56 protein-coding genes and 1 pseudogene (2 of these 57 running past the window's edge) are annotated in these 56,025 nt (G+C 50.6%); 28 read left to right on the forward strand and 29 right to left on the reverse strand.

Translation table 11 applies throughout. From position 1 onward, the window contains the following. A protein-coding gene (locus tag AC53GJ_RS00275; RefSeq protein ID WP_496730542.1) for a methyltransferase family protein crosses the window boundary here: on the forward strand, nucleotides 1-85 show its end. The gene continues 416 nt to the left of window position 1, outside the view; 85 of the gene's 501 nt are visible here — the last part of the coding sequence; its start codon lies beyond the left edge, outside the window; it ends in the stop codon at nucleotides 83-85. A 10-nt stretch (nucleotides 86-95) separates the two neighbouring features. Beyond that, complete coding sequence (locus tag AC53GJ_RS00280) at nucleotides 96-587, forward strand: hypothetical protein (RefSeq protein WP_496730543.1); 492 nt, start codon at nucleotides 96-98, stop codon at nucleotides 585-587. Nucleotides 588-604: 17 nt separating this feature from the next. Here AC53GJ_RS00280 and AC53GJ_RS00285 read toward each other — a convergent pair whose 3' ends face one another. Then, a complete protein-coding gene (locus tag AC53GJ_RS00285; RefSeq protein ID WP_496730544.1) occupies nucleotides 605-1,156 on the reverse strand; it encodes a hypothetical protein in 552 nt (183 codons plus the stop codon). Between the two features lie 363 nt (nucleotides 1,157-1,519). Here AC53GJ_RS00285 and AC53GJ_RS00290 point away from each other — a divergent pair, with 363 nt between their 5' ends. From AC53GJ_RS00290 to AC53GJ_RS00300, 3 genes are read left to right on the forward strand one after another with little or no spacing between them, the layout of a single operon-like run. Next, complete coding sequence (locus AC53GJ_RS00290; protein WP_496730545.1) at nucleotides 1,520-1,906, forward strand: BlaI/MecI/CopY family transcriptional regulator; 387 nt, start codon at nucleotides 1,520-1,522, stop codon at nucleotides 1,904-1,906. Further along, the gene (locus AC53GJ_RS00295; protein ID WP_496730546.1) at nucleotides 1,906-3,324 is read left to right on the forward strand and encodes a peptidoglycan DD-metalloendopeptidase family protein; all 1,419 of its coding nucleotides are present in this window, start codon (nucleotides 1,906-1,908) and stop codon (nucleotides 3,322-3,324) included. Before AC53GJ_RS00290 ends, AC53GJ_RS00295 begins: the two co-directional genes overlap by 1 nt. A gap of 27 nt (nucleotides 3,325-3,351) precedes the next feature. Further along, nucleotides 3,352-4,515: a serine hydrolase domain-containing protein gene (locus AC53GJ_RS00300; RefSeq protein WP_496730547.1), complete on the forward strand. Its 1,164-nt coding sequence runs from the start codon at nucleotides 3,352-3,354 to the stop codon at nucleotides 4,513-4,515. A 39-nt stretch (nucleotides 4,516-4,554) separates the two neighbouring features. Here the strand turns inward: AC53GJ_RS00300 and AC53GJ_RS00305 are convergent, their stop codons facing one another. Beyond that, nucleotides 4,555-4,782: a hypothetical protein gene (locus AC53GJ_RS00305; protein WP_496730548.1), complete on the reverse strand. Its 228-nt coding sequence runs from the start codon at nucleotides 4,780-4,782 to the stop codon at nucleotides 4,555-4,557. A 61-nt stretch (nucleotides 4,783-4,843) separates the two neighbouring features. Then, a complete protein-coding gene (locus AC53GJ_RS00310; protein ID WP_496730549.1) occupies nucleotides 4,844-5,080 on the reverse strand; it encodes a hypothetical protein in 237 nt (78 codons plus the stop codon). Nucleotides 5,081-5,362: 282 nt separating this feature from the next. Here AC53GJ_RS00310 and AC53GJ_RS00315 point away from each other — a divergent pair, with 282 nt between their 5' ends. Beyond that, nucleotides 5,363-5,833: a DUF4920 domain-containing protein gene (locus AC53GJ_RS00315; RefSeq protein ID WP_496730550.1), complete on the forward strand. Its 471-nt coding sequence runs from the start codon at nucleotides 5,363-5,365 to the stop codon at nucleotides 5,831-5,833. A gap of 197 nt (nucleotides 5,834-6,030) precedes the next feature. Next, nucleotides 6,031-7,407 carry a Gfo/Idh/MocA family protein gene (locus AC53GJ_RS00320; RefSeq protein ID WP_496730551.1) on the forward strand — a complete coding sequence of 459 codons (1,377 nt, stop codon included), beginning with the start codon at nucleotides 6,031-6,033 and terminating at the stop codon, nucleotides 7,405-7,407. Between the two features lie 30 nt (nucleotides 7,408-7,437). On the opposite strand, the gene AC53GJ_RS00325 is transcribed toward AC53GJ_RS00320, so the two are convergent. Together AC53GJ_RS00325 and AC53GJ_RS00330 are read right to left on the reverse strand one after the other, a co-directional pair. After that, a complete protein-coding gene (locus AC53GJ_RS00325; protein WP_496730552.1) occupies nucleotides 7,438-7,983 on the reverse strand; it encodes a hydrolase in 546 nt (181 codons plus the stop codon). Nucleotides 7,984-8,090: 107 nt separating this feature from the next. After that, nucleotides 8,091-8,948, reverse strand: coding sequence for a PA4780 family RIO1-like protein kinase (locus AC53GJ_RS00330; RefSeq protein WP_496730553.1), 858 nt, complete (start codon nucleotides 8,946-8,948; stop codon nucleotides 8,091-8,093). Between the two features lie 95 nt (nucleotides 8,949-9,043). On the opposite strand from AC53GJ_RS00330, the gene AC53GJ_RS00335 reads away from it, so the two are divergent. After that, on the forward strand, nucleotides 9,044-9,568 hold the full coding sequence (locus AC53GJ_RS00335) for a TlpA family protein disulfide reductase (protein ID WP_496730554.1): 525 nt from the start codon (nucleotides 9,044-9,046) through the stop codon (nucleotides 9,566-9,568). Here the strand turns inward: AC53GJ_RS00335 and AC53GJ_RS00340 are convergent. From AC53GJ_RS00340 to ccoG, 9 genes are all read right to left on the reverse strand, one after another. Further along, a complete protein-coding gene (locus AC53GJ_RS00340; RefSeq protein ID WP_496730556.1) occupies nucleotides 9,555-11,375 on the reverse strand; it encodes a DUF7305 domain-containing protein in 1,821 nt (606 codons plus the stop codon). The two genes, AC53GJ_RS00335 and AC53GJ_RS00340, sit on opposite strands and share 14 nt — an antisense overlap. After that, nucleotides 11,375-11,956, reverse strand: a complete 582-nt coding sequence (locus AC53GJ_RS00345; protein WP_496730557.1) for a PilW family protein — start codon at nucleotides 11,954-11,956, stop codon at nucleotides 11,375-11,377. Before AC53GJ_RS00345 ends, AC53GJ_RS00340 begins: the two co-directional genes overlap by 1 nt. After that, nucleotides 11,953-12,414 carry a type IV pilus modification protein PilV gene (pilV, locus tag AC53GJ_RS00350; RefSeq protein ID WP_496730558.1) on the reverse strand — a complete coding sequence of 154 codons (462 nt, stop codon included), beginning with the start codon at nucleotides 12,412-12,414 and terminating at the stop codon, nucleotides 11,953-11,955. Before pilV ends, AC53GJ_RS00345 begins: the two co-directional genes overlap by 4 nt. A 2-nt stretch (nucleotides 12,415-12,416) precedes the next feature. Next, entirely contained in the window at nucleotides 12,417-12,890 is a 474-nt protein-coding gene (locus AC53GJ_RS00355; RefSeq protein WP_496730559.1) for a GspH/FimT family pseudopilin, read from the reverse strand. Then, nucleotides 12,875-13,246 (reverse strand): type IV pilin protein, encoded by a 372-nt coding sequence (locus tag AC53GJ_RS00360; protein WP_496730560.1) that lies wholly within the window; start codon nucleotides 13,244-13,246, stop codon nucleotides 12,875-12,877. The genes AC53GJ_RS00355 and AC53GJ_RS00360 overlap by 16 nt, the downstream gene beginning before the upstream one ends. 327 nt (nucleotides 13,247-13,573) lie before the next feature. Then, nucleotides 13,574-14,212, reverse strand: coding sequence for a thiol:disulfide interchange protein DsbA/DsbL (locus AC53GJ_RS00365; RefSeq protein WP_496730561.1), 639 nt, complete (start codon nucleotides 14,210-14,212; stop codon nucleotides 13,574-13,576). Between the two features lie 23 nt (nucleotides 14,213-14,235). Then, a complete protein-coding gene (locus tag AC53GJ_RS00370; protein WP_496730562.1) occupies nucleotides 14,236-14,871 on the reverse strand; it encodes a thiol:disulfide interchange protein DsbA/DsbL in 636 nt (211 codons plus the stop codon). Nucleotides 14,872-14,982: 111 nt separating this feature from the next. Further along, on the reverse strand, nucleotides 14,983-15,966 hold the full coding sequence (locus AC53GJ_RS00375) for a serine/threonine protein kinase (RefSeq protein WP_496730563.1): 984 nt from the start codon (nucleotides 15,964-15,966) through the stop codon (nucleotides 14,983-14,985). Nucleotides 15,967-16,097: 131 nt separating this feature from the next. After that, the gene (gene ccoG, locus AC53GJ_RS00380) at nucleotides 16,098-17,516 is read right to left on the reverse strand and encodes a cytochrome c oxidase accessory protein CcoG (RefSeq protein WP_496730564.1); all 1,419 of its coding nucleotides are present in this window, start codon (nucleotides 17,514-17,516) and stop codon (nucleotides 16,098-16,100) included. A gap of 303 nt (nucleotides 17,517-17,819) precedes the next feature. On the opposite strand from ccoG, the gene AC53GJ_RS00385 reads away from it, so the two are divergent. Then, nucleotides 17,820-18,185 carry a hypothetical protein gene (locus AC53GJ_RS00385; protein WP_496730565.1) on the forward strand — a complete coding sequence of 122 codons (366 nt, stop codon included), beginning with the start codon at nucleotides 17,820-17,822 and terminating at the stop codon, nucleotides 18,183-18,185. Here the strand turns inward: AC53GJ_RS00385 and AC53GJ_RS00390 are convergent. From AC53GJ_RS00390 to prsT, 4 genes are all read right to left on the reverse strand, one after another. Then, a complete protein-coding gene (locus AC53GJ_RS00390; protein ID WP_496730567.1) occupies nucleotides 18,172-18,873 on the reverse strand; it encodes an AAA family ATPase in 702 nt (233 codons plus the stop codon). The genes AC53GJ_RS00385 and AC53GJ_RS00390 overlap by 14 nt on opposite strands. Nucleotides 18,874-19,026: 153 nt before the next feature. Continuing rightward, nucleotides 19,027-20,208 (reverse strand): formate-dependent phosphoribosylglycinamide formyltransferase, encoded by a 1,182-nt coding sequence (purT, locus tag AC53GJ_RS00395; protein WP_496730568.1) that lies wholly within the window; start codon nucleotides 20,206-20,208, stop codon nucleotides 19,027-19,029. Between the two features lie 174 nt (nucleotides 20,209-20,382). Beyond that, complete coding sequence (locus AC53GJ_RS00400; protein ID WP_496730569.1) at nucleotides 20,383-21,507, reverse strand: collagen-binding domain-containing protein; 1,125 nt, start codon at nucleotides 21,505-21,507, stop codon at nucleotides 20,383-20,385. 250 nt (nucleotides 21,508-21,757) lie between these two features. Next, a complete protein-coding gene (gene prsT / locus AC53GJ_RS00405; RefSeq protein ID WP_496730570.1) occupies nucleotides 21,758-24,541 on the reverse strand; it encodes an XrtA/PEP-CTERM system TPR-repeat protein PrsT in 2,784 nt (927 codons plus the stop codon). Nucleotides 24,542-24,673: 132 nt separating this feature from the next. Here prsT and AC53GJ_RS00410 point away from each other — a divergent pair, with 132 nt between their 5' ends. Both AC53GJ_RS00410 and AC53GJ_RS00415 read left to right on the forward strand, forming a co-directional pair. Continuing rightward, nucleotides 24,674-24,946 (forward strand): GNAT family N-acetyltransferase, encoded by a 273-nt coding sequence (locus AC53GJ_RS00410; RefSeq protein ID WP_496730571.1) that lies wholly within the window; start codon nucleotides 24,674-24,676, stop codon nucleotides 24,944-24,946. 23 nt (nucleotides 24,947-24,969) lie between these two features. Continuing rightward, the gene (locus tag AC53GJ_RS00415; RefSeq protein ID WP_496730572.1) at nucleotides 24,970-26,130 is read left to right on the forward strand and encodes a benzoate/H(+) symporter BenE family transporter; all 1,161 of its coding nucleotides are present in this window, start codon (nucleotides 24,970-24,972) and stop codon (nucleotides 26,128-26,130) included. A gap of 78 nt (nucleotides 26,131-26,208) precedes the next feature. Here AC53GJ_RS00415 and AC53GJ_RS00420 read toward each other — a convergent pair whose 3' ends face one another. The 3 genes from AC53GJ_RS00420 to AC53GJ_RS00430 form a co-directional block, all read right to left on the reverse strand. Further along, nucleotides 26,209-26,991 carry a peptidylprolyl isomerase gene (locus AC53GJ_RS00420; protein ID WP_496730573.1) on the reverse strand — a complete coding sequence of 261 codons (783 nt, stop codon included), beginning with the start codon at nucleotides 26,989-26,991 and terminating at the stop codon, nucleotides 26,209-26,211. Nucleotides 26,992-27,134: 143 nt separating this feature from the next. Continuing rightward, nucleotides 27,135-29,072 (reverse strand): tetratricopeptide repeat protein, encoded by a 1,938-nt coding sequence (locus AC53GJ_RS00425; RefSeq protein WP_496730574.1) that lies wholly within the window; start codon nucleotides 29,070-29,072, stop codon nucleotides 27,135-27,137. Nucleotides 29,073-29,121: 49 nt separating this feature from the next. Then, nucleotides 29,122-29,394 carry a hypothetical protein gene (locus AC53GJ_RS00430; protein WP_496730575.1) on the reverse strand — a complete coding sequence of 91 codons (273 nt, stop codon included), beginning with the start codon at nucleotides 29,392-29,394 and terminating at the stop codon, nucleotides 29,122-29,124. Between the two features lie 152 nt (nucleotides 29,395-29,546). Between AC53GJ_RS00430 and AC53GJ_RS00435 the strand changes: the two genes are divergently transcribed. After that, nucleotides 29,547-30,803, forward strand: coding sequence for an NRAMP family divalent metal transporter (locus AC53GJ_RS00435; RefSeq protein ID WP_496730576.1), 1,257 nt, complete (start codon nucleotides 29,547-29,549; stop codon nucleotides 30,801-30,803). Nucleotides 30,804-31,027: 224 nt separating this feature from the next. After that, the gene (locus AC53GJ_RS00440) at nucleotides 31,028-32,314 is read left to right on the forward strand and encodes a cation:proton antiporter (RefSeq protein WP_496730577.1); all 1,287 of its coding nucleotides are present in this window, start codon (nucleotides 31,028-31,030) and stop codon (nucleotides 32,312-32,314) included. Nucleotides 32,315-32,416: 102 nt separating this feature from the next. Here the strand turns inward: AC53GJ_RS00440 and ilvN are convergent, their stop codons facing one another. Beyond that, complete coding sequence (gene ilvN, locus AC53GJ_RS00445) at nucleotides 32,417-32,908, reverse strand: acetolactate synthase small subunit (RefSeq protein WP_496730578.1); 492 nt, start codon at nucleotides 32,906-32,908, stop codon at nucleotides 32,417-32,419. A 1-nt stretch (nucleotide 32,909) separates the two neighbouring features. Beyond that, entirely contained in the window at nucleotides 32,910-34,658 is a 1,749-nt protein-coding gene (locus AC53GJ_RS00450; RefSeq protein ID WP_496730579.1) for an acetolactate synthase 3 large subunit, read from the reverse strand. A 428-nt stretch (nucleotides 34,659-35,086) separates the two neighbouring features. On the opposite strand from AC53GJ_RS00450, the gene AC53GJ_RS00455 reads away from it, so the two are divergent. The 5 genes from AC53GJ_RS00455 (at nucleotide 35,087) to AC53GJ_RS00475 (ending at nucleotide 40,676) form a co-directional block, all read left to right on the forward strand. After that, complete coding sequence (locus AC53GJ_RS00455) at nucleotides 35,087-35,926, forward strand: co-chaperone YbbN (RefSeq protein WP_496730580.1); 840 nt, start codon at nucleotides 35,087-35,089, stop codon at nucleotides 35,924-35,926. A gap of 48 nt (nucleotides 35,927-35,974) precedes the next feature. Then, on the forward strand, nucleotides 35,975-37,231 hold the full coding sequence (locus AC53GJ_RS00460; RefSeq protein WP_496730581.1) for a S1 family peptidase: 1,257 nt from the start codon (nucleotides 35,975-35,977) through the stop codon (nucleotides 37,229-37,231). Then, the gene (locus AC53GJ_RS00465) at nucleotides 37,222-38,193 is read left to right on the forward strand and encodes an FHA domain-containing protein (RefSeq protein ID WP_496730582.1); all 972 of its coding nucleotides are present in this window, start codon (nucleotides 37,222-37,224) and stop codon (nucleotides 38,191-38,193) included. Before AC53GJ_RS00460 ends, AC53GJ_RS00465 begins: the two co-directional genes overlap by 10 nt. Before the next feature lie 335 nt (nucleotides 38,194-38,528). Then, nucleotides 38,529-39,548, forward strand: coding sequence for a DUF3616 domain-containing protein (locus AC53GJ_RS00470; protein ID WP_496730583.1), 1,020 nt, complete (start codon nucleotides 38,529-38,531; stop codon nucleotides 39,546-39,548). A 57-nt stretch (nucleotides 39,549-39,605) separates the two neighbouring features. Further along, entirely contained in the window at nucleotides 39,606-40,676 is a 1,071-nt protein-coding gene (locus AC53GJ_RS00475) for an N-acetylmuramoyl-L-alanine amidase (RefSeq protein ID WP_496730584.1), read from the forward strand. A gap of 185 nt (nucleotides 40,677-40,861) precedes the next feature. On the opposite strand, the gene AC53GJ_RS00480 is transcribed toward AC53GJ_RS00475, so the two are convergent. Then, nucleotides 40,862-41,260 carry a response regulator gene (locus AC53GJ_RS00480; protein ID WP_496730585.1) on the reverse strand — a complete coding sequence of 133 codons (399 nt, stop codon included), beginning with the start codon at nucleotides 41,258-41,260 and terminating at the stop codon, nucleotides 40,862-40,864. 144 nt (nucleotides 41,261-41,404) lie between these two features. Here AC53GJ_RS00480 and AC53GJ_RS00485 point away from each other — a divergent pair, with 144 nt between their 5' ends. After that, a complete protein-coding gene (locus tag AC53GJ_RS00485) occupies nucleotides 41,405-42,595 on the forward strand; it encodes a methyltransferase (protein ID WP_496730586.1) in 1,191 nt (396 codons plus the stop codon). Between the two features lie 19 nt (nucleotides 42,596-42,614). On the opposite strand, the gene yihG (AC53GJ_RS00490) is transcribed toward AC53GJ_RS00485, so the two are convergent. From yihG (AC53GJ_RS00490) to speA, 3 genes are all read right to left on the reverse strand, one after another. Next, entirely contained in the window at nucleotides 42,615-43,553 is a 939-nt protein-coding gene (yihG, locus tag AC53GJ_RS00490) for a 1-acylglycerol-3-phosphate O-acyltransferase, YihG family (protein ID WP_496730587.1), read from the reverse strand. Beyond that, nucleotides 43,553-44,458 carry a 1-acylglycerol-3-phosphate O-acyltransferase, YihG family gene (gene yihG, locus AC53GJ_RS00495; RefSeq protein ID WP_496730588.1) on the reverse strand — a complete coding sequence of 302 codons (906 nt, stop codon included), beginning with the start codon at nucleotides 44,456-44,458 and terminating at the stop codon, nucleotides 43,553-43,555. Before yihG (AC53GJ_RS00495) ends, yihG (AC53GJ_RS00490) begins: the two co-directional genes overlap by 1 nt. 131 nt (nucleotides 44,459-44,589) lie before the next feature. Continuing rightward, nucleotides 44,590-46,476 carry a biosynthetic arginine decarboxylase gene (speA, locus tag AC53GJ_RS00500; RefSeq protein WP_496730589.1) on the reverse strand — a complete coding sequence of 629 codons (1,887 nt, stop codon included), beginning with the start codon at nucleotides 46,474-46,476 and terminating at the stop codon, nucleotides 44,590-44,592. A gap of 129 nt (nucleotides 46,477-46,605) precedes the next feature. On the opposite strand from speA, the gene speE reads away from it, so the two are divergent. Beyond that, on the forward strand, nucleotides 46,606-47,478 hold the full coding sequence (gene speE / locus AC53GJ_RS00505; RefSeq protein ID WP_496730590.1) for a polyamine aminopropyltransferase: 873 nt from the start codon (nucleotides 46,606-46,608) through the stop codon (nucleotides 47,476-47,478). 57 nt (nucleotides 47,479-47,535) lie between these two features. Here speE and AC53GJ_RS00510 read toward each other — a convergent pair whose 3' ends face one another. Then, nucleotides 47,536-48,384 (reverse strand): EamA family transporter, encoded by an 849-nt coding sequence (locus AC53GJ_RS00510; RefSeq protein ID WP_496730591.1) that lies wholly within the window; start codon nucleotides 48,382-48,384, stop codon nucleotides 47,536-47,538. 203 nt (nucleotides 48,385-48,587) lie between these two features. On the opposite strand from AC53GJ_RS00510, the gene AC53GJ_RS00515 reads away from it, so the two are divergent. From AC53GJ_RS00515 to AC53GJ_RS00525, 3 genes are read left to right on the forward strand one after another with little or no spacing between them, the layout of a single operon-like run. Then, nucleotides 48,588-49,433 (forward strand): alpha/beta hydrolase, encoded by an 846-nt coding sequence (locus tag AC53GJ_RS00515; RefSeq protein ID WP_496730592.1) that lies wholly within the window; start codon nucleotides 48,588-48,590, stop codon nucleotides 49,431-49,433. Then, complete coding sequence (locus tag AC53GJ_RS00520; RefSeq protein ID WP_496730593.1) at nucleotides 49,430-49,975, forward strand: DUF2975 domain-containing protein; 546 nt, start codon at nucleotides 49,430-49,432, stop codon at nucleotides 49,973-49,975. The genes AC53GJ_RS00515 and AC53GJ_RS00520 overlap by 4 nt, the downstream gene beginning before the upstream one ends. Then, nucleotides 49,975-50,217, forward strand: coding sequence for a helix-turn-helix domain-containing protein (locus tag AC53GJ_RS00525; RefSeq protein WP_496730594.1), 243 nt, complete (start codon nucleotides 49,975-49,977; stop codon nucleotides 50,215-50,217). The genes AC53GJ_RS00520 and AC53GJ_RS00525 overlap by 1 nt, the downstream gene beginning before the upstream one ends. A 90-nt stretch (nucleotides 50,218-50,307) precedes the next feature. Here AC53GJ_RS00525 and AC53GJ_RS00530 read toward each other — a convergent pair whose 3' ends face one another. Then, nucleotides 50,308-50,946, reverse strand: a complete 639-nt coding sequence (locus AC53GJ_RS00530) for a YiaD family glycine zipper/OmpA-like lipoprotein (RefSeq protein ID WP_496730595.1) — start codon at nucleotides 50,944-50,946, stop codon at nucleotides 50,308-50,310. A gap of 260 nt (nucleotides 50,947-51,206) precedes the next feature. Here AC53GJ_RS00530 and AC53GJ_RS00535 point away from each other — a divergent pair, with 260 nt between their 5' ends. From AC53GJ_RS00535 to lepB, 5 genes and pseudogenes are all read left to right on the forward strand, one after another. Then, entirely contained in the window at nucleotides 51,207-52,457 is a 1,251-nt protein-coding gene (locus AC53GJ_RS00535; RefSeq protein ID WP_496730596.1) for an HlyD family secretion protein, read from the forward strand. A 27-nt stretch (nucleotides 52,458-52,484) separates the two neighbouring features. Next, nucleotides 52,485-52,718: a hypothetical protein gene (locus tag AC53GJ_RS00540; RefSeq protein WP_496730597.1), complete on the forward strand. Its 234-nt coding sequence runs from the start codon at nucleotides 52,485-52,487 to the stop codon at nucleotides 52,716-52,718. A 749-nt stretch (nucleotides 52,719-53,467) separates the two neighbouring features. After that, nucleotides 53,468-54,628 (forward strand): annotated as a pseudogene (locus AC53GJ_RS00545) (peptidase domain-containing ABC transporter); the annotation flags it as partial. Nucleotides 54,629-54,724: 96 nt separating this feature from the next. Beyond that, nucleotides 54,725-55,501 carry an ATP-binding cassette domain-containing protein gene (locus tag AC53GJ_RS00550; protein WP_496732743.1) on the forward strand — a complete coding sequence of 259 codons (777 nt, stop codon included), beginning with the start codon at nucleotides 54,725-54,727 and terminating at the stop codon, nucleotides 55,499-55,501. A 184-nt stretch (nucleotides 55,502-55,685) separates the two neighbouring features. Continuing rightward, nucleotides 55,686-56,025: the 5' portion of a signal peptidase I gene (gene lepB / locus AC53GJ_RS00555; protein WP_496730598.1), read on the forward strand. 251 nt of this gene lie beyond the right edge of the window; 340 of the gene's 591 nt are visible here — the first part of the coding sequence; its start codon is at nucleotides 55,686-55,688; its stop codon lies off the right edge, out of view.

Below are 56,025 nucleotides of genomic sequence, written 5' to 3' on the forward strand. Positions count from 1 at the left end.
GATCAAACCGGAAGAACGTTGGATGGCAAGTCGTTTTGGTGCTGAATATCAGCAGTACCGGCAGCAAGTCCGGCGTTGGATTTAAGGAGGCGTGGATGATAAGCCATAATGATAACCCTTGGTTACGCTGGGCGGCAGGATTGACCATGCTGGCGGCGTTAGCACATTTTCTCATTATTGCCGGTGGGCCGGACTGGTACCGCTTTTTTGGGGCTGGTGAGGCGATAGCGCGACTGGCTGCGCAGGGTCACTGGTATCCGCCCGTGCTGACCACAGTGATTGCCTTAGTACTGACTACCTGGGCCTTTTATGCCTGGTCCGGCGCTGGCATGATGCGCCGTTTGCCTGGGATAGGTGTAGCACTGGCCCTGGTCAGTCTGATTTTTTTTGCCAGAGCCTTATTTGGCTTTTGGTTAGTGCATGCCCCAGCAGTCGCGGATGCTCACCTGCTGGAGTTGCAGCAAAGACCGCTGTTTTTATGGGGGTCTTCGCTGTATTGTCTGGCCTTAGCTGCATGTTACAGTCTTGGCTTGGTTAAATTAAAACGTTGTATGCAGCGTACCCGCTGGAACCAGTTATCGGGCTGAACCCTGTAAAGCCCGCATCAACTGGCTGGCTGTGAGTCGGTGTTGGCTGCCGGTTGGCAGCTTTGCAGCAACTGTTGCAGATGAGCCCCTAAGTCTTGCTGGGCCAGCGCCGTGCTGGCCTGCACCATTTGTTTCAGGGTGAGCAGTGCCTGTTCCAAACCTTGTTGTTCCAGTAAAGTTTTAGCATATGCGGCGGCATGGGCACCTTTTTCCAGCGTGCTGGCCAATTGTTCAAAGCTAAAATCCTGTTGTAACAGTTGCTCTAAATCTGCCAGCAGCTGGGTGACTTTCGCTGATTCGGCCAACGCCCCTTCCACACTAATTAATTTACCCAGCGGATCAGTACTGAGTTTATTGGCGACACAAGCGCTGACAGAACCTGCTTCCGCTTTTGCCAGCACTGTGTCCAGCCCTTGTGCGCGGATTTGCTGCACCACAGTCGCCAGTTGTTGTTCTTTCGCCAGCCAGGCCTGTTCGGCGACTTGTCTTGGATCCGTGCTGAAATAACCGCAGCTGGTGACGAAAAAACTCAATAACACAGGGAAAGCATAACGACGGCGACTGGACATAAAACACTCCTGAATATTGGCGCTGAGCCAGAAAAATCGTACAAAACAGACCAAAGTATCATTGGAGATGAGGGCGAACTGTGGCAGCTTCAAGGGCTCGCCAGTTGAATGCCAGCGTACAAGCGTCCGCCTATTCCTGTCCTCCCTACACCGCAGGATTTGCCGCACTAAAGTGAGTCAGCTATGGCCGTGCCAAACGGCCATGACGAATGTCTATGACGAATGTCTATGACGAATGTCTATGACGAATGTCTATGACGAATGTCTATGACGAATGTCTGCGACGAATGTCGCATTTTGGACTTGCAGTCCTGTGACATTTGTCGCACTATGACGACCTATACCATTCACAGGTCTTCAGCCATGCAACAACCGACAGCCCCTGAATTAGAAATTCTGAAATTGTTGTGGTCCAGACAACCCCTGACTGCGCGTGAGTTACATGATGAACTGGCGCTGGTGCTTGGTTGGGGTTATTCCTCGACCCGGAAAACGCTGGAAAGAATGGTGGAGAAAGGCCTGCTGAGTTTAACCAGCCTGGGCCATAAAAATAGTTACAGTGCCAATGTCGACAAAGTCAGCACTCTGGCTGGTTTTGCGCAGGACTTTGCCAGCCGGATTTTTGAACTGAAAGGCCCTTTGCCGGTGGCCATGTTTGCCGGTAGTCACCTGGTGGATGCCAATGAAATGGTGCAGTTAGAGCGACTGTTGGCGCAATTGGCCACGCAACAACCGCAGGACAGCAACTGATGCATGTGCTGTGGTTGCTGCTGGCTTTTCTGCTTTGGAGTTTGTTGTGTTGGACCTGCGTGCAACCCTTGTTGCGACGTCAGCCTGCTTTGGCGCAGTGGCCAGGTTTTTATTGGCTCTTATTGCTGATCTGTAGTATGCCGTTATGGCCTGCTTTGCAGTGGCATTCCGCCTGGATGGTGCCGCCGGAGTTATTGTTGGACAGTGTCAGCGAAGTATCGTTTTGGCTGGCAGCTCCGGCACATCCTGCCTTGCAGCCGTCTATCGTCTGGACTGAGGTATTGCTGCTGGCTTTGTCCGGTGGTTGGGGTCTTGGCGTGAGTTGGCGCTTGTGGCAGTTAAGCCGTCAGTGGCGCTTGTTGCAACAATTGGCCACCACAGCTGAACCCTTAACCCGCGCTGCAGTGGTGGCGTCATTACCGCTGAGTGCCAGAACAGAGGCAACTTTGCAGTTGCGCCGGCTGCAATTGCGACAGCAACAGGCGATAGCATCGCCCTTTGTGTTTGGTTGTTGGCGATTACATCTGATCCTGCCGCAGCAATTTAGTCAGTTAACTCCCGACGAGCGCTGGCTGGTGTTACAACACGAATTCTGCCATATCCGGCGTAAAGATCCGCAACAACTGTTAGCCTGGCGACTATTGGCAGCTTTGGCTTGGTTCAATCCAGTGCTATCACGGCTGGAAACTGCTTTTATCCGGGCGATGGAATTGACGGTCGATCAATGGGTGCTGACAGCACAGCCAGCGGCAGCCTACCGCTATGGTCAGGTGTTGTTACGCAGTTTGCAATATCAGCCACAGACTGCCAGTCCCGGTGCCGGATTTGGGCAGCAAGCGACCGAAGAAGATTTTAACCGGCAGCGTTTATGGCAGCTGTTTCAGCCCATCGCACCCTGGTCTGGGCGGCGGCGCTGCGTGTTGGTGACCGCAGCTTTACTGTTGGCGGCGCTGGCCCATCTGCTGTGCAGTCAATTGCAGTGGCAGCGCAGCGGCATGCCATCATGGCAATGGCCATTACAGCAGGTGGCCGTGAACTCTGCTTTTGGTGTGAAAAGTGCGCTCCGTCAGTATCGGCCCCATCTAGGGCTGGATTTGGCAGGTCAGCAGGGTGATCTGGTGTTTGCGGCAGCTGCCGGCAAAGTACTGATAGCCGATCATCACAGCTTACATCCGAATTTTGGCAAAGTGATTTTATTGGACCATGGTGCAGGTTATCAGACGTTGTACGCGCATTTGCAGCAGTTTTCCGTGCAGTCCGGTGACCATATCGCCGCTGGTACTGTGATAGGCCGGGTTGGCGACAGCGGCAAAGTCACAGGGGCGCATTTACATTTTGAGTTATTGCAGTATGGTCAGGCGCAGGATCCAATGTTGCATTTGCCTTTATTGTCATCGGCTGGCGTAGCCAGTCACTAACATTTTCTATCGATGCTTGGAGTGTGCATGTTTACCATGTTGTCTCGCTGGCGCTACGGCGCCGCGTTGGGTGTATGGCTCAGTGTAAGTTCGCTGGTACAGGCCGGTCAGGTGACAGAAACTGAGCTGGTACAACAATTTGAACAGCAATTTCGCTCTAAACTGCAACAAGCGAAAGTCCCGGGTGGTGCTTACGCTATTGTGCAAGGTGATCGCATTGTGAAGCTTGGCTACTATGGCGTGAGAGTGGCTGGCGAGCGTGCCACCGTCAATGCGGATACGGTATTCCGGCTGGCTTCAGTGTCTAAAACCTTTGCTGGTGTCAGCCTGGTGCAGGCTCAAAATGCCAGTCAGCTCCAGTTGCAACAGCCGTTGTCGAGTTATGTGCCTGAGTTAGTCCTCAGAACTCCGGAACTGACGAAAAGTCTGACGCTGGAGCAGGTGGTGTCACACAGTAGCGGTTTTTGGGCACACGCGTTTGAAGATCTGATCGAAGCGGATCAGACACCAGCACAAATTTTACCCAGACTGCGTGAACTCAGTCCGGTCTGCCCGTTAGGTCGTTGTTACAGCTATCAAAATGTTTTTTTTGGTTTGTTGGGTAATGCGCTGGAGCGGGCGACAGGTTTGCCTTATGACCAGTTATTGAGTCAGCGGCTATTCAAACCTCTGGGGATGCAGAGTGCTTCCGTGGGGCTGGCGCCGTTGCTGGCTTCGCGTAATAAAGCGATGCCGCATCAACGTGGCGGTAAAGGCTGGCGGGCGGTGAAACCCAAAGCAAATTTTTATCGGGTCAGCAGTGCTGCCGGCGTGAACGCCAGTGCCCGGGATCTGGCTATTTATCTGCAGGCGATGTTAGGCGGCCGACCCGAGGTGCTCCCGCTTCAGCTGTTGCAACAACTACAGCAGCCGTTAACCCGGGTACAGGGCAAACCGCGGGGCGAAGTCTGGCAGCAGTTTAAGCACACCAGCCTTTGGTATGGTCGCGGCTGGCGGATGGTGCAGTATGATCAACAACGGGTGTACTATCATGGCGGCGTGGTCGATGGATACCGGCCTTATATCGGTTACGCGCCCCAGACCGGTTATGGTCTGGTGCTGCTGACCAATGCTGAAGCCGATATTATCGGACCGCTGGCCAATTGGTTTTGGTTGCAAGTGCTGGATAAACAGTCATCAATGAAAACCTAAAGATTGGCACAGCTGCCATTGCAACTGTGCCAAACATCATTACAGACGGAAAATCAGCGGTTGTGGTGCGTGCTCTTGTTCCTGCTGTACCGGATAAATCCGGCATAAACGAGCGGCAACCTGACAGGCATTTTGGTTACCTGCTGCACAAAGGGCACGTAAATCCTGACATTGCCACTCGTCAGGCGCGGCTGCGACAGGTTGCGCTAAGGTAAACAATAACGTCGTGCTAACAGCTGCCAAGGTCATTTTAAGCGTTGTTTTCATTGTATTTTTTCCTTTTGCTATTGGTGTACTCGGGTTGGTTTGGTGTCTGTTTGAGGGCAGATCAATGGTTGAGCAGTCGATAGATCAAAGGCTGCGCATGTTGTACGGTCAAATTTTCCGGGTAATAAATATCGCAATAACGATAAACAATACGGCATTTTTGTTCATCACCCAGGCTGCATTGATATCTTAAAACTTCGCAGTCGGCGGCTCCCGGCACGGCATAAGCAGGTTGGGTCATTGATAGCGCCACTGCACCTGAAAAGACCAGCAGACTGGTTTTAATCATTTTGTTCATAGAACACCCATGTTTGTTGTGATTTTGAGTTGGATTTTATGTTGTTGTGACAGTCAGCATGACGGCTGACTCTGATGACAATGCGCGGATATGTGGATTTTATTTTAATGAAAACTGTATATTAAAGTTATTTAACTGTGACATTCATGGGTTCAATGTTTACGCTTGCAGTTTACAACGCAACCCGCTAGCTTGCTGAAAGTGTATGTTTGCCGAGGTGCTGCTGGTCTCGTTGGGCGGCAAGGGACATCAGATGATGTTGACTATAATGAAGGGGGAGTAATGAAAAGATTGATCCTTTTGACCATGTTGCTGTGGTTGTTGGCAACCCCAACCAGCCTGCTGGCGCAGACGCAACGTTTTGGCACTGCTATCGATCTGGCCTTGTTGACGCCGGTATCCAGTCTTGTCGCGGCGCCAGATCAATATCTGGATAAACAAGTCACAGTGCAAGGTCGCATCCACAGTGTCTGCAGTAACAAAGGTTGCTGGATGCAACTGGAGTCCGATCAGGCCAGTCAGCAATTTAAAATTAAAGTCAGAGATGGCGACATGGTTTTCCCGGTCAGTGCCCGCGGTAAAACAGCTTTTGCTACCGGCAAACTGCATAAAACGGTGTTGGATCTGGAGTCCAGCCGCGAATATTTAGCCGACATCGCGCAGCGGCAGCAGAAAAGCTTTGACCCGGCCAGCGTCACTCAACCCTTGGTGTTACTGCAATTAGTGCCGACTGGTGTTGAAATCCGTCCCTGAAGCTGAGTGCGTCCTGTGTTGAGCGCTGCGCCTCACCTTAAAAGGAAAGTTTTCGAAAGTTATTTTTTGCTTTTCAACGCAATTTTATTGTCATTTTTATCTTTTTGTGTTTCATTCTCTTTCGAATATAAATCAAGGCTGGGACTGTTGCTGCGTCAGCCTGATTTTGAGCAGGTAAAGCGCAGAAGGAGATCCGCATGACAGAATTTAATCGCAGAAGTTTTATGAAAGTCTCACTGGGTACAGCCGCCATCGGCGTACTGGCCGCTGGTACTGCTGGTTGTCAGAGCAGCCCGACGCCCCGTGCCAAATCGGCTGGTCAATCGGTTCTTGGCCTGGTGGTGCCGGCGATGGCACAGGTTCGAGTCGGTTTAATTGGTGTCGGTGAGCGTGGTGTTGGTTATATCAATCACTTTTCTAACATTGAAGGCGCTGTGATCACCGCTATTTGTGATACTGATCCGCAAGTGATTGCCAGAGCCAAAACTATGCTGCAGCAGGCGGGTAAACCTGAGCCTGCCTGGTACCATGCCCATGCCGAATCTTATCTGGAATTGGTGCAAAGGCCTGATGTCGACATTGTGGTGATTTCTACGCCATGGCAATGGCATCATCCGATGGCCAAAGCGACGTTACTGGCCGGTAAACATGCTTTTGTTGAAGTACCGATGGCTCTGACGCTGGAAGACTTATGGGATTTAGTTGATACCGCCGAGCGCATGCAACGAAACTGCATGATGTTAGAAAATGTCTGTTACGGCCGTGATGAACTGATGGTGTTAAATATGGTCCGGCAAGGCTTGTTTGGTGAGCTGTTGCATGGGGAAGCCGCTTATATCCATGAATTGCGCTGGCAGATGAAAGAAATTGACCGCAAAACCGGCTCCTGGCGCACCGGCTATCATGCCAAACTGAATGGTAACTTATATCCGACGCATGGCCTTGGGCCTATTGCGCAATATATGAATATCAATCGTGGTGACAGATTTGATTATCTCAGTGCCATCAGTTCACCGGCGCTGGGTCGGGCGGCTTATGCCAAACGTGAATTCCCGGCTGATCACCAGCGCAACCAACTGAACTATATCTGTGGCGATATTAACACCAGTATCATTAAAACTGTGCAGGGCCGGACTATCATGTTGCAGCATGACACTACCACACCGCGGCCTTACAGCAGGCACAATTTGATCCAGGGCACCAATGGGGTGTTTGCCGGTTTTCCAAACCGGATCGCGCTGGAGCAGGGCGGTAACGGCAACTATCACGAATGGATGACTGATATGGAACCCTGGTATCAGCGTTATGACCATCCGTTGTGGCAGCGGATGGGGGCCGATGCCGAGCGAAATGGTGGCCATGGCGGCATGGACTTTCTGATGTGCTGGCGGCTGATTTATTGCCTGCGCAATGCGCAACCGCTGGATCAGGATGTGTATGATGGCGCGGCCTGGTCGGCTGTGGTGCCGTTATCAGTCGCGTCGGTGGCGGATCGCGGTAATAGCAGAGATTTCCCCGATTTTACCCGCGGACTCTGGCAAAGCGCGACCCCTTTGCCTGTGGTCGGTGCTTAACGCTACTCTCGTGACTGGTGGCTGGCGGCCTTAACGGATCCAGCCTTGCAGCAGGCGGCGGAATTCGGGCGTGCCAGCTTGCTGCAACCATTCAAACACCAGCATTTCACGACTGATCAGACTGCAACCTGCCTGCAATAAACGTTGCAGCGCCAGCTGTTTATTGGCGGCAGTGCGCGAGCCGATGGCATCTTCCACCAGAAACACCTGATAACCGGCTGCGATGGCGTCCAGCGCGGTTTGTAGCACACAAACATGACTCTCGGTGCCGAGTATCACCAATTGACGACGACCATGTTGTTGCAACTGTTGGCAAAACAGTGGTTCTTGCAGGGCGCTAAAATGAATTTTTTCCAGGATCTGCTCTGGCTGGAAATAACGCCTTAACTGCGGTAACGTCAGGCCCAGCCCTTGGGGGTACTGCTCTGTGGCCAGACAAGGGATTTGCAACTCGGTAGCCACCTGTAACACCCATTCTGCAGCCGCCACCAGCTCTGTACTCTGGGCTATGGCAGGTGCCAGCTTCGTCTGGATATCAATCAGTAACACTAGACTTTGTGTCGGCTCCAGTTTCATCCTTTGCTCCTTGACCGTTTGACCGTTTGACCGTTTGACCGTTTGACCGTTTGACCGTTTGACCGTTTGACCGTGCTGCTGGCTGGCAACCTCACAGTTGCGGCCGGTTAATCCTCGTCATCGGCTGCTTGCTGGCGCTGTTGCCTGGCTTGCATTTCGGCAAAAGCAGCTTTGATTTCTTCGAGTACGGCATCAACATCGGCGGCGGCGGCGGGTTCGGTAAATTCGCCAGTCAATTCAGCTTCCGGATCAAAATTACCGGCTTGGTATAACGCCCAGATTTCCTTGGCATATTGGGTCTGTAACAGTTCAGGCGCGAACTGACCGTAGTACTGAGTCATATTATTGACATCACGGGCTAACATCCAACTGGCGTTATTATTCGCGGCGGCGTCGACCGCTTGCGGTAAATCGATGATCACCGGACCATAAGCATCGACCAGCACATTAAACTCGGATAAATCGCCATGCACCAGGCCAACACCTAACATCCGCATGATGTAACGCATCACCATGGCGTGATCCTCGACCGCTTGCTCTGCCGACATCATCACATCGTTCAGACGGGGCGCGACGTCGCCATCGGCGTCAGTGACCAGCTCCATCAGCAACACCCCATCGTAGCAGCCGTAAGCAACCGGCACCCTGACACCGGCATCGGCCAGTTTGAACAAGGCACTGACTTCGGCATGCTGCCAGCTTTCTTCCTGCTGTTCCCGGCCGTAACGGGAGCCTTTTTCCATGGCTCTGGCGCGACGCGAGCTGCGTACCTTGCGGCCTTCCTGATATTGCACCGCTTGCTTAAAGCTGCGCTGCGCCGCATCTTTATAAACTTTGGCGCAGCGGATCTCATCACCGCAGCGAACGACAAACACTGCAGCTTCTTTGCCGCTCATCAGCGGACGTAGAACTTCATCAACCAGGCCTTCTTCGACCAGTGGCTGGATTTGTTTTGGTATTTTCATCAAGTCGTTATACCTTAGATTGCGCAGCGATGGAATAAGTCTGTGGTTGTTGCAGTGATGTTGTGGCACCACAGTTCGCCTCAAAGGACATTTCGATGAAAATATTACCGATTTTTGCAATTTTTCTGCTCACTATCCAAGGTTGCAGCAGTGTGGCGGCGGACAAAACTGGACGGCCGGTTTCATTGGCGTTATTAGCGCCAGGAGCCTTGCAACCACTGCAACGTCTGACTGATATTCACGGCCAAACCATTCGGCTGGATCAACCAGAGCAACGAAAACTACTGATCTTCTTTGCCACCTGGTGTAGTGATTCACAACGGGCTATCCGGCAAATTCAGGCCTCAGCACTGGTACAACAGCAGGATTTACAAATCGTTGGGATAGGCCGGGAAGAAAATGTCGCCAGCCTGAGCAAATTTGCCGCCGACTATCAAGTTAGTTTTCCGTTAGTGGCCGATCCGGACCGGCAGTTGTATCAGCAATTCAGCAACAGTGGCATTCCAAGGCTGGTGTTGGTCGATCAGCACAACCGCATTGTCAGGACGTTTTTGGCAGAAATCCCCGATGTGATGCCAGAGTTAGAATGGACTGTAGCAGCGCCAGCTACCAGCCATTAAAGGCAATACGGGGTGGTTGCAGGGGTTTGACCACGCCGCCGCCACCGATGCGACCAAGCGCTTGGTCATAGCGGATCAAACCATCGCCGCCGAGGCTGACTTTCCGGCCTAAAGCGGCACCGGCAAAGTAATTTTGCCGGCCAATACCGGCAATTTTAATATCGGTCAGTGGTGCGTAAATCGCGGCATAAATGCCATCGGCTGCGCCACTGATATCAATACCGGCTTTGTCTTTATCGGCAGTATTGCCTTCACCAGCCAAGCCGGCAAAGGCAGAATAAATGGCAAACACCGGTTTCTGATTGACCAAACCTTCGGGTTTGCCACCCTGTTGATTCAGCAGTTTGGCATCGGCGGCAAAGATAATTTTACCACTGCTGATGAGGGTCAGCGTGCTGTTATCCAGAATGCGCAGTTTCGCGTTTGCCCCCAGTTGCATCCTGTCACGGATATAAATAGTGATATCGCCGCTGATTTGCAATTCACTATTGGTCAGGTTGAGCTCAGTGAAAAAGTAACTGCGGATACTCTGTCCCAGAAACTTTGTGTTGGCCGGACTGTGCTGACCGGTGGGCCTGTCAGGTTGCAGAAATTGTCCCTGAGTGTTGTTGAGTTGATACACAGTATCAGGCTCGGTTAAATTGAGTGCAGTGAAGGTGGCGGGTTTGTCCATCTTTTGCACTTGAGGCGCAATATCCAGCGCATCACAAATTGGATTAAAGTCGGCGCTGCTGCGATCGTTATTATCAATGGCTAACAAAGGCACTTCCGGAAATTGGTTATTGCCTAATGCCACTTTTTGGCCTATTCCCGCCGGATTGGCAGTGCCGCTATATTGCACTGCTGCCAGATCGTCAAACACCGCTTTGATATAGTCGGCACTGAGCAGCAGATTGCCCTGAATTTGCACTGGACTGGCGATAGTGCCGTATTCAACCGGCTGACCCAGCGGGTTAATCTGGCCATAATTGGACACTGTGGTATGGCCTTTGACTTTGATGCCACCGGCAAGTTTAGTCGGCGCGGTAATCGTCAACGCCTGATTGGTTTTCAGTTCGGCCAGTAGTTTGACTGTGCTGTTGATATGAATATTGCCCCGGGCCCAGACTTCTTTTTTAATGGTGGCGCTGGCATTGTTCAGCCAGATATCGCCATTGGCATGCACCCGGCCCGTGACGACGGCAGAGCCTGCCAGGCTGATATTGCCTCTGGAGAGCACGTCGCCCTGAATAGGTGCGGCACCGGACAATTCGATATGACCGTTGCTGTTGACCGTCTGCACCACCACATTGGTGCCGGTGGCCGCTGGATTGGACGAATCATAACTGCTGATACCGCCACTGGCGGATAAGTTCACCCCTTCACAGCCAGTGACCGCATGACCAAATGGTCGTTGCTGACTGCCGCTCTCTGCGACTTTGCGGAACAAGACCCGGCGGCTAGCCAGACTATCATGATACCTATTACCGGCAGCGTCGACCGTCAGACCGGTTGCGGTCAGAGTGGCTGCTGTGGTACTGAAGCTGCGACCACCGCTCAGATTTTGTACCGCCACAGCGGCCGCAGCTGCCAGTTCGGCATCGGTTTTAGTGGCGTTTGCCGGCTCCCGCACAAAACGATTTAACTGATGGTAACTTTCAAATACTGCTTGGTCGGCCAGCAATTCGGCATTGAGTTTTTTCTGGAAGTTGCCACTCATCCGCTCTTGCGATATCGCATTATTCAGCGCGCTGAACACCAGTAAACTCGCCATCAAGGTCAACAGCAGTACCAGCAATAACGACATTCCTTTCTGGCGGACTTGCATCAGGTTGCCTCGGTTAAGATGATTGATTTTAATGCGATATCAAGCCGGATATAGGGCTCGGCTGACTGATCGGCATTCAGATCTGCGGTTGGGTATTTGCCTGGCAAATTTTTTGGCGACAAACGGAATCTGACCAGCCGATTATTGGCCTGCAGACTGAAATCCAGCGCATGAAAGCCAGTGATGAGCGCGGTCCAGGGCCCGTTCACTCCCGCTATAATGACCCGACATTGCAAAGCCGTATCCTTGAGCCTGAATTGTTCGGTAAAAGCTGTGGTTTGGCTATTGCCAAGGCAATCAGTCTGCGCGGCGTTGTTGTTGTCCTGTGTGACATGCAGAGTGCTGATATTCTCAGGCTGGATAATAGTCACTGCGGCTGCCCGTTTCAGGCTCTGACCCAGCATATCGCGGCTACTGCGTAACACTTCCTGAGCATTTTCAAAGTCATGTGTGTGCTGCACTGTTTGTTTAATGGCCAGTAACGCACCGCCAACGCCACTGACTAATAACATGGTCAGCACCAGACTGATCAAAAGCTCAACCAGGGTAAAGCCTGTGACCAGCGCGGTTCTTTGGCTCATAAACAACCTGCCGGATTGCCATTGCGTAGCCAGGGAAAACCGGCTGCGATATCCAGCCGTTCACTGGATTGGTCGCGTTGACGCCGGTCTGTCCAACGAATGGTGACAGACAGCAGAGGTTGCGCTGCTGCCGCAGTCAGCGGCGAGGTCGAAAAATCGTAGGCGGGCACAGTGGCCGAGTAGCCGACCGGATCCAATTCAGCGTCAGGCTTGAGGCCGGCGATAAAATCCTCATCAAATGGCTGGCTGCCTTGTTGCAACCGGCATAACTCTGGCCACAGCCGTTCAATCACATTTTGTGCCTGAAGGCTGGCGACTGTCTGCTGCAAACTGCTGCTGGCATATTGCAGCGTTTTGACCTGGGCTGCAGCCAGTCCCAGTAAGCCAATTGCCACCAGCAAAATAGCGACCAGCACTTCGATCAGACTAAAACCATGCAAGCGCTGAGGGTGCAGCATGGTTAAACTCCGGCATCTTGGCATTGCTGGCTTTGCACAATGAGCTGGCCACTGGGGAAGATGCACAACCATTTGGTGGCGGCATATTGTTTTGGATCTTTAATTTCTATCGCCTGAGCACTGGTATTGCCGTTACTGCTCAACTGAATATCCGCCAGGCCACTGACCTTGATGGCGCTGTCATTCAGCGCGAAATGGCGAATCACCTGGTCATTGTTACCAGGAACAATCACTTGCCAATGGTTATCCTGCTCCGGCACCAGTTTGAGCCACACTGTGGCTTCGCGTTTGATGGCCTCACTGCGGGAGAATTTATATAACGACTGCAACTGATTGACGGTACGGGCATGTTTTTCCTGCTGGATAAAACTTTGATAGCTGGGGATCGCCAATGTCGTCAGCAGCGCTGCTATCGCCAGGCTCAGTAATAATTCAAGTAAGGTAAAGCCTGCTGACGTTGTTAATCGGCCCAGCATCTGTCACCTCCTTCTGCGGTTTTCATACCTTGCTGATTCAGGGTCAGACTGCCACAGGGAAAGCCGGTGGTTTTGGGGGCTGCGGTCAGCAGATAGGCGTCAGTTTGTGCTTCGACCCTTTGATAGCTGAAATCATAATGACTGCTGCTGTTGATGTTGAAATTCGCCGGATATTCGCCTTGCCGACTGTAGCTGCGTTCTAATAAATGGCTCTGCTCCAGTAAGATGCGCTGTGCATCCAGCCGGTAACCGGCTTGCAGATGACTCAGATAAGGTGGGTAGGCGATAGTGGCGATGATCCCTAATACTGCGACCACCACCAGCAATTCAATCAGTGAAAATCCATTCTGTTTCACAGCAACCTCATATGCAGCGTCTACCTTGCTACCGGCCAGCTGACAGCGCTGTCATTATTAGCAAAAAATAAAATACCTTTTGGTATTTCCTCGTGCCGATGCACAGTGCTGAGTGCCTTAACTCGCCCGTCAGCTTTGGCCGAAATATAACCAGATAGCCAGGTTGGGTCAACAGGATGATGATGTATTTTACAAATTAATTACTTTATAACCGAAAATAAAAAAATCAGCGGTTTGGTTATAACAAACAAAGGGGCGATGTTTTCTGGCTGCTGAAAGCGCCAGTGAGGAGCTGCCGCGACTTTAGTTCAAGCCGCGGCCATGAGGTTACTTAGCTAACAGTTGTTGCACCAATTGTTGTAAATCCGCTGCAAAATGCTCGGGATCCAGTTTGTCGAGATTCACTTTGTACTTGCCATTGACCAGTACCGTTGGCACTCCTCGTAACACGCCATTTTCCGACCACTTGGTTTGCTGGGTTTTCATATTCTGCACCGCAGTCAGCAATGGCAGGCTGTTAAATTTGGCATCAAACTGCGCACCGTCAATATCATTCACCACAAGCAGGTTGCGAATATCCGCATCATTGCTGAATTTGGCGCCCTGGCGGTGGATATAATTAAAAATCAGCCCGGCAACTTTATCGCCCTGATCCAGTTCTTTGCCCACCAGATAAGCTCTGCCTAAGGCTTGTTGTATTTCAGGGCTGGCAGCGGGTAAAAAATCGACATGGACTTTTTCCAGACTGACACCGGCCGGTAAGCTTTTTGCCAGCTGTTGCGCCATAGGTTCAAAATGGAAACAGTGACCGCAGAAAAACGAAAAAAACTCCTGCACTTGCGGTTTGCTGGTTTTTTCAGTGGCGACCACTTGATAGTGGGTGCCTTCGACAAACTTGTCGGCTTTGGCATCACAGGCGACTAAACCAAGCGCCAGTACTGCGGTACATAAAGTGCGTAAAAACATAGTTGCTCCCTGGGCTATCACGGTTATTTCTTCTGCAGTAAATAATGAACCAGTGCTTTTAAATCTTGTTCCTGATTGGCTCTGTCCAGTTTGCTGATATCAATTTTGTAGCGGCCATTGACGATAAAAGTCGGCACAGAAGTCAGGATACGGGCTTTAGATAATTCATTTTGTTCTTTCTGGATCAGTTTTACCTGAGATTGCACCACAATATTCTTGATATTTTTGTCATAAACCGCCGCATCAATGCCCTGACTCAGCGCCAGGCTGCGAATATCATCGGCGTTGGCAAAAGTCTTGCGATCGACATGAATATGTTTAAAAAAGGCGTTGTTCAGCTCAGTAGCCTTATTCTGAGTTTTGGCGACCGCCATCGCCAGCGTCAGTCCAGTTTGAATTTCCGGCGTGGCAGCGCCCATAAAATCGACATGATATTTTTTAAAGCTGGTGCCTTCCGGCAGCGTCTTCACCACACTTTGTACCACCGGGTCCAATGCGTTACAGGCCGGGCAGTAATAAGAAAAGAATTCTTTGACTTCAGGTTTACTGGTGCCTACTTCAGCAATCACCTGATAGTGTTCACCTTCTTCATAGGTGGTAGCGGCCTGTAAACCAGGGATCATGCAAGCGGCAACAAACCATAACAGCAATTTTTTCATCAGTGTTTTCCAGTTATCAATTCAAATCATGGGTTGAGCTGCAGCGGACTGCAGGTCGGCGAAGATGCTGCACAGCTTACACCAGCCGAAAATCAGCTGTACAGTCCCTGGTTAATAATCATAAGGATACAACCGTAATACTGGCTGTTGTAACCTGAGCAACTGGTCACGCAGACTGGCTACCTGTTGTTGCCAGTAGCTGTCACTGTTAAACCACGGAAAATGCAGTGGAAAAGCCGGATCTGTCCAGCGCCGCGCCAGCCAAGCCATATAATGCACCATCCGCATCGCCCGCAGTGGTTCAATCAGTGCCAACTGACCGTTGTCAAAATCAGCGAATTGCTGATATTCATCCAGCAACAGTTCCAACCGCAGTCGTTGCTCCGCCTGTTCACCTCCCAGCAGCATCCACAGATCCTGGATGGCGGGCGCTTGCCGGCAATCGTCCAAATCGACAAAAAACGCTTGCCGGTCATAAAACAGATTGCCCAGATGACAGTCACCATGGCAGCGGAGCAGACTGGCCGGCTGATACAGCTGTTGGCAGAGCGTGCTCAGCTCAGTCAGCAGCGGGGCTAATTGCAGTTGGATCGCTGGCATCAGACCGGCTTGATGCAGTAAAAATTCCGTGCTGTCGGTTAAAAAATGCTGGATGGATAAGGTGGGTCTGTGGGTAAAAGCTTGTTTGCCGCCAACCAGATGCAACTGACCGAGGAAACTGCCCAATTGTGCCAGTTGATCATCATTGTCAGGTTCCAGCGCCCGGCCACCGCGGCTAGGGAAAATAGCAAACTGATAACCCTGATAAGGCAATACGGACTGACCATCGCGGCGCAGTGGTGCCACCACCGGAATTTCAGCTGCAGCCAGTTCAAAAGCAAACTGATGTTCTTCCTGAATTTGCGCGGTACTCCAGCGCTGTGGCCGGTAAATTTTGACCACATAACGCTGTTGATCATCGGCTTTAAACTGATAAACCCGGTTTTCATAACTATTGAGTGCCAATAGGCCAGATTCGGCGTAAAAACCATAATGCTGGCAGGCGTCAAGGATCAAATCCGGCGTCAGGTCAGTAAAATCAAAAGCTGCGGTCATGCAAGGTGGCTCGGCTGAGAAAACGTCAGTGTACCTGCTAGCTTGTTGCCAAACCAGCGGTCTGCGTCCGGCGGATGGTCACAGGCTGTGACCATCCGTGGCGGGATGGAATGAACCCGGGTTCAGGTTAGTTAACGGCCGGCAAAAAACTTACTGCCTTGCGTCAGTTCAATCTCAGGGTTGGCTTTGTTAATCACCTGAAATTCAATATCCATCACAGGTTTGGTGCTGTCGGCCGGATCCATCGACAGGCTGATCGGCACCCCGGCAGTATCGCCGCCTTTAATGGTGACTTCCTGCTCGCCAATCCAGCTGGCTTGCGGTAAACCTGTAAATTTCAGCATAAAAGTCTGATCTTGCTGTGATTTATTAATGATTTTGATGGTATAGGTATTCTCGATCAGACCCTCATCGGTTTCACGGAATAAACTGCCGCGATCTCTGACCACATCCATTTCGGCCGGAACCCGACTGTATAAAGTCCAGCCGAAGGCTGCGGTAACAACCAGCAATACTGCCAGATAGCCGAGCAATTTCGGCCGCGCGACTTTGGTCGGTTTCCCTTGCAGGCTATGTTCTGTGGTGTAACTAATCAGGCCTTTGGCATAACCCATTTTATCCATGGTATCGTCACAGGCGTCGATACAAGCGCCACAGTTAATACATTCATATTGCAGACCGTTGCGGATATCGATGCCGGTTGGGCAAACATGCACACATAAATTACAGTCAATACAATCGCCTAAACCTTTGGCTTTGTAATCGGTATCCTTACGTGAGCGCGGGCCACGGCCTTCACCGCGGGCTGCATCATAAGTGACAGTAAAAGTGTCTTTATCAAACATTGCTGATTGGAAACGGGCATAAGGGCAAATGTGGGTACACATAATTTCGCGCATCCAGCCAGCGTTGCCATAGGTACAGAACATAAACAGCAGAATAAACACCCAGGACCAAAAACTGGCCTGGCCGCTGAAGAAATCAATAAACAGCTGGTCGACCGGAGTGAAATAACCGACAAAAATCAATGAAGTTAACAGCGAAAACAACAACCAGGACAGATGCGTCAGGCTTTTTTTCCAAACTTTGCTAAGGGTCCAGGCATCTTTATCCAGTTTCATCCGCTGATTGCGGTTGCCCTGAATTTTTTCTTCAAACCAGATAAAAATAAAGGTCCAGACGGTTTGTGGGCAGAGATAACCACACCAGACCCGGCCATAAAAAGTGGTGACAAAAAACAGGGCGTAAGCCGAAATCACCAGGATCCAGGCCATAATAGTAAAATCCTGCGGCCACAGCGTCATCCCAAAAATATTAAATTTTTGCTCACCAATATCCAGCAGGATGGCCTGATGGCCATCAAATTGCAGCCAGGGCAACAACATAAAAAGCCCCATAAACACAAACCCCATATTGCGACGCAACCGCTGATGTAAACCTTTGACGGCCCTGACATAAATCCGATCGCGCACCGGATAGGTTGCCGCTTGTTTCGGATTGTGCATGTCAACTTTAATCGGGATTGGTTGTTGTTTTGGTGGTTGTTGCACTGTATACATACCTCTGAAATTACGACTGCCGGACGCCCAGCACTGCAACACTGGCAGTGCCTATTATAGCAGTAAAGCCTGATGTACCATGATGTTGCCTCGTCAGTTGACAACAGGTTACTGTGGACCAGTGAACTGAGGCATAAACCATACCATTTGTATGACTATTATAACCATATGAATCGACTAAGTTTACCAAAATGTAGTGTAAACATTGTTGTCATTTTTGCGAGGCTATTGTCGATGAAAGTGACAGTTTCACTACAGCCTTGCGTATCAGCCGTGAGCAGAATAAGGTGAAAAATGAAAAAAGTGCTGGGATTGATCCTGTTGATATTGCTGTTGGCGACCTTTTCCGACCGCCCGCCGTTGCTGGCCTACAAACAACAACTGTTTGGCTGGTTTAGTGCAAAAACACAAACGGCAAGTCAAATCAAAGGTGAACAAAGTTTAGTCTTACTGCAAGCAGAATTGCAGCAATTTGGTGCACCTTTGGGGTTGGGGCAACAACAGGCGTTGCAACAGCTGAGTCAGAGTGTGGCGCAGGTGCTGGCATTTGAGCAGCAATACTGCCTGCAAGGCCAGTTTCATCCGTTATTTTATGGTGAAAGTATTGGCCGGTTATGTCAGTTGATCGCTGCCCGCAGCGCGCAACTCAGCCTGAAATAGCGCCTGTTGCTGACAATGAACCGCTGGACAACTGATTCAGTCCGCATTGCAGCAGCTCCTGCGCAACGGCGATGATGTCGCGGGCGGCGGGGCCATTTGGTTGGGTGTCCAGCACGGAAAAACCCTTCAGTGCACTGCTATCGAATTCTTCGTGTTGACCAATCTGGGTCTGCAACACCGTCAGATTGGCGGCCTGCAGCCTGGTTCTGGCTTGCAGTACCCGCTCATCTGCTTGCGCAGTTCCTGGAACAGGGCACTGATTGAGCACACAAGCGACCTGCATCTGTGGATTAATTTGCACGCAATTCTGGATCAGATCGGATAAATGCGGGATAGTTGCCAAATCCCGGACTTTAGGCTGCAACGGCAACAACACATGGGTCGCCACCGCCATGGCCGAGCGCAATGCCACGGCATCATGCGCCCCGCAGTCGACAATGACATAATCATAATGATGCTGCAGACTTTTTAATTCGTAGCGGATTTTGCCATACATCTGCACAGCATTAATCCAGGACAACGCTGGTTGCAGATGGCGCAGCTGTACCCAATCCGATGTGCTGTGCTGTGGATCACAGTCAACCAGAATGACATTGGTATTGTCCAGCGTTGAAAAGTACACGGCGAGGTGCTGAGCCAGACAACTTTTGCCGGTACCGCCTTTTTCTCCGCCGATTAATAAAATCATGCTGCCTCCTTGCACTGCTGAGTATCATCCTGCACCTGGCATATCAGGGGTTCGGCCGATACTACCAGCCGGATCTTGCTGTCACAGTATAGGAAAGCGGCACAAAAGCAGCAAAACTTAACGGTAATTTTTGCTGCAGTTGAAAAAAAGGTTTCACAGTGCCACGTCAATTTGAGCGATGACCCGCAGTGCCTTGTCGATTGCGGCCTGGATGTTTTGATCTTGTGCCAGTGCGATGCCCAGTCGACGCTCACCTTGCACTTCAGGTTTGCCAAATAACCGCAGTTCAGTATCCGGCTCCTGCAATGCCTGATGTAAGCCGCTAAAACTCATCTGCTGCGATTGTCCTTTTACCAACAATACCGCTGATGCCGTTGGGCCCAGTTGTTTAATGGCAGGAATTGGTAAGCCCAGAATAGCGCGGGCATGTAAGGCAAACTCGGACAGGTTTTGTGACATCAGAGTCACCATGCCGGTATCATGTGGCCGTGGCGACACTTCACTGAACCAGACCTCGTCACCTTTCACAAAGAGCTCGACGCCAAACACGCCATAACCTTGTAAAGCTGTGGTGATCCGACGGGCATAGTCCTGGGCAGTGGCCAGCGCTGTCTCTGACATCGCTTGCGGTTGCCAGGATTCACGATAATCGCCTTTTTCCTGCCGATGGCCGACGGGAGCGCAAAACTGTGTCCCTGATACAGAGCAGACTGTCAGCAAGGTGATTTCATAATCAAAATCGACAAAACCCTCTACGATCACCCGGCCTTTGCCAGCCCGGCCGCCTTCTTGGGCATAAGCCCAGGCGGCAGCTAAATCGGCATCAGTCCGCAGCACAGACTGGCCTTTGCCGGAAGAGGACATGATGGGTTTGACCACACAAGGAAAACCAATTTGACGAACTGCAGCCAGATAACTCTGGTGGTCATCGGCAAAACAGAAAGGGGAAGTTGCCAGGCCAAGTTCTTCTGCCGCTAACCGCCGGATGCCTTCCCGGTTCATCGTCAGATGAGCCGCTCTGGCACTTGGGATCACGGTAAAACCTTCTTGTTCCAGTTCCAGCAGCGTCGCAGTCGCAATGGCTTCAATTTCCGGCACGATCAAAGCTGGTTTTTCTTTGATCACCAATTGGCGTAAAGCCGCGCCATTGAGCATTGATATCACATAGTGTCGATCAGCCACTTGCATCGCCGGTGCGTTGGCGTAACGATCCACTGCAATGACTTCACAGCCGTAACGTTTTAATTCAATACATAATTCTTTGCCTAATTCACCAGAACCTAATAATAACACTTTGGTACTGGTGGGGCTGGCAGGGGTGCCAATACGGGTCATGCCGGATGCTCCATCACGCAATCTGCGAAACTGTGGTTGGCGCTAGATTAGCAAGAAAATCGCTTTTTGCCTGCAGTTTTTTCTGCTTTGGCATGGCGCTGAGGTTGGTATCACGAGGGAAAAGGCTGACAACAGGACAGACACTGACAGCATGCTGTCAGTGTCTGGGATGGTTTAAGCCGCGATTGGGCTCCAGCCTGCTGGCAGCGGCTGACTGCGGCGGCGGCTGAGCAGTAAGCCGGCCACTAACAGCAATAAAGCTGCCCACAGTGGCGGTTCGCTCACCACAGGTGGATTGGTGCCCACTGGAGGTTTCAACGGTGCCGGATCAATTTCGGCATTCCCCTTCCAGGATTTAGCAATCACCTGGCCCCAAACCACGCCTTGATTGGTTTCAATCGCCGCTTTTGGTGACAGGATAGTGCCATAGACATCAGAAGAAATCTTCAACCGCGCGACATCTTTAAAGTTGTACAGAATTTGACTGGCCAGCGGGGCCGATGGATTGGCGCTTCCTGTGGTGCCGCTGGCAGCATTCACGCCATTGATATAGACACTTTTTTGTGAAAACACCACACAGTTGGCTTCGCCCTTTTTACAAAAGGCAGCATCAGCAGCATTGTTGTTATAGTTGCTGGCGACTTTATTTGGATTGCTGATATTAAACACAATCAAGGCATCTTTGTTCACGCCCTGCACGTTAAAGCCCTGATAACGGTTAAAATCTTCCTGAGTCAGGTTAAAGACATACACGTTATCAGCTGTCGCTTTGGCTGGCGTGAAAGTTAAAATTTCTGTTTTGCTGGTGGTGGCAGCCGTGGTTTGGCTGGCCAGCTGTGCCGATAACGCAGTTAGATGGGCAAAGGCTGCATTAAAATCGACCGGTAAATTGGCTGCACTGACTTTGGTTGCATTGGCGCTGAATGGTTTGCCACCCCATTGAGTATTTGCCACATTCAGCTTGCCAGCGTAGACAGCGTCACCGACGTTGTTGCCATTTTTATGCACGTTTAGCCAGCCATCACCGGTTTTGACAATATCGCCACCCACCACCAGTGAAGGACCTGTGCCAGTGGCACCATAACCGATACTGTAACCGCCAGAGCCACCATTACCAGGCGCAATGATCAAATTACCCCCCACCGCCAGGCTGCCCCGGGTGTCCGAAGTATTGGCAGTAAAGTTTTCTTTAATAAAAGCGTTGTAACTGGTTGCCTGACCAAGGTCAATGGTCGCAGCCTGCGCTGAGGCTGCGATGACAGAGCTCAGCACTAAGGTCACTATCCAAAATTTTTTCATGCGGCCCGCCTGCAGGGGTGATTAAAATATGCGCAATGATACCCGAGATCAACTTGTAATGACAACGTTGTCTTGGTGAATTTTTATTGAAACAGTAGCTAAGGTCGATTGTTCGTATTTTTTGCGATGCATTTCAATAACATGAAATTATTCTAATTTAGTTTTGAATGGCCAGCCGTCGGCTTTTTGAGCGATGTAATAGCTTCCAGCCAGCAGGAGCGGGCTGGAAGCTGTTGAAAAGAGCAGGGCACTAGTTTTTGTCCACTTGTTGTTGCAGCTGTTGCAAAGTTTGTTGTTCTGCAAGGCTCAGCTGTTTAGTGCTTAAGGTCGCTAAAATTTGTTTGGCCTCAGCACTGCGCTGTAGCAACATCAGCGTCTCGGCCAGATGCAACTGCAAGGCGACTGCATCCGGTTGGCGGATTTCAGCATCACGGAGGATGCCGAGTCCTTGTTCCGGTTGACCGGCTTTGACCAGCGCATAACCATAAGTGTCGGTAATATCAGGCTGACCTGGTAACAACTGATAAGCCGCTTGCGCATAGTGCAATGCCTTGGCGGGGTCCTGACTGAGATATAAATTGGCCAGATTGTTCAGGAGCACCGGCTGTTGCTGCAGTGCCGGGTGCTTTTCATACAACTCAATGGCAGCCTGTTGCTGCTGTTGTTGCTGGTATAGGCTTGCCAGTTCAATCACTGCCGCCAGATCGTCGGGTTGCTGTTGCAGGTACTTCTGCAATAACCTGGTCAGTGCTGTTCGGTCTTGCAACTGCTGGTAACACTGGCGCAATAACTGAAAATAACCATAACCGGGATTGCTTTGATAAAGCTGCTGCAGCACTTTGGCGGCTGCCGCATAATGTTGCTGGGCCAGATAACTATGGGCAGTCAGCTCATCTAATACCGCATTGTTGTTGCCTGCCTGGCGCAGTTTGGCAACCAACTGCAGGGTTCGGTCCGGATTGCCCTGTAACAGCGCCAGTCGCGCCTGCAATAAACTCAGATCCAGTGGATCGGCATCCAGCTCAATCAGGCGTTGGATACTGGTCAGCGCGCCGGTTTTGTCCTGATTGCGCAGTTGTAAATCTGTCACCAGTTGCAATTGTGCGGCATCATCATACCAAAGCCCATACAGAATTTCGGTATTGTGGCTGACCACGTCAGGTTGCTGCTGTGCCAAAGCCAGTTTCGCCAGCGACTGATATAAAAATGGCGTCAAAGCGATTTTTTCGCTCAGACCTGCTAATAAAGTCGCCGCTTTATCAATTTGATTTTCAAGCAGATAAAGTTCAAACAACGCCTGCAGCGCTGGCACATTGGCGCTGTCATCCGGCAACTGTTCTAACCAACTGATGGCTTCGCTTATTTTGCCCTGTTGAATGGCGCTATCGGCAACTAGTTGCAAAATCAAGCCATCGGCCGGGTAATGTTGCAATAAGGTCTGATAATAACCAGCCGCTTCCGACCACTGCTGTTGTTGTAGGGCCAGACTGGCTAAGGATAACAAGGCCGGTTTATGGCTGGCATCCAGTACCAACACTTGCTGATAAAAAGCTTTTGCTTGTGCAGGTTGTCCCAGCTTGGCTGAAACATCGGCCGCGAGCTGGAAAATTTCTACTTTGGATTGATCCAGCTTCAGCAGCTGACCGGCCGTGGCAAAGGCTGCCTCAAAGGCGCCAGCCTCCAATTGCAAATAACCCAGCATCACCAGATCGGCCAGCTGCGGCTGGTTGGTGGCAGGATCCTGCAACAATTGCTGCGCTGTGGCCGATTGGTCATTTTTAATCAAGGCCACAATATAAGACTGGCGGATCTGCGGCTCTGCCGGGAAACGCCCAAAAGCTTGCTGCAACAAGGCCAGCTCTTCGGCATTTTTTTGCTGGGCCTGATAAATAGTGGCCGCGATCAGCACCAGGGAATAATCTTGCGGATTCAGTTGCATCGCCGTTTGGATCTGGCTTTGTGCTGCATCATAAATCCGCAGTTGCAAATAACTCTGTGCCAGTAACTGACTGACTCTGGCATTGGCCGGATACAACTTCTGATATTGTTTCAGCTTGCTGATGGTGGTTTCGTATTGCTCATTGCTAAAATCCAACACTGCCGTTAGCAATAATACATCTTCCTGTTGCCGCTGCTCTGTGGTCAGGCCGGACAATTGCTGCCGCACTTGTTGTAATAAACGTTGTTGTTCTTTGGTTTCACCTTGCTGACCAAGAATACTGGCATGGATCAGTTGTCCGTACGGGTTTTCCGGATAAGCCTGCCGAAATTGAATGATCAGCTTGAGCGCGGCCGCAGGCTGATTTTTTTGCATCAGCAGTTGGGCTTTGCCTAATAAGGCGGCGGCATCCTGCGGTTTTTGCTGCAACAATTGATCGTACAGTTGCATGGCCACATCGGTTTTTTGCTGCAATTGCAATATCTGCGCCCGCAGATATTGTCCTGGTCTGAACCAGTCGGAGTCGCGGTTGATCTGATCCAGACTCGCAGCAGCAGCCGCAAGGTCCGACTGCTTAAATTGCAGATCAGCCAGCCCAAACCAGCTTTCAGCAGCCAGTTCAGCCTGAGTTGGTTGCGCCAGCGCTTGCTGATAAGCTTGCAACGCTTGCGGATATTGATACAACTGTTTGTATAAATTGGCCTGGATCAGCGCATAGCCGGCGTCTTTTTGATAGTGCTGATATTTTTCCAGCAGATGGCTGACTTCGTCGTGTTTTTGCTGCGCCAGTAACGCCCGCATCAAGTCAAATATCAGCGGCAGTGGCGCTGCGCCACCATCCAGTGCCAGTTGCAGTTCTTTTTCGGCGCTGGCCCATTGACCCGCCTTCAGCATCACTTTGCCCAATAACAGACGGGCGGGCAGATACGCCGGATCTTGCTGCAGGCTGTTGCGTAGTTCCAGTTCGGCTGAGCGCCATTGTTGTTGCTGGCTGTAACGCAAGGCGGATTCGTAATAGCTGGCTGCAGTGTCAGCTGCTGATAAGGGGGGCACCAGCAACAAACTGCATAACAACGCAAAAGGACGGAGTTTCATCACAAAACCTCAGACAAACAGATGCTGCTACTTTAATTGATCGCCTTATCAGGCGTAAAGTGATGATTCTGTTGTCGGTTTGCGCTGGGGCACCGACACCGGCACCGGCACAACCAAAACAGGAGTGCGCAGATGAGTGCAGTCACTATTGAACATCGACCGGCAGAGCAGTGTTTTATTGTCGAGTTACAAGGGGCACAGGCCCGGCTTGATTATCAGCTGAGTGCTGCCATGGATCACAATTACCGTGGTTTGGTGAATTTCAGCCATACTTTTGTGCCACCGGAATTACGGGGTCAGGGTTTGGCAGAGCAGTTAGTCCGCACCGGTCTGGCCTGGGCCAGACAACAGCAACTGCAAATTCAGGCCAGTTGCTGGTATGTGGCGAAATTTCTGCGTGACTAAACAATTCTGAACAAGGACATGTCTTGAGAACAGATTGGAGTCTGCCGGCTGTCGTGGCCGGTTTTGTCGCTGTGCTGGTTGGTTTTGCCAGTTCAGTGGCGATTGTGTTTCAGGCAGCAGCCGCTGCAGGTGCCAGTCAGGCAGAAATTGGCAGTTGGATCGCCATTCTTGGTCTGATGATGGGGGTGACCTGTATCGGGTTTTCCTGGTATTACAAAGCGCCGGTGTTGACCGCCTGGTCGACGCCCGGCGCGGCTTTGCTGGCCACCAGTTTGCAAGGCATCAGTCTGGCGGAAGCGGTCGGCGTGTTCATTTTCAGCGCAGCACTGACCACAGCACTTGGCCTCAGTGGTTGGTTTGATAAATTAGCCAGCCGTATTCCGCTGCCAATCGCGGCGGCCATGCTGGCAGGGATTTTATTGCAGTTTGGCTTGAAAGTGTTCAGCAGTATTGCGTTGGCACCGACACTGGTATTGCTGATGATCGCCACTTTCTTAATGGTGCGGCGGCTGTGGCCGCGTTATGCCATTCCATTGGTGTTGCTGATCGGCATGTTAGCAGCGGGCTGGCTGCAACTGCTGGATTTATCCAAACTGCAATGGCAATGGTTGCAATTAGTCTGGGTCAGCCCGGACTGGTCCTGGCAAGCTATGTTGGGGATTGGCGTGCCGTTATTTATTGTCACCATGACATCGCAGAATATCCCGGGCCTGGCGGTGCTCAAAGCGGGTGGTTATCAGGTGCCGGTCTCGCCGTTGCTGAGCTGGAGTGGCGCTCTGACCATGCTGACTGCGCCCTTTGGTAATTTTTCGCTGAATCTGGCCGCTATTACTGCCGCGATTTGCAGTGGGCCGGAAGCCGATTCCGATCCGGCCAAACGTTATACCGCCGCGATGGCGGCTGGCGTATTTTATCTGGGCACCGGGCTGGCTGGTGCTTCTGTGGTGGCATTATTTGCTGCGTTACCGCCGGCCTTGGTGGCAGCCGTGGCAGGTCTGGCACTGCTTGGCACTATTGCGGCCAATCTGGCGACCGCCACTGCGGATGTGCGTCATCGCGACGCAGCAATTTTTACCTTATTGGTCACTGCCTCTGGTATCAGTTTTTTTGGTATAGCCTCGGCATTCTGGGGCTTAATCGCAGGTTTACTGGTTGAAGCCGTCAATCGCTGGCGGCAAGCTTAAGCCCCCAACCGGTTGACGGGAAAAAAGCGGCCTGTGACGGCAAGGAGTTTACAAATGTCACCGGCCGCCGACGCAGAACTAGCGGGCTGAGCGGCGACGGAAGGAGGCTAGTGCCGCCACAGCCAGTAAGCTAAACCAGCCAAGGCTGCCGCCTGAACTGCTATCGCCTTTATTTTTTTGATGGATCAAGGTGTTTTGCACCGGCTTTAACGCCGCCGCACTGGCTGGATCGTTATTGATAACACTGATGCTTTCAATCTGGATCAGGTTTGCTTTGGCAACCGGTACTTTGGCTTGCACGTCGGCCGCAGTGTAATTACGCAGTGGCACTTCAGCAAAACCTGTGGCCAGGTTGGTTGGTAATTTTGCAATGGCATCAATAATTTCCATCCCATTGCCAGTGACCTGGCCAAACACGGTAAAACCACTGTTTTGCGTGTCCAGATTCTGACTATTGTCGGCTAAGTTGATAAACCACTGATTCGTCGCGCTATCTGGCTTGCCTTGCTGCTTGGCCATGGCGATAGTGCCACGCAGGTTGGAATAGAGTACTTCGTTTTTCACCGGCGCCAACACCGCAGTGGCAGTGAATGGGGTGGCATTATTGCCGCTGTATTTAAAGCCGCCGCCCTGCAGCACAAAACCCGGTAAGCTGCGGTGAAACAGGGTATCGTTATAACTACCGTTATTGACGTAAGTCAGAAAGTTGGCCACCGTCAGTGGTGTTGTTTGATCAAATAAATTCACTTCAAAATTGCCGAGGTTGGTTTTGACCAACACCACGGTGGCCGCGGCCGGTAGGCTGCTGGTCAGCATCAGACCGGCAAAACCGGCGGCAAGTACAGTTGCAGAACACTTCATGGATTAAACTCCGGAACATAAGACGCTGATCAGCTTATGTCAGGGGCGTGTTCCGATGCCAGTAGCATTACATTTAGTCACGATTTGAATACAGATGGTTATAAATTGCAGTGGGTTTTGGGTTTTTGACATCAGCCCTGCTATCAGGGCTGTGGCTTCGGCGCTGTTAGTTGCTGCCAGTTTTTCAGATAAGGTTTGGCGGCTGGATGCTGCTCTGCCAGTTGAAAATACTGTTTAGCTTTAGGGTAATCTTGTGGCACTTCTTTGCCTTCAAAATACAATAAGCCGAGGTAATAATTGGCAGTGACGCTACCATTGGCAGCCGCTTTTTGCAGTAGTTTGATCGCCTCATTACTATTTTTTTCCACGCCCAAACCCAGCAGATATAACAAGGCCAGCCGGTTTTGCGCTGGGGTATAGTCTTTGCTGGCGGCATAACGGAAAAACCGGTAAGCATTCTGATGGTTCTGGCTGACGCCTTCGCCATCATCAAACATCACGCCAGCCTGGTAAGCGCAAGCGGGATGACCTTGTTTGCTGCATAACAGGTACCAATGATGGGCCAACTGCAGGTTTTTCGGCAGTCCTTCGCCGGCTTTATACAAGTTACCCAGTTGCAACATGGCTCTTGGATAAAATCTGCTGGCAGACAAACGTAAATACTGCACGGCTTTACCTGGCTCAGCGCTGCTGAAATTACCCTCCAGATAAGCCATCCCGAGCAAGTAAAAGGCTTCCGGATGCCAGTTCTGGCTGGACTGCAATAAATATTTTTCCAGTTGTTGTGGCTGGCTGAGCTTGGTCTGTTGCTGGAACTGCTGTGATACATACAAATAAGCGGCGACCGAATTACCTTGATCGGCCAATTGTTGTAAGGCGGCTGTCGTGGCGGCATTGTCCAGTTGTTGTTGTTCTTGCTGATACAACAACCAAAACGCACTGGCTTCTGGCTGTCCGGTTGCTGCAGCTGCTTTTAACCAGCGCTCGCCCTGAGCGCGGTTTTGCTGGCGGAATTTTTTATTAAAAAAGTAGCGTGATAATTGCAATTCAGCCTGACCTGGGCCTGCTCTGTCGTTAATGAGTTGGCGCAGCTCGGTCAGTTTCTGTGCTTTAGGGGGGCCAAATTCGCCACTGTGGTGCAAAAAGCTCAGCAGTTGCAGTGCCGGTAAATAATCCCGATCAGCAGCTTCAGTCAGCTCATGTAAGCATTGTTTCGCGGGCAGCGGCAGTTTGGTCTGGTAACAAAGTTCGGCCAGGCCGACCCTGGCTTGTAATGAATCGGCAGCAATAGCCCGCTGATATAACTGCAGCGCTGTGTCGTACTGCTGTTGTTGCTCGGCATCCACTGCGTGCAACAGCACCAGCATCGGATTGTCCGGATCGGCAAACAGTTGTTTTTTCCAGTTTTCCATCAGGCCGATAAAAGGGTAATCGACCTGATCGATGGCATGCAGGTAAGGCATGTTCTGAAAGTACAGCGCTTTAAAACGATCATCGGTGCCGTCATACACTTGGATCACATAATACAAAGCATTATCACTGGCTGATAATTCAGCATAATAATCAATGGTTTGCATACCAAGCTGCCGCACCAGTGCATGTGCGTCCCGATAACTGTTAATTTGATAAGCGGAATAAGCAGCTTTGCCGTTGCCGCTGGCTAAAATGCCTTGCAACAGATAAGACTGATAGTCTTTCAACTGCTGCACAAATGCGGCAGAGTCTGGAGGCCGAGGATGATTTTCTGTTGATGAGGCAGACTCTAAGCAAGATAAAGCTGTCTGATAAAAGCTCAAAGTCCAGAAATTATCGGCCAGTTGTTGTTGCCAGGGCAATTTGGCACAAGCGTCAGGGCTCTGTTCCAGTTGTTGTTCCAGCTGTTGCCAGGCTGCGCCGGTTTGATGGACTGCCGGGCTTTGTAAATAACTCTGATAAAGTTCGGCATAAGGCGGTAACTCAGCGGCTGCCGGAAGTTGTTGTTGCAACCGGCTGAACTGATTGTCTGACGCCGTCTGAGGTTTTGACATGCTCTGACAGCCAGACAACAGCAGCAGCACTGAACTTAACAACAATAGTTTCACGGCAACAGATCCATAACCGAACAAAAACTTAAGATGATAACCGGCTGGTTCAGTCTTGCGCCAGCCAGGGCGTTTCTGGCAATAAATCCAATTGGGCTTCATATCTGGCCAAATTAAATTGTTGCTGTTGTTCCACCACCGCATGCATTTCCGGCGCCAGTGCGCAGGCAATCAGCTCCATCGCTTCCTCTTTGCTGTGGCCAGTCATGCATAACCTGAGCAAGGTTGCTTTGACTTTGAGCGGATAACCATCCGCCAGTTGATTTTCAATCACTTCAAATAACAGGGCTTGATCCAGTTGATCGGATTCAGGGGCAGACATGGTGCGAACTCCGCAGCAGAAAAGCGCAGCATGCCAGAATTGGCCGATCTTGACCAGCTACCCTGATAGAAAAAGCGGCCTGCTGCTGGCGGCTGAGGCCCGGGATCGGCTAGAGTGGTGTGCATGCAAACTTTCAACATAAAAACAACAAGATGACAGCATCAAGCCAAAGAACAAATCTGCAAGCGAAACTGGCGGCGTTAGGACCAGGCATCTTACTGGCGACTGCTGCCATTGGCGGCTCCCACATAGTGGCGTCAACTCAGGCCGGTGCTTTATTCGGCTGGCAACTGGCCTGGCTTATCCTGCTGGTCAATGTGCTGAAATATCCGTTTTTCCGCTTTGGCGTCGAATATACCCTGAACCATGGCGAAAGCCTGTTACAGGGTTATCAGCGCAAAGGTCGTGGTTATTTGTGGTTGTTTACGCTGCTGAATGTGATAGCGGCAGTGGTGAACACCGCTGGTGTGTTGCTGCTAACGGCGGCGCTGCTACAGTATTTTTTGCCCTGGACTTTGTCATTACCTGTGCTTTGTCTGCTGTTGCTGGCGTCGTGTTTAGCCATCCTGTTGGCTGGACAATACCGGTTGCTGGATAGGGTGTCGAAGTGGATTATGGTATTGCTGACCCTCACCACGCTGATCGCTGCCGCTATTGCCTGGCAACAAGGTTCGCAAGCGCCGGCGGACTATGTTGCGCCTTCACCCTGGACGCTGGCATCCTTGGGCTTTTTGGTGGCGCTGATGGGCTGGATGCCAGCCCCGATTGAAATTTCGGCGATTAATTCTTTGTGGCTACAGCAAAAACAGCAGCAGGGCAAAGTCAGCAAAGCCAATGGTTTATTTGATTTAAATTTAGGTTATTGGAGTACCACGGCGCTGGCATTGGTGTTTCTGGCATTAGGCGCGCTGGTGCAATATGGCAGCGATCAGCCGGTGGAGCTGGCCGGTGCGGCTTATACCCAACAATTTGTTGGCATGTATGCCCGGACTATTGGCGAATGGTCGACCTTATTGGTCGCCGGAGTGGCATTTTTATGTATGTTTGGTACCACTATTACTGTGCTGGATGGTTATGCCCGTACCCTGGATCAGTCTATGCAGTTGCTCGGTTGGCAACGGCAGAGCAACCAACGCAGTTATAGTCTGTGGTTACTGGCGCAGGCAAGCGCCGGTTTTGCTGTGATCCTGTTTTTTAAATCAGCGCTGGGGCCGATGCTCACTTTTGCCATGAGTCTGGCCTTTCTGACCACGCCGCTGTTTGCCTGGCTGAATTTCAGTCTGATGCAACAATATCGGGGCACTATACACGGCATCAGTAAACCTATGCAGTGGTGGTCCTGGCTCGGTTTAAGCTATTTGTTTGGTTTTGCGCTGTTATTTCTGATTTGGTGGTTGAGTCGTAGCTAATACAATCCTATTCGCGGTGATGGCTTGCGGACTGCTGCCACCGCAGTTCACAAAAATTCAGCTTGCCACCTCAGGCTTCTATCGTTATGTTGGAGCCATAACATAGAATCGGTGATAGCCGATCAGGTTCGCTGCACGCACGGTAGCCGTTGCAAGCAACCACATCTGAACAACCAACTTTGTATCATTTTTGAGTCCAATAACACTGACAAAGAGACAGCACAATGACAACAATGGAGTTGGTTTGGGCCTTCGCCCAGCAATTGGTTTTAATCCTGCTGGCAGCGCAAATTTTTGGCTATTTAGCCCAATTTATTGGTCAACCCAGAGTGGTTGGCGAGATGATTGCCGGGGTAGTGCTCGGACCCTCGTTATTTGGTTTATTCTGGCCTGAACTGCAACAAAGTATTTTTGTCGCAGATACCATGCCGCTGCTGTACTTCGGTGCTCAGGTTGGGGTTGGGCTTTATATGTTTCTGGTCGGGCTGGAATTTAATACCCAATTATTCCGCCAACAGGCACGCAGTGCCATTGGCGTGTCCCTCGCGGGCATGATAGTGCCCTTTATCGTGGGTGCTTTATTATGCCTGTGGTTACTGGATCAACCTGGTTTATTTGCTGCCAATATCTCTTATGCCAATGCAGCGTTGTTTATGGGGGCCGCCATCGCTATTACGGCGTTTCCGATGCTGGCGCGGATTATTTATGAGCGCAAGTTAGCCGGTACTGCCTTGGGTACCTTAGCATTGGCTGCCGGTGCTATTGATGATGCTGCCGCCTGGATTGTATTGGCGGTGGTGTTAGCCAGCTTTGGTGGTGGCGCCATGTTGGCAATTAAAGCCGCCATCGGTGGGGGGCTGTATGCCAGTTTTATGTTGTTGCAAGCCCGTCGCTGGTTGCAACCGCTGGCGGATAAAGTACAAAGCAGTCAGGTGTTGACCGCGCCGCAGCTCATGCTGGTGTTAGGCTTATGGGCAGCCTCAGCTTACGCTATGGAGTGGGTCGGCTTACATGCGGTGTTTGGCGGTTTCTTGTTTGGGATTGCCATGCCACGCGGCAAAATCACTGAGTTGCTCAGTGCCAGGCTGAACAAAATCACGGTATTGTTATTGCTGCCGATGTTCTTCACCTATTCAGGCTTAAGAACCCAACTGGATATTCTGGGCTCCTGGCAAGTGTTTTCAATTGCGCTGGTGATTCTGGCGGCTTCGATATTCGCCAAAGGGGTGGCTTGCTGGGCGGCAGCCCGGATCGGCGGGGCTGATAACCGGACTGCGATGGCCGTGGGGGCGCTGATGAATTCGCGTGGTCTGATGGAGCTGATCATTATCAATATTGCCCTCAGTTATGGCGTGATCCAGCAAGGGCTGTTTTCTATTATGGTGCTGATGGCTATCGTGACGACCTTGATGGCGACACCATTATTTCAACTGGTCTATGGCCGGCATATGGCCAAATCAATACCACCACCGCCGCCAAAACTGGATGCCACAGCCTTGAAAGCTGGCTAAAACGGTCACTGAATGTAGTGCTGGCTGGATGTTATAGTTGTGCCAGTGAAGGTTGGACGCCAAGCGTCCAACCCAGGGGATAAAGGTCCAGCCAAGCAACCCTTACAAGGCTAACGAACGCTCGCCGCGGGAAATACCGGAGACACCGGTTCTGACCACTTCCAGGATCTGGCTGTTACACATCGCTTCGATAAAAGCTTCCAGTTTTTCCGAGGTGCCGACCACCTGAATGGTATAAGTGGTCGGTGATACATCAATAATCTGACCGCGAAAGATATCAGCACAACGTTTAATTTCTTCCCGTTGCTCGCCGCTGGCTTTGACTTTTACCATCATCAGTTCGCGTTCGATATGGGCGCTTTCACTGAGATCGACCAGCTTCACCACTTCAATCAGCTTATGCAGCTGTTTGGTGATTTGTTCAATCACCTGATCGTCGCCGCGCGTCACTAAGGTCAGGCGCGACAAGGTTGGATCTTCAGTGGCGGCTACGGTTAAAGAATCAATGTTATAACCACGCTGCGCGAATAAACCAACCACACGAGCTAAAGCGCCGGACTCGTTTTCCAGCAAGACTGCAATAATATGCCGCATGTTAAGTCCGCTCCGTTTTGCTTAAGAACATCTCATTCATGGCTCCGCCCGGCACCTGCATCGGGTACACATGTTCTTTCGGATCAATATGAATGTCGAGGAATACCAACCTGTCAGTTAAGGCAAAAGCCCGCTCCAGTGCCGGTTCCAGCTCTTCCGGTTGCGTCACTCTGATGCCAACATGACCGTAAGCTTCTGCCAGTTTGACAAAGTCCGGCAGCGAATCCATGTAGGAGCTGGAATAGCGGGAGTCATAATTCATATCCTGCCATTGCTTGACCATGCCCAAATAACCGTTATTGAGGTTGATGATTTTCACCCCCAGGCCATATTGTTTACAGGTCGACAGTTCCTGAATATTCATCTGAATCGAACCTTCCCCGGTGACACAGACCACTTCTGCGTCCGGGTAATGCAGTTTGACGCCCATCGCGGCCGGCAAGCCAAAGCCCATAGTGCCGAGGCCGCCTGAGTTGATCCAGCGGTTCGGTTTGTCGAATTTGTAATACTGCGCTGCGAACATCTGGTGTTGGCCCACATCGGACGTGACATATGCATCACCTTTGGTATGACGATGTACGGCTTCAATCACAGCTTGCGGTTTCAGCAGATCGCTGCGTTGCTCATAACGGCCGCCATGGACTTCACGCCATTGTTGAATTTGCTGCCACCAACTGGCCAGCGCATCCTGATCCAGCTCTGCGTCGCCTTTGCTGCTTTGTTTGTCGAGCAAACTCAGCATTTCCTGCAGCACAGGCTGCACCAAACCGACGATAGGCACATGGGCACTAATGGTTTTGGAAATACTGGCCGGGTCAATGTCGATATGGATAATAGTGGCATTGGGGCAGAATTTTTTGGTGGCGTTGGTGACTCTGTCATCAAAACGGGCGCCGACGGCGAAAATCACATCGGCATGGTGCATCGTCTGGTTGGCTTCGTAACTGCCATGCATGCCGAGCATGCCGATAAACTGCGGATCTGACGCCGGATAAGCCCCCAAGCCCATCAGGGTATTGGTGACCGGTAAATTCAGCCGACGTGCCAGCGTGGTTAGCTCTGCCGAAGCACGGCCTAAAATCACACCCCCACCGGCATACAGCACCGGCTTTTTCGCTGCTAATAAAGTCTGTAAGGCTTTTTTAATTTGACCTGGATGGCCTTTGGCATTCGGGTTATAGGAGCGCAGTTTGATATCTTTCGGATATTGGTACGGGAATTTCTGACTTGGAATGGTCATATCCTTCGGAATATCCAGCACCACCGGGCCTGGCCGGCCGCTTTGAGCAATATAAAAGGCTTTTTTCACCAGCGCCGGAATATCGGCCGGGTTGCGCACTGACATATTGTGTTTAACGATAGGACGGGAAATGCCGAGCATATCGGTTTCCTGAAAAGCATCATCGCCAATCAGATGGCTCATCACCTGACCGCAAATCACCACCATCGGAATCGAGTCCATATAAGCAGTGGCAATACCGGTGACGGCGTTGGTGGCACCTGGGCCTGAAGTGACGAGCACGACGCCAGCTCTGCCGCTGGCACGGGCATATGCGTCCGCCATATGGGTTGCTGCTTGTTCGTGGCGGACCAGCACATGCTTCACATCGTTTTGCTGGAACAGCGCATCATAGATATGTAACACGGCACCGCCTGGGTAACCATATACGTATTCCACACCCTCATCGTGCAGGGCGCGGACTAACATGGCACCGCCAGACAGCATTTCTGGTTGGTTTTGTTGGCTCATGACTTCGGTCTCATAGTTTGCGTATGCAAAAATTACGGCGCTACTGTTGCAGAACAACGGGCGGCACCGGTTGGGTCTTGTCGAAACAAGAAATTCTTTGCTACGTGGACGGTTGGCAGTGTAAGGGTACTGACAACAAAATATTCAAACTATGGCTAAGCCAGGTTGAAACGACGGCTTTGCTAATTATCTGACTTCTGTCTGGAGAAGTTCGTTCTGAAGGCTCGTCAGAACTTACTTTACGGGAATCTGGCTGGCCTTGTCGACCCCTTTTTTGTCGCAGGAGCGGCGATTTTTCGACTCGATAGCGCAGGCCGGCGGAAAAAGCGCCATTGCAACCGCTGGCACCGGCTGGCGGCTTGCAAAAAGCTAAGGCTGGCCACATAGTAGCAAGCATCAGATGAACCCGAGCAACAGAGGTGGCAGTGGTGGAACCTATTGCAGTAAATTTTGACAATGTGCGCGATATTCTGGCGCAATCACAGCAGCAACTGGTGCTGTTTGCGTTTTGGTCTGAGCGTTCCGAACCAAGTAAACAACAACTGCAGTTGTGTCACAGTGTATGCAGTGAATATCCGGAACAATTGGTGTTAGCCAGTGTTAATTGTGACCTGGATCAGGAACTTGCCATGCAGTTTGGCGTCAGAAGCTTGCCGACTGTGATGTTTATTCAACAGGGTCAGCCGGTGGACGGTTTTGCCGGACTGGAAACTGAAGCGCAACTGCGGCAAAGATTACAACCTTACCTGCCAGCGCCGGAAGCCTTATTGCTGGCCCAGGCTGAGCCATTATTAGCGGTACAGCAGTGGGCGGAAGCTTATCCGTTGTTGCAACAAGCGCAGCAACTGGCGCCGGAGCAACCGATGATCCGTAAAGCGCTGGCGCTGTGCGCAGCGTCTTTGGGTCAACTGGAGCTGGCGAAAGAATTGATTGGCAGCATTTTGCTGGCGGATCAGGATGCGCTCTATCAGCAGGTGCTGGCGGTGCTGGAACTGGCGGAAAAAGCCGCCGACACGCCCGAAATCCGTGCTTTAGAAGCGGCGCTGGCGGCCAACCCGACCAACCTGTTGCTGCACCAGCAATTGGCAGTGCAATATCAGCAAGCCAACAGACCCGCTGATGCTTTAGCCTTGTTGTTTAAGGTGCTGCAGCAGGATCTGAATTTTGGTGAAAGCAAAGCGCTGTTGCTGGATATTCTGGCAGTCTTGCCAAAAGGGGATGCGCTGGCTGGTACGTACCGGCGTAAATTATATAGTCTGTTGTATTAATCCAGAGTACAGGCAGCGCTGCACTGCGCTGTCTGGCAAGGAACAAGCATGCGAAGTTTGTGGTATGGCTGTCTGGCCTGGTGCGCGCTGTTGGCGCTGACGGTGCAGGCTGATTCTGCTGAACAATTATTTGCCCGGTATGAACCGGCGTTATTGCAAGTCAGAGTATTGGAAAACGCCTCCGGCGCCAAAGCTTCAATTGGCACTGGTTTTGTGCTGGAACAGCCGAATTTGCTGGTGACCAACTATCATGTGGTGTCAGAAGCCGTGTTGTTTCCGGAGAAATACCAACTGGAATATCTGGCGCAGGATCAATCCAAAGGTCAGTTGCAAGTGCTGGCCGTGGATGTCATTAACGATTTGGCGCTGGTCAAAACCGATTATCAGCCGGCTCAACGTTTTGCCATTCAAGCGGAAAAACCGGTGCAGGGCGTCACTTTGTACTCGTTAGGCAACCCGCATGATCTGGGCATGATTTTGGTTCCGGGCACTTACAATGGCCTGCAGAAATACAGTTTTTATCCACGCATCCATTTTACCGGTGCCGTCAATTCCGGCATGAGTGGTGGCCCGACTGTGGATGCCAGTGGCAAAGTCGTGGGCATCAATGTGGCATCGGCTGGCAATCAGCTTGGCTTTTTAGTACCAGCTCAGGCGTTGACAGCGCTGTTGGCGCGTTATCAGCAACAAGGACAACCGGCGGATTTTAAAAGCCAGATCGAAGGCCAGTTGCTGGACAGTCAGCAGAAAATGTTTGCGCAAATTTTGCAGGCGGACTGGCAATTAAAAGAATTTGGTCCGGGTAAAGTGCCAGACGAAATTGTGCCTTTTGTCCGTTGCTGGGGTGAATCCAATGTAGAAAAACGCCAGGATCAACTGAAAAAAGTGGCAGCGTTTTGCAGCCAGTCAGAAGAAATCTTTTTGTCACAACGCTTTAGCACTGGTCGAATTGAAATGCAGTTTGAATGGTTGCATGGACCAGAATTGCATCCGCTGCAATTTTTTCATCGTTATCAGCAGAATATTGACCGCGCTAATCCGGATAATCAGGCTGGCAAAGAAGATGTGACGCCATTTGAGTGTCAGCATCAGGTGGTGCAACAACACAATGGTCAGCGCGCTAAAACCATTTTTTGTGTCCGGGCCTACCGGCAGTTTAACGGTTTATATGATGCGTTATATCTGGCTGCTTCGCTGGATCATCAGCAACAAGGCATTGTCAGTCATTTTACCTTGTCCGGTGTCAGTCAGGACAATGCACTGGCCTTTAGCCGGAAGTTCAGCGAGGCGGTGTTATGGCAGTAATCATCGAAGTGCTGAACAAACAACATAAAGTCATTGAGCGGCATAAATTTGCTCAGCATGAAGTCCGGTTGGGCCGCGCTTATGACAATGATGTGATTTTGTATGATCGACATGTGTGCCCGCATCATGCCAAACTTTGGCAAAATGAGCAGGGTCATTGGCAACTGCAGGATTTAGCTTCACTCAATGGCAGTTTTCTCGATCCCGCCCAACCTTTGCAGCAAGCTGCTCTAGTGCCATCCGGTCAGCTGTGCTGGCTGGGCGAGCAACCGCTGCGGATCTATGACGACCAGCATCAGGTGGCGCCGGCGTTGCCTTTTAACCCGCTGGAGCAAAAACTACAGAGATTTGGTCATTGGCCACTGATTATCAGCTTACTGTTGCTGATCCTGGCTGAAGAGCTGTTCCGCATCTGGTTGAATGCACCAGGTCAGGAGTCCGGTCAGTGGACCCGCAATTTGTTGAATTTGCCATTGTTAGTGCTGGCGTTGGCGTTATGGCCGACAGCGCTGGCGCTGTGGTCGAAACTCAATCAGCATGAAGCCAGATTTTTACCACAATTGGGTCTGACTTTTGCCGGCATCAGTGTGCTGGCGCTGTGGCAGTTATTACTGTCGATCGTCAATTTCAGTCTGGATGGTGCCGCCGGTGTGGTCTGGTTGCGGGAAGCCGGTAATGTCATGTTGTTAGCGTTGCTGCTGGCTGCCAATTTTTATCTGGCGCTGCAATTTGCGCTGTGGAAAAAACTGGCACTGGCGACCAGTCTGGCAGTACTGCTGAGCTTGCAAAACCTCGGTGTTGGCGTTTTTGTCGATGATTCCCAGCAATTAATGCCCAGGTTTGATGCCAGTCTGTTGCCAGGTAATTTTTATCTGAATCAGCCGGTGGCAGTAGACGACTTTAACCGCGATAGCACCGCTTTGTTCGAGCAGGTGGCAGCGCAGCGGCAGTTGCAGCCTTAAGTTGGCTGATGCGGGTGGTGCAGTGTAAGCCGCATTTAAGGCCGGGACACCGGTCATCGCAACATCGGTATCATGGCGTTGTGCTGTGACCTGCGCTCAGTTCATGTGATTGTTGTGACTGGACTGAAATTCAGCGCAACACTGGCCATCAGGGGAGTCAAACATCAGGGCCCCCTGGCGTCATGCGCTGAGCGACCCGAGTCGTCATACGGTTGTTACTGAGAACGCAGCACCTTTTCACAGCGCAAGATACATTTTTATTGCGGTATGGATTGCTAATCAGGTTAATGTGTCTATATTTTGAGCTGTTTTGGCCTGAATCCGCCAGAGTAGACATGATGCAACAAATTAACTTTACGATGTTAGCAGCTATCAGTCTTATGTTGCTGATGCCTAATGTATACCCGCAGGTGAGTATCGGGAGTACTGAATACGGCGGGATGTGCGATGCCTCCGCCAGCGTAGCAATAACGCCAACCATGTTTATCGCAGCGAGTGACGAGGACAATAAGCTGAGGGTTTACTGGCGTGACAAGTCAGGAGCACCTGTGCACGAGTTTGACCTCGCAGCCTTCCTCAAGGTTACATCGAGGCAGGAAGCTGACATCGAGGGAGCTACCCAAATAGGAACGCGGGTTTACTGGATCACCTCGCATGGGACGAATAAGAACGGAGAGTCGCGTCCCAGCCGCCACCAGTTTTTCGCCACTGATATTCAGGTCACAGGTGAACAGGTGAACATCACGACAGTCGGTAAGCCCTACCAAAATCTGCTCCAAGGTCTGAGCAGCCTCTCAGGGATAGCAGACTACAAGTTGAGTGAAGCGGCGCAAGCTCCACCGGAACAAACAGAAACCATAAACCAAGTCGCGGGCCTGAACATCGAAGGACTCAGCATGACTCCGCAGGGCACACTGCTCATCGCCTTTCGTAATCCGGTAGCCGGAAAAAACCAGCAAGCGCTGATTGTCCCATTGATAAATCCGGACCAGGTTATTGCTGGGAAGGAAGCTGCAGTGTTTGGGACTCCGATCTTATTGTTCCTGGATGGACTCGGAATTCGCAGCATCGAGTATGTCGGGGCTATGGGCAAGTATCTGATTATTGCAGGCCCCTCAGGTGATATCGGTGATTTCAAACTATATCAATGGGCTGGACCCTCTTCGGAACAGGTTGAGCCGCTCAAAGGGATTAACTTTAAAGACTTGCGACCGGAAGCGTTAATCATTTACCCCGAGGAAAAGGCGAAAATCCAGTTCCTCAGCGATGATGGTACTAAGGAGGTGGATGGGAAGGATTGCAAGAAAGCAAAACCAGAGAAAAGAAGTTTTCGAAGTGGCTGGGTGACTCCCTGACTTCATGGTCGTATCTGGAACGAATGGCCTTACAGCAATATTTTCTTAGGAGGTTTTATGTTTAGCTGGCAAGACTTTGTACGTGTATTGAATAAATCTAGCATTGAGTTTGAACACCTTAAGATCATCCAACTATCCCAGGCAATATTAGAGTCCGGGCGAGGCGAATCTGCATTGTTTCAGCGACACGCCAATCCCTACGGCATGAAATATCGGCGAGAAATGCACCAGATTGCTGTCCCCATGACCTACAAAGCCAGTGATGGGGAAGATGTGTACTGTAAATTCGATGATCTTGATGATGCGGTTGCTGGCTATTGGATCTTTATAGACAGGCCTGTCTACGCTGGATGGCGGCATAGTAGTGCAACACCGGAGGACTATCTGCGTTTCATCGTCTACGCAGGCTATGTTGGCGGACCATTTGATGGAACTCAGGCCGATCGTGACAGCAAGGAAAAGTACATTGAAAAAATCCGGCATCTCATCCCTGAAGCCCGTCGACTGCTGGCAGATCAGCCTGTAGCAGATGTGCCGCTGAATCCTGAGCACGCGGCACCTATCTGGCGACACAAAGGAGTGCTGCTTGAAGTCGGCCATGGGCCAATGCCTGCAGGATTCGATCCTGGTGCTGTGGGGGTAAATGGCGTTCGCGAGTATGATCTGAACCTGATAGCGGCGCGAGCCGCAAAGGCCGTTATCGATGCTGCCGGGGTGCCCTGTGTGATCACTGATATGAATGCGAGTCTCTATGCTATTGGGCAGCTCGCCGCTGGTTATGACGTGTTTTGCTCCATACACCATAATTCAGCAGGAACAGCAGCGCAAGGGGCTGAAGCCTTGGTGCATATTGACAAAGGGGATGCGTCTGATGTGCGTTTGGCCAACCTGATAAGTGCTGAGATAGCCCGGGAGTTAGCGATTGCGGACCGAAATCGCAAGAATGGGACCCCACGCAGAGCTCTTGGTGTGTTGAGTGGAGCGGAGGATACCAACGTACGAGTGTCTGTGCTGGCCGAACTTTATTTTATCCATGTTGCAGTCCCCAATCCGACCGAATGGAGCACGCGCGGGGGCCAAGCGACTGGCAGAGCTATCTTGCAATGGCTTAAGGAAAATACCCCCTAGCAATAGGAGTCGAGAATGGTTTTGTCTTGAGGGACGTTATGCAGAGAGGATCAGGCTTGAGGTCCTTCCTGCAATCTTTGAGCCGACATCTTTGCGTTAAAACTCAGCCAGAGTGATACCCTTTGTAACCGCAGTTGCTTTTGCTGCAACTGCGCTGGTTTGTGCTCAGCCTGGCCCCGCCATACTCAGGGCTGCAGTCTTAACTGATGATCCAGCCAGATTTGCCGGATTTGGCTGGATAAGGTCATTGGATCAAAAGGTTTTACCACCAGATCACGGGCGCCTAATGCGGTGTACGATTCCACTTCACTGGCCTGGACTTTAGCCGTCATAAACACCACTGGTACTTTGGTCAGATCAAACTGTTGCTGCAATTGTTTTAAGGTGGTGGGGCCGTCCATGCCTGGCATCATCACGTCCAGCAATACCAGTTGCGGCTCAAAACCAGCAAAGCGTTGCAAGGCTTCCTGGCCGCTGCTGCAGGTACAGACCTCAAATTTGCCGACAATTTCCAGCGCCACCCGGGCAACATCCTGGATCGAAGGATCATCTTCAATATGCATAATGCGGCGTAAATCGTTCATGGTGCTGGCCTCTTGCCGGAAAAATATCCGTTTAGTCTGTCATATCCTGACTGACAGCGCCAGTCGGCGGCAGTTTCTATGCCTTGTGATGGCTTTTGCCGCTGCTGATTCTTTATAATCGACTTTTACCCGATGGAGCTGGCGATGACCTCTGAGCTGTACCGCTGGTTTTGCCAGCTGGATCAATTACTGTGGCAGCAGCAATCTTACTGGCGGCTGGCGCCGATGCACCTCCGGCAGTTGCCTTGGTCAGATCATCCGGCATTAGCGGCCTTACTCAGCCAATTCAGCTTGGCGGACTGTGCAGACATCGATCAGAGCCCGGCACTGCAACAACAGCATTTTGGCCACTTCTGGCCAGAATTGTGGCAACAGCCGCAGCCAGAATTATTACAACCTGAGCCAGTTGCCAGTCCTTTTTGGTTAGCCACTGATATTGCTGGTCGCAAATGGCAGCAAATTCAGCTGTTTGCTGCCACTGTGGGTCAACAGCAATTGCCAGTGCTGGAATGGTGTGCCGGCAAAGGCCATCTGGGCCGTTTACTGGCACATCAGTTTGGTTGTGCTGTGCACAGTGTTGAATGGCAAGCGGACTTGTGTCAGCAGGGCGAGCAGAGTGCCAAGCAGTTGCAACTGCCGCAACGCTTTAGTCAGCGTGATGTATTGCAACAGGACTGCTGTGATTTATTCCAGCCAGCACAACAAGTACTGGCGCTGCATGCATGCGGCGATTTACATCGGGCCGCTTTAACCCAAGCCAGCAGTGCCGGCTGTCAGCAAGTGCATCTGCTACCTTGTTGTTATCATTTACAACAAGCAGAGTTTTACCAACCGATGTCAGCAGCAGTGCGCAGCAGTCGGTTGCAGCTGCACAAAGCAGAACTGAAACTGGCAGTGCAGGGCCATGCCACTGGCGGTGCCCGGATCAGCCGATTACGCCAGACCGAAGTCTGGTGGCGGCGGGCTTATCAGTTATGGCGTGAGGCATTGACCGGCGATCCCAACTATCAGCCGTTGCCATCGGTCGGTAAACACTGGTTTAGTGGTGTTTTTATCGATTTTGCCCACTGGGCTGCGGCCGAGCATCAACTGCAGTTACCGGCAGGTCAGGATGGCGCTTGTTACCTGCAACAAGCTGAACAGTTGTTATTATTGCAGCGACGGATTGAGCTGGTGCAGCATTTATTCCGCCGGCCGCTGGAACTATGGCTGGTGCTGGACCGGGCTCTTTATCTGGCAGAGCAGGGTTATCAGGTGACGCTGCGACAACTCTGTGATGCCGCCATCACACCCCGCAATCTGTTAATCAGCGGCTGGCGCGACGGCCAAAGCTAAGCCGCGCCAGCGCTGAAGCTTAAAGCGCTGACGAACAATCCAGTGCCGTTGATTTTGACGTGGCAGGCTGGCCGAGGTAAGCGGCAATGCGCTGATCTTTTTGCTGCCAGCGCTGATTGAGCCATAGCTGAAAACGTTGCCGGAAGGCCTCATCCTGAAAATAGTCGCCGATAATACTGTCATCCACCGGCAGCACTTCAACCTGGATCACCACCCGTTGTAACCGGCCCATCAGCATATCCAGCAGCACATGGCGCGGGTTATCCGGATAAATCAGCGTGATATCCAGTACCGCATCAAACTGCGACCCCATGCTGGCCAGGGTGAAAGCAATACCACCGGCTTTGGCGGGTAATAAATACCGAAATGGACTATTTTTTGCCCGCTGTTTGGCTGGGGTGACCCGGCTGCCTTCGACAAAATTGATAATAGTGGTGGGCTGATGGCGGAATTTTTCGCAGGATCTGCGGGTAGTTTCAATATCCTGACCCTGTAGTGCCGGGTTGTTGCGGATTTGTGCCTGGCTGTATCTTTTCATAAAAGGCATGTCCAGCGCCCAGGACGCCGAACCGATAAAAGGCACCCATTTCAGTTCTTCTTTTAAGAAAAACTTCGGCTCTGGGATCCGTTCCAAGGCAAACTGACTCAAGACCGGAATATCCAGCCAGCTTTTGTGATTGGAAATCAATAAGTACCAACGGTCAGCCTTGAGTTCAGTCAAACCGGATAACTGCCACTGCACCGGATTAAACAGCTCCATCAACTGGCGATTATGATAAGACCAACGCCGGTACGCCCAATGCGCCAGTTGTGAACAACGCCGGTTTAGCCAGCTTGATGGCAGCAGTTTCAGCAAACCACAGCTAGTGACGATCAAGCCCCACAACGTTAAATTCAACGTGAAACAGCAAAGGGTGAATGGGACCAGCAACAACCGGACTGAGAAAAACATTGCCATCAGCCTTGGCCTCCCTGCGGTTGTTGTTGCGCCAGCAGGCTCAGTTGTTGATCTTTATCCAGCCACAGCTGATTGACCCAGTGTTGGAAGCGGGCGCGAAAGTCTGGATCTTCATAATCGCCAATCAGTTGTGGATCAATCGGCAGCACTCTGACCCGCACTTGAATGTCATGCACTTTGCCGGAAATATAATCCCAGAAGCTGGGTGCACCTTTGGGATAATAAATGGTGACATCCAGTAGTTTATCCAGCCGCTGGCCCATCGCATTCAGCACAAAAGAGATACCGCCGGCTTTAGGTTTGAGTAAATGCAAAAAAGGCGATTGTTGTTGTTGCTGTTTTTCCGGGGTAAAACGGGTGCCTTCCAAAAAATTCATTACCGACACTGGCTTGTATTGAAATTTTTCGCAGGCTTTACGGGTGGTGATAATATCCTGGCCTTTTAAATGCGGATACTTTTTTAAAAACGCCGCGCTGTAACGTTTCATAAATGGGAAATCGAGCGCCCACCAGCATAAACCGATCACCGGCACATAAATCAGTTCTTTTTTCAGGAAAAATTTTAAAAACGGCACTTGTCGGTTCATCACTTTTTGCAGTGCCAGAATATCCACCCAGGATTGGTGATTGGCGATCACCAGATACCAGTCTTTAACCGAGAGTTGCTCCAGCCCTTTGATATCCCAGTGAATACGGCTGAACAAGGCGCTGGTGAAATTATTCACACTGATCCAGGCCGTGGCACAGTGGTCGAGCAGATAAGTCATGCTGACCCGCCACAGCCGCACTGGGGGCAACTTTAACAACGCCAGTAATAAAATCGGTACCGCCCAGAATAAGGTGTTGACCAGATACATACAAAAGGACAGTAAGCCAATCAATGGTTTAGGTAAAAAATTCAGCATCGGGTGCTGGCCTCCTGTAACTGTTAATACCAATAGCAGACACAAATCGCAGATAACAAAAGAGCAGGCTAACCTGCTCTTTGTTGTCGGTTCAGCGTTATTCTGAACTGCTCAGACCTGTGGCGTCCAGCTTAATCTTCGAAATAGGTGTAACCGTACACACCGGCTTTCAGTTCATCCAGCATGGAGGCCTGTTGCGCTGGGGTGAATTTTGACGTCGCCAACTGGTGCTGATAAGACAGCAGCAGTTTGTCAGCATCAAACTGGACATAACGCAGTACATCGGCCACGGTATCGCCTTTAATCGCATTGGTCAGTTTGTAACTGCCGTCGCTGTTCAGCTCGACGTGGACAGAATCGGTATCGCCAAACAGGTTGTGCAGGTCACCGAGGATTTCCTGGTAAGCACCGACCATAAACATGCCGAGTAAATATTGCTGATCTTCTTTGTAGATCGGCAGCGGCAAGCTGGATTCAATGCCATTACCGTCGGCATAGCTTTTCAGCGCACCGTCGGAATCGCAGGTAATATCCTGAATAATAGCGCGATGTTCCAGTGATTCGTGCATCCGTTCCAGCGGCATCACCGGGAACAGTTGATCAATACCCCAGGCATCCGGCATCGACTGGAACAATGAGAAGTTAACGAATAACTTATCGGCCAGTTTTTCGTTCAGTTCATCGTGAATTTCACGATGTGAACGGGAGGATAAATCCAGCTTGTCTTTCACTTTGTTGATGGTGGCAAAATAAATCTGTTCCAGCAACGACCAGTCTTTTAACGTCAGCAAACCGTGCACATACTGAGCATGTGCATCGGTAAAATAATGCACTGCATCGTGATAGGCTTCCACCGCCGAGCGGGCCGTGACGTTCTGGTAAGAATCCCACAAGGCCCAAATCACCGCTGGTGAATCTTCACTTGGTTCTGGTAAATGCCGCAGACCAGGCGCCCGTTCGATATCAATGGCATCGGTCACCAGCACTGCATGGTGTGCTGTCATGGCACGGCCAGATTCAGTGATAATGTTCGGATGTGGCAAATCGTATTCGTCACAGACTTCTTTTAAGCCATACACCACATTACGGGCATATTCGTACATGGTGTAGTTCATCGAGCAGGCAGAACGTGAATTCGAACCTTCGTAATCGACGCCCAGACCACCGCCCACGTCCACCGTATTGATCGGCACGCCTAAAGTACGCAGTTCAGCGTAATGGCGGGCACATTCGCGGATGGCATTGTGAATGTCACGAATGTTGGCAATTTGCGAACCAATGTGGAAATGCACCAGTTGCAGCAAATCCAGTTTGCCAGCTTCTTTTAAGATATCAATGGCTTGCAGTACCTGTGTTGCGGTCAGGCCAAACTTGCCTTTTTCGCCACCTGTGTTCTGCCATTTACCTTTACCGACTGAGTTCAGTTTGATGCGGATGCCGATATAAGGCGCCGCTTCCAGACTGTCGATTTCGCGTAATAAAGTTTTCAGTTCAGATAACTTTTCTACCACGACAAACACACTGTGGCCCATCATCTGGCCAATAGTAGCCAGGCGCAGGAACTCGCTGTCTTTGTAACCGTTACAGACGATGCGCAGTGGCTGTTCAGTCACGCCTAAAATTGCCATCAGTTCTGGTTTAGAACCTGCTTCAAGGCCGACTTTACCACTGTGATGGCTGACCAGCTTGCTGACCACCGAAAATTGCTGGTTAACCTTAATTGGATAAACTGCAGTATATTCACCCTGATAGTCGCGCTCTTGCTTGGCTTTGGCAAAAGACTTGATCAGTGTATCTACACGATGCTCCAGAATATCAGTAAAACGCACCAGTACTGGTAACGTCAGACCTTCTTCTTTAAAACGTGCAGTCAGCTCCGGAAAGCTGATGCCTGGTTTGCTGTGATCCTGATCCGGATAAGCAACGAGATCGCCCTGTGCGTTGACGTCAAAATAGCCTTCGCTCCAGACTGCTACGTTATAGATGGATCTTGCTTTGTCGATACCCCATTCTGCCATTGTCGTGCCCTTAAAAAAATTCAGCCGCCATTTTAAGACCAATAGCAGCAAAAAAACATGAAAAGTTTGTCCCAAAGCGCCGCTGCTGGCAAAATAATTGCCCCTTAGGATCGCGACAGGACCTGATAAATGTCACAACATAAGTCACAACTTAATTCAGAACAGTGGTTTACAGAAATTTTCCAACCCAGTGGCAGTGCCTTCTCGCTGGAAATTACCCAAAAGTTAGCTGAAGTTCAGTCGCCTTTCCAACATATCGAAATGTATCAGACCACCCAGTTTGGCAATATGATGGTGATCGATGGTGTCATTATGCTCAGTAGCCGGGATAATTTCCTCTATCACGAGATGCTGAGCCATCCGGCGTTGTTCACCCATCCGGATCCACAACAGGTGGTGATCATAGGTGGTGGCGACTGCGGTACCTTACGCGAAGTGCTGAAACATCGATCAGTGCAACAAGTGACTCAGATTGATATTGACGAGCAAGTCACCCGGATGGCGGAACAGTATTTCCCGGAACTCTGTGCCAGCAATCAGGATCCACGTGCCAGCTTGCATTTTGACGACGGCATTCGTTATATGCGTGAAGCCGCCCCAGCCAGTCTGGATCTGGTGATTGTTGATTCGACCGATCCAATAGGGCCAGGTGAAGGCTTATTTAACCGGGCCTTTTACCAGAGCTGTTTCAATGCACTGAAACCAGGTGGTATTTTAGTCCAGCAAAGTGAATCGCCGCTGATCCATTTGCCATTATTAAACGATATGCGTCAGGCGATGAAAGATGCCGGTTTTGCCGCCTTACAAACGCTGAATTTCCCGCAAATGGTCTATCCAAGCGGCTGGTGGACCTGTACTTTAGCCCGCAAAGAGCAGGGCTTCAGTGGCTTCCGCCGGCAGGATGCAGAAAATCCGGGCTTTGACACTGAATACTACAATGCCGATATCCATCAGGCGGCGATGGCACTGCCGAACTTTATGCGGCGGCAACTGGTCGGTTAAGTCCATGACTACCGACCAGTGCGATGCAACATCTTTGCTGCAGCGCTGGTCGGCTGTTTAACCCTGTTGTAACCGGCTTGCCCAACCTAAGCTCAGTAGCAGCAGCGCTGAACCAGCGGCAAATTGCAGCCAGTTGACTTGCTGTTGCCACAACACAAAATTCACCACCAGCCCGGCCGGGATCAGCAGGTTGTTCAGCACGGCTAACTGGCTGGCGTTGACCTGTCGTGCACCGGCATTCCACAGCCAATAACCAAGACCGGACGCCACTAAGCCGAGCCAGAGTAAAATCAGCCAGTCGCTCTGACTGCTCGGCGCTTGTTGCCAGTTGGCAAAAAACGCACAACCGAGCGCCGCCACCACACTGGCACCGACAAAAAACCAGCCAAAACTGTGCAATTGCTGGCGCGGCTCGCCAAGCGCGAGCTGCCGGTACGCCACCTGACCAAAGGCAAAACATAAGTTCGCCGCCTGTACCAGCAACAAGCCAAACCAAAAATCACTGTCCGGCTTAGCGTAGCGGATGACAAAAGCGCCAAGCACAGCCAGCAGCGCCGGTCCCAGCCAGGCAAATCGTAGCGGCTGGCGTCGCCACAGCTGATCCAGCACTGCCACATACACCGGCGTCAAAATGGTAAACAGCAGCACCTCGGCTACGGTCAGATACAAAAAGCTGTGATAAAACAACAGGTACATCAGGCCCAGTTGCACGGCACCAATACCAGAGAGCGCCAGCGCTTGCCGGGGTGGTGTCGGATAACGCAGCAGCCATGGCAAAAATAACAACAGCGCCAGTGCCATCCGGCTGGCGACTGCCAGATAAGGATCCACCCGGCCCGCCAGAAATTCGCCAATCAGTGAAAAGCTAAAAGACCAGATCAAAGTGACCCAGAGTAAAAATTGCATGCCAGTTGCTCAGTCAGTTGTCTGCGGTATGAAGGGCGCAGTATAGCATTCAGCCGCTGCATGCAGCCAGAGCGCTGCGGCCGATTCTTTAGCATGAAAGAGTAATTAGTTAATGATAAACGGTAATAAATTATCCTTTACAGTTATTTCTTGCTGCGTTAGCGTACAGACTGTTTTGTCCGACCAACCCATTGGAGTAGCTCATGAAAAGAACAATACTGCTCAGCGTGGCGCTGAGTTTGTTGCTGACGGCTTGTACCGTGAAAATTCAGCCGCAACATTTTATCCGGCCGGATCGCGCCGTTACCCAGCAATGGCTGGATCAACAGCAGCAAGGCCAGACAGTGCAGCCTTATCAAATCACTGCCGCTGATGGTGTGGTGTTACATGGCAAACTGATCCGCCACCCGAACGCTCGTTTCACCTTGTTGTACTTTGGCGGCAATATGTTTCACAGTGACCGCGAAAGTCTGGATATCGTCAAAGCGCTGGGTCAGTTTCAGAATAACCTGCTGATGCTGGATTATCGCGGTTATAACGGCAATAGCGGCACGCCTGATGTCAGCAATCTGGCCGCCGATGGTGTCGCTTTGTTTGATGCAGTGCAGGCGGATGCCAGTCTGGCCAAAGTGCCGGTGATGCTGCATGGTTTTTCGCTCGGCAGCGTGGTGGCAGCCCATGTAGCGGGCGAGCGGCCAGCGGCGGCGCTGGTATTACAGGGCAGTGTGACCAATGTGGCGGAGATGGCTGCAGCACGGACGCCATTGTGGCTGAAACCTTTTTTGCGCTACGACATTGCGCCTGAGCTGACCAAAGTGGATAACCAGGCGGTGCTGGCCCGGATCCAAACCCCGTTATTGATTTGTGTCGGCGCGGAGGATAGTGAAACCCCGGCAGCGTTATCGAAAAAACTATATGCCGCTGCTGCCAGTCCGCTGAAGCAATTGTATATTGCCGAAGATATTGGTCATGGCAATCTGTTTGTGCAGCCTGAAGCTGTGGCACAATACCAGACCTTTATTCGCCGAGTATTTCGCAGCACCTTATGAAAGCTATTGTTCGTCTGAGTCAGTTGATTTGCGCTTTGTTAAGCATCATTCTGCTGCTGCATTTGGTCAGCCTGGCCTATACCCTGTGGCTGGGCAATCAACAATTCCAGCTGGCGGGGGCTATGATGCAACTGGCATTACAGGTGCCCGGTTATAGTAGTAAAGCCTGGCCGGTGTTGCAGCAACTGGGCTATAGTCAGCTTTGGCTCAGTCTGCCGCAGCAGTTTTTTGTGATTTTGCTGAATGGTTATTTGTTGCGGTTGTTTTTGCTTTACCGGCAGATGGTGATTTTCACACCTAAAAACGTGCAATGTTTTCAAAGTATTGGCGTTTTATTAGTGGTCTGGGCCTGCTGGCAGGTGTTGTATTCACCCTTGCTGGTGACGGTATTCAACCAACTGCATCAACAGCAGCATCTGCGTTATCTGCAAGTGGAAGATACCCAACTGATGCTGTTGGTGACAGGCTTGATTGTCTGGGCCACAGGCCGGGTGATGGCTTATGGCCTGCAATTAAAACAAGAGCAGGATTTGGTGATCTGATGCCGATTATTGTCGAACTGGATGTGATGCTGGCCAGGCGCAAAATGAAAGCCACAGATTTAGCCCAGGCCATCGGTATCACGCCGCAGAATTTATCTGTGCTCAAAGCTGGTCATGCCAAAGCGATCCGCTTTTCCACTTTACAAAAAATCTGTCAGCATCTGGACTGTCAGCCCGGCGATTTGCTGGTGTACCGGCCCGGACCTGAAGATGCACTGGCCGCGCCAGATGAGGCTGATTAGCTAAAAAAAGGGTGGTCAGGTTTGGTGAACCATTGACCTGCCACCCTGGGACAAACTGGACCGGCGTCGGTTTTGACCGACAGCCGCAGCTTATTGGGTAATAGGTTCGATATGAATTTCCACCCGGCGGTTTAACGCCCGGTTGGCGTCTGTGGTATTGGGCACCGCTGGGTAATTCGGCCCCACGCCACGGGTTTCTAACCGGATCGGATTGACCTGCTGGGCAATTAAATATTGTTTCACGCTGTCAGCGCGCGCCTGCGACAGCTGCATATTCAGCGCCATAGTACCGGTATCATCGGTATGACCGGTGATCACCAGCATGGTTTTTTCATACTCAGCCAGCACTTTGCTAATGTCATTCAGCACCGGATATAACTCAGCACGGATGTCAGCGCGGTTGACGGCAAAGGTAATTTGCGACGGAATATCCAGCCGTAAAATATCGCCATCACGATAAACTTTCACGCCGGTGCCAGATAACTGCTCTCGCAGCGCTTGTTCCTGGTTATCCATATATCGACCAACCGCAGCCCCAGTTAAAGCGCCCAGTGCCGCACCAATCGCCAGCCGTTTGTTTTTATGATTGCCAGTAGCTTTACCGGCAATAGCCCCAACGGCAGCGCCAATAGCGGCACCCCGCGTGGTATTGTTATTTTCAATCGAAGCACAACCACCCAGTGCCAGGGTGGTGCAGACAGTGGCAACTAATAAATGACGTTTTGACATCGGAATTCCTTGCAAAATAAAGCCGCATTATAAAGACAGCCCGTAAAGATAACAGCAGCCTAGGCGCTAATAGCTGAATTCATGCTGAATTTAGCATTGCGTTGGGAGACAGCATTTGCTGAAAAGCTATTGAAGTGTGGTTAATTTGTATTCATTTAACGTTAAAATGTGGCCAAAACAGAAAAAAGTTATTGAATTGTGTTTTTTTGCAGTATTTTCGGTTTAAGCAACATATAAAGTAGTTTTGTTGCACTGGAGTTATGATGTTACATGGATTGTTTCGTCGGGCTGCACTTGAGCAGCAGTCCGCCCGTTTAGACGGTGCCGTTATTATTGCGCAGCCAGTTTCCACCACGCTGCTGCTGGCAGCATTGTTATTGGTTGTCAGCGCGCTGCTAATTTTTTTAGTGCAAGCCTCCTTTGACCGCAAAGAAACCGTCGCCGGTTATTTAAAACCCAGTCTGGGTTTAGCCAAAATCACCGCGCCACGTGCTGGTGTAGTCAGTGCAGTTTATATTACCGATGGCCAGCAGGTAAAAGCAGGTGACCCACTATTAAAGATTTCGCTGCAGGAACAACTGGCAGAAGGTCAGAGCCTAACCCTGAGTCTGAGTGCCGGCTTTGATCAACAAACCCGCTTAGTGCAACAACGTCAGCAGCAATATCAGCAGCATTTTCAGCAACAACAATCCGAACTGACCCAGCGTTTACTCAGTAGTCAGCAATTGCTGCGTGAAATCACGCATCAGCAGCAGATGTTGCAAAAAAGGCTGGAACTGAATCAACAACGCTTCAGCGATTATCGGGCGCTGCAGCAGCAAGGGGCGGTCTCCCCGGATGAACTGGATAAACAGCAGGAATTTATCTTCAGTTTGCAGCAACAACTGGCTGAGCAAAAAGCCAGTGAGCAAGCCCAGCTAAACCAGTTGCAGCAAATCCAGGGGCAACTGGCAAGGTTACCGCTGGAACAGCAGCAGCAACAAAGTATGCTGGCGTCCGAGCTTTCGCAATTACAACAACAAAAAACCGAATTAATGGCACGCGGCGAGCTGGTGTTAACGGCACCTGTCGCAGGCCGCGTGACCAACCTTATTGCTGAAACAGGCAACAGTATTCACAGCGGAATGTCATTACTGACAGTGATGCCAGCGCAGGCCGAATTAAGGGCAGTGCTGCTGGTGCCAACCAGGGCTTATGGTTTTGTCCAGGCCGGTCAATCCGCCCGGCTCAGATTTGATGCCTTGCCATATCAGCGTTTCGGCAGTTATCAGGGACAAGTGATAAAAACGGCACAGGCAATCGTACTGCCAAACGAAGTCGATATGCCTGTTACCGTGCAAGAACCAGTGTACCGGGTTGAGGTGCAACTGGAGTCGCAACAAATCCGCGCTTTTAATAACGATGTCCCGCTGCAATCGGGCATGTTGTTAAGTGCAGATATAGTGCTGGAACAACGCAGCCTGTTGGCCTGGTTGTTTGAGCCGATCCTTAGCCTGAAAGGCAGGCTGTAATCTTTAATATTCTCAAGGAGAGATCATATGCAAGAGTTAAGTTTTGAGCAAGTGGAAGATGTGGATGGTGGTTGTGCAGCGTCAGAAGTTATGGGAGATTTTGTCAAAGGGTCATTCGCTTTAACAGGCGGCTTTATTGGTGGAGCGACAAGCTTTGGTTTTGGCGCTCCTCTTGGTGGCTTTGCAGGCGGTATGGCAGGCTCATTAGCATGGGTAAGTATGAGAAGTGATTTTGAAGCTCGCTTTTGTGAAATGAATTGAGAGACGAATTTAGAGAGTAAATCCTAAAGCACCGAACAGCGTTGCCAGCTCTACTGCTCGCTTTTTGAACTGAACGGTGCTCAAGTTGTCGATGCAAGCATAGGAAAAGAAATTTACTATGCTTTTTTCTCAGGTATGCGTATGTTTTTTATTAATTTCATAGTGTTTTTTTTAATTTTGACATTAGTTAAATTTGTAGGTTGCATTGTAGATGGTATTGAATTCAATTACAGCTTATTAAGTTTGTCTGTAAATTTATTATTTTCCGCTTTATATTCTGTTTTTTCATTTTGCTGGGTTCGAAAAAATGAAATATAATTTCATTTTTTGCTGTTTTTTTGAAATATTTTTATGGCTCGCATAATCGCAGGTGCTTAATGATATTGTTGAATTCTTCATGATGTCTTTGTCATATCTTATGTTTTTTTGACTGCTTTCTTCTTTGGGTTATATAAGTGCAACGTTTTTTTATTTTGTTTTTTGAAGTTTAGTCGTGTCAGCATATTCCTGTATTATCATTTATGACTGATTGTTCAGTCATGTAAAAGTAAGGTCGTGATGGTGTCAGCTATATTTTTTATGGGCTATTTTTACAATCCATCTGGCTGGGAGCAAATACTATCAGTATTTATATTTTCGATGCATGACTTGTGTTTCATCTGTGGCATATTGAACTTTTGAAGGTGAGAAATAACTTGACTGTGATTTACCAATCCGAAACCGCTGAATGTGGTTTAGCCTGCGTGGCTATGGTGGCTAATTATCACGGCCATTAGCTTGATCTAACTACTTTACGCAACCGCTACAGCGTTTCACTGAAAGGCGCCAATTTACAACAACTGATGCAACTTGCCGGTCAATTAGGCATGGCCCCCCGCGCTTTAAAGCTGGATTTAGCTGATCTAAAAAACCTGCGTTTACCCTGCATTTTGCATTGGGAGATGAACCATTTTGTGGTGCTGAAAAAAGTCAGTCGCAACGGCATTACTGTGCTTGATCCTGCGATGGGTGAACGTGTGGTGACAATTGCTGAGGTGGATACATCTTTTACCGGTGTGGCATTAGAGTTAAGCCCGACCACTGAATTCCAGCAGATTGATGCCCGCGTTAAGTTGGGTCTGACTGCTTTTTGGAGCAAGGTGCAGGGGTTGCTGCCGTCCCTTGTGAAGCTGTTTATTTTGTCGTTGTTATTACAAGTTTTTGTACTGGCGGCGCCTTATTACAGCCAATTGGTGGTGGATGAAGTGTTAGTCAGCCATGATACCCCCTTGTTGGCGGTGCTGGCGTTAGGGTTTGGTTTATTAATGCTGGTACAAACGCTGACACAAACCTTAAGGGGGTGGGTGGTATTGCATTTAGGCTCAGTGATGAGTCTGCAAATGGCCACCAACTTATTTCGACATTTATTGCATTTACCGCTGGGCTTTTTTGAAAAACGTCATATGGGCGATATTGTCTCGCGGTTTGGGTCACTGAATGCAGTGCGCGAGTTATTAACCACCAGTTTAGTGGAAGGCGTCATTGATGGTGTGATGGCGCTGACCGTGCTGGTGATGATGTATCTGTACAGCCCGCAGCTCAGTATGGTGGTGCTGACCGCAGTGCTGATCTATGCCCTTGTTCGCGCCATGTTGTACCGCCCTTTGCAACAGCGTACTGAAGCCAGTATCGTCGCCAGTGCCAAAGAGCAAACTAACTTTATGGAAACAGTGCGCGGCATGCAAAGTATTAAGTTGTTTGGCCAGCAAAGTCAGCGCTTAAATATCTGGCAAAACCGTTATGCTGATGCCGTCAATCAACACTACAGACTGGGCAAATGGCAACTTTCTTATAGTACGATCAACCAGTTATTATTTGGAATTGAAAATACGCTGGTGGTGTATTTGGCGGCATGGGCTGTTTTGGATGGCGTGATCAGTGTAGGAATGCTGTTTGCTTTTATGGCCTATAAAAATCAGTTTACCACCCGGATGGCGGCGCTGATTGACAAGTTGATTGCGATTAAAATGACCCGGCTGCATCTGGATCGATTGGCCGACATTGCGCTGACGACTAAAGAGCAGGAAGGTGAAACCGCACAGGCTCGTACCATCAGTGGTGACTTACGATTGACCGATGTTACATTTCGTTATGCCAGTAATGAGCCGGTGTTATTTCAGCAGTTAAATCTGGAGGTGAAAGCGGGCGAGAGTGTGGCTATTATTGGCCCATCCGGTAGCGGTAAAACCACCTTGCTGAAACTGATGTTGGGTTTATTGCCATTAGAGTCAGGTCAAATTGCCGCCGATGGGGTCGATATACGGCATTTGGGTTTGCGCCACTACCGTCAGCAAATTGCGGCCGTGATGCAGGAAGATGCGTTAATGTCTGGCACCCTGGCAGAAAATATCAGTTTTTTTGACAGCCAGTTGGATATGCAAAAAGTGATGGCCTGTGCGCAGTTGGCTGGCATCCATCAGGATATAACAGCGATGCCAATGGGTTATAACGCATTCATTGGTGATATGGGCAGTAGTCTGTCCGGTGGCCAGAAGCAGCGTGTGTTGCTGGCTCGGGCTCTATATCGACAACCGAAAATTTTGTTGATGGATGAAGCCACCAGTCAGTTAGATCTGGCGCTGGAAAATCATGTGAATACAGCCATTCGTCAGCTTAATATGACCAGAATCATTATTGCGCACCGACCACAGACTATTTTTAATGCCGATCGGATCGTTCTGTTACAGCAAGGGCAATTAACCGATGTTACAGAAAGTTATAAAAAGCAAATGAACACTGGCTAAAGCTTTATTGAATAAAGCGCTATATGCTGCTCTTTTCATCAGTGAGCAATAGGAGTTCTGCGAGGTCATTTTTATTTTGCAATCTAGAGTGTTTATTTTCATCTCATTTATTTTGCTACTGTGCTCTGTCAGAGTGTTGCGCTTATTCGACACGCTGCCACTGTTAATTGCCTGGCTGAGCGCTGTGCTGCTATTCATTCTGCTGGTGTTTTTTGGCTGTTTATATCGGCGTCAATTTATTTATGCTTTTGTCAGCGTACCGACTTTTTTGGCCCTGACGCTGCTTTATTTGAAATATCCAGCGCTGACAGGTTATTCTTTTGATTATGTTGCACCGGGCCGGAGTGGCTCCAATGAGCCGACCATAGTCGCCGGTGATTTTATTATGTCAAAACATCTGGATGTGATGCCTGTCGCAGGGGGGATGTATGGCATTCAGAGTGACAATCAATTATACCGAAAAAGATTGCATGGCTTACCCGGTGATAAAATTCATCGCTGTAATGAAAAAGTGTACGTTAACG

The organism is Rheinheimera sp. B2H12 (genome assembly GCF_059620065.1).

Bases quoted from the DNA above. Each gene is read 5' to 3' on its own strand.
- AC53GJ_RS00435 (WP_496730576.1), top strand. From the start codon at position 29,547: ATGACAGCATCAAGCCAAAGAACAAATCTGCAAGCGAAACTGGCGGCG.
- AC53GJ_RS00420 (WP_496730573.1), bottom strand. From the start codon at position 26,991: ATGAAGTGTTCTGCAACTGTACTTGCCGCCGGTTTTGCCGGTCTGATG.
- AC53GJ_RS00520 (WP_496730593.1), top strand. From the start codon at position 49,430: ATGAAAGCTATTGTTCGTCTGAGTCAGTTGATTTGCGCTTTGTTAAGC.
- AC53GJ_RS00530 (WP_496730595.1), bottom strand. From the start codon at position 50,946: ATGTCAAAACGTCATTTATTAGTTGCCACTGTCTGCACCACCCTGGCA.
- AC53GJ_RS00460 (WP_496730581.1), top strand. From the start codon at position 35,975: ATGCGAAGTTTGTGGTATGGCTGTCTGGCCTGGTGCGCGCTGTTGGCG.
- pilV (WP_496730558.1), bottom strand. From the start codon at position 12,414: ATGCTGCACCCTCAGCGCTTGCATGGTTTTAGTCTGATCGAAGTGCTG.
- AC53GJ_RS00330 (WP_496730553.1), bottom strand. From the start codon at position 8,948: ATGAAAATACCAAAACAAATCCAGCCACTGGTCGAAGAAGGCCTGGTT.
- AC53GJ_RS00290 (WP_496730545.1), top strand. From the start codon at position 1,520: ATGCAACAACCGACAGCCCCTGAATTAGAAATTCTGAAATTGTTGTGG.
- AC53GJ_RS00315 (WP_496730550.1), top strand. From the start codon at position 5,363: ATGAAAAGATTGATCCTTTTGACCATGTTGCTGTGGTTGTTGGCAACC.
- prsT (WP_496730570.1), bottom strand. From the start codon at position 24,541: ATGAAACTCCGTCCTTTTGCGTTGTTATGCAGTTTGTTGCTGGTGCCC.
- AC53GJ_RS00365 (WP_496730561.1), bottom strand. From the start codon at position 14,212: ATGTTTTTACGCACTTTATGTACCGCAGTACTGGCGCTTGGTTTAGTC.
- AC53GJ_RS00470 (WP_496730583.1), top strand. From the start codon at position 38,529: ATGATGCAACAAATTAACTTTACGATGTTAGCAGCTATCAGTCTTATG.
- AC53GJ_RS00510 (WP_496730591.1), bottom strand. From the start codon at position 48,384: ATGCAATTTTTACTCTGGGTCACTTTGATCTGGTCTTTTAGCTTTTCA.
- purT (WP_496730568.1), bottom strand. From the start codon at position 20,208: ATGACCCGTATTGGCACCCCTGCCAGCCCCACCAGTACCAAAGTGTTA.
- AC53GJ_RS00345 (WP_496730557.1), bottom strand. From the start codon at position 11,956: ATGAGCCAAAGAACCGCGCTGGTCACAGGCTTTACCCTGGTTGAGCTT.
- AC53GJ_RS00340 (WP_496730556.1), bottom strand. From the start codon at position 11,375: ATGCAAGTCCGCCAGAAAGGAATGTCGTTATTGCTGGTACTGCTGTTG.
- ilvN (WP_496730578.1), bottom strand. From the start codon at position 32,908: ATGCGGCATATTATTGCAGTCTTGCTGGAAAACGAGTCCGGCGCTTTA.
- AC53GJ_RS00430 (WP_496730575.1), bottom strand. From the start codon at position 29,394: ATGTCTGCCCCTGAATCCGATCAACTGGATCAAGCCCTGTTATTTGAA.
- AC53GJ_RS00400 (WP_496730569.1), bottom strand. From the start codon at position 21,507: ATGAAAAAATTTTGGATAGTGACCTTAGTGCTGAGCTCTGTCATCGCA.
- AC53GJ_RS00440 (WP_496730577.1), top strand. From the start codon at position 31,028: ATGACAACAATGGAGTTGGTTTGGGCCTTCGCCCAGCAATTGGTTTTA.
- speE (WP_496730590.1), top strand. From the start codon at position 46,606: ATGTCACAACATAAGTCACAACTTAATTCAGAACAGTGGTTTACAGAA.
- AC53GJ_RS00320 (WP_496730551.1), top strand. From the start codon at position 6,031: ATGACAGAATTTAATCGCAGAAGTTTTATGAAAGTCTCACTGGGTACA.
- AC53GJ_RS00375 (WP_496730563.1), bottom strand. From the start codon at position 15,966: ATGACCGCAGCTTTTGATTTTACTGACCTGACGCCGGATTTGATCCTT.
- AC53GJ_RS00480 (WP_496730585.1), bottom strand. From the start codon at position 41,260: ATGAACGATTTACGCCGCATTATGCATATTGAAGATGATCCTTCGATC.
- AC53GJ_RS00540 (WP_496730597.1), top strand. From the start codon at position 52,485: ATGCAAGAGTTAAGTTTTGAGCAAGTGGAAGATGTGGATGGTGGTTGT.
- yihG (WP_496730588.1), bottom strand. From the start codon at position 44,458: ATGCTGAATTTTTTACCTAAACCATTGATTGGCTTACTGTCCTTTTGT.
- AC53GJ_RS00310 (WP_496730549.1), bottom strand. From the start codon at position 5,080: ATGAACAAAATGATTAAAACCAGTCTGCTGGTCTTTTCAGGTGCAGTG.
- speA (WP_496730589.1), bottom strand. From the start codon at position 46,476: ATGGCAGAATGGGGTATCGACAAAGCAAGATCCATCTATAACGTAGCA.
- AC53GJ_RS00390 (WP_496730567.1), bottom strand. From the start codon at position 18,873: ATGATTTTATTAATCGGCGGAGAAAAAGGCGGTACCGGCAAAAGTTGT.
- AC53GJ_RS00485 (WP_496730586.1), top strand. From the start codon at position 41,405: ATGACCTCTGAGCTGTACCGCTGGTTTTGCCAGCTGGATCAATTACTG.
- AC53GJ_RS00295 (WP_496730546.1), top strand. From the start codon at position 1,906: ATGCATGTGCTGTGGTTGCTGCTGGCTTTTCTGCTTTGGAGTTTGTTG.
- AC53GJ_RS00410 (WP_496730571.1), top strand. From the start codon at position 24,674: ATGAGTGCAGTCACTATTGAACATCGACCGGCAGAGCAGTGTTTTATT.
- AC53GJ_RS00305 (WP_496730548.1), bottom strand. From the start codon at position 4,782: ATGAAAACAACGCTTAAAATGACCTTGGCAGCTGTTAGCACGACGTTA.
- AC53GJ_RS00465 (WP_496730582.1), top strand. From the start codon at position 37,222: ATGGCAGTAATCATCGAAGTGCTGAACAAACAACATAAAGTCATTGAG.
- AC53GJ_RS00280 (WP_496730543.1), top strand. From the start codon at position 96: ATGATAAGCCATAATGATAACCCTTGGTTACGCTGGGCGGCAGGATTG.
- AC53GJ_RS00300 (WP_496730547.1), top strand. From the start codon at position 3,352: ATGTTTACCATGTTGTCTCGCTGGCGCTACGGCGCCGCGTTGGGTGTA.
- AC53GJ_RS00335 (WP_496730554.1), top strand. From the start codon at position 9,044: ATGAAAATATTACCGATTTTTGCAATTTTTCTGCTCACTATCCAAGGT.
- AC53GJ_RS00325 (WP_496730552.1), bottom strand. From the start codon at position 7,983: ATGAAACTGGAGCCGACACAAAGTCTAGTGTTACTGATTGATATCCAG.
- AC53GJ_RS00285 (WP_496730544.1), bottom strand. From the start codon at position 1,156: ATGTCCAGTCGCCGTCGTTATGCTTTCCCTGTGTTATTGAGTTTTTTC.
- AC53GJ_RS00550 (WP_496732743.1), top strand. From the start codon at position 54,725: ATGACCCGGCTGCATCTGGATCGATTGGCCGACATTGCGCTGACGACT.
- AC53GJ_RS00355 (WP_496730559.1), bottom strand. From the start codon at position 12,890: ATGCTGGGCCGATTAACAACGTCAGCAGGCTTTACCTTACTTGAATTA.
- AC53GJ_RS00450 (WP_496730579.1), bottom strand. From the start codon at position 34,658: ATGAGCCAACAAAACCAACCAGAAATGCTGTCTGGCGGTGCCATGTTA.
- AC53GJ_RS00370 (WP_496730562.1), bottom strand. From the start codon at position 14,871: ATGAAAAAATTGCTGTTATGGTTTGTTGCCGCTTGCATGATCCCTGGT.
- AC53GJ_RS00535 (WP_496730596.1), top strand. From the start codon at position 51,207: ATGATGTTACATGGATTGTTTCGTCGGGCTGCACTTGAGCAGCAGTCC.
- yihG (WP_496730587.1), bottom strand. From the start codon at position 43,553: ATGGCAATGTTTTTCTCAGTCCGGTTGTTGCTGGTCCCATTCACCCTT.
- AC53GJ_RS00525 (WP_496730594.1), top strand. From the start codon at position 49,975: ATGCCGATTATTGTCGAACTGGATGTGATGCTGGCCAGGCGCAAAATG.
- AC53GJ_RS00515 (WP_496730592.1), top strand. From the start codon at position 48,588: ATGAAAAGAACAATACTGCTCAGCGTGGCGCTGAGTTTGTTGCTGACG.
- AC53GJ_RS00475 (WP_496730584.1), top strand. From the start codon at position 39,606: ATGTTTAGCTGGCAAGACTTTGTACGTGTATTGAATAAATCTAGCATT.
- AC53GJ_RS00385 (WP_496730565.1), top strand. From the start codon at position 17,820: ATGAAAAAAGTGCTGGGATTGATCCTGTTGATATTGCTGTTGGCGACC.